At 62.7% G+C, this 43,899-nt stretch carries 44 protein-coding genes and 1 riboswitch (1 of these 45 running past the window's edge); of the genes, 19 read left to right on the top strand and 25 right to left on the bottom strand.

Features of this window, described 5'->3' with window-relative positions:
* The 8 genes from AC1DX4_RS22575 to AC1DX4_RS22540 form a co-directional block, all read left to right on the top strand.
* Positions 1-651 (top strand): zinc-binding dehydrogenase (locus AC1DX4_RS22575; protein ID WP_477222383.1); only part of this gene is annotated, 651 nt, incomplete at its 5' end.
* Positions 648-899 (top strand): hypothetical protein, encoded by a 252-nt coding sequence (locus AC1DX4_RS22570; RefSeq protein WP_477222382.1) that lies wholly within the window; start codon positions 648-650, stop codon positions 897-899. The genes AC1DX4_RS22575 and AC1DX4_RS22570, both read left to right, overlap by 4 nt.
* A gap of 28 nt (positions 900-927) precedes the next feature.
* Positions 928-1,497: an S-(hydroxymethyl)glutathione synthase gene (gene gfa, locus AC1DX4_RS22565; RefSeq protein WP_477222381.1), complete on the top strand. Its 570-nt coding sequence runs from the start codon at positions 928-930 to the stop codon at positions 1,495-1,497.
* A 67-nt stretch (positions 1,498-1,564) separates the two neighbouring features.
* Entirely contained in the window at positions 1,565-1,894 is a 330-nt protein-coding gene (locus AC1DX4_RS22560; protein WP_477222380.1) for a hypothetical protein, read from the top strand.
* A complete protein-coding gene (locus AC1DX4_RS22555) occupies positions 1,881-2,369 on the top strand; it encodes a YaiI/YqxD family protein (protein WP_477222379.1) in 489 nt (162 codons plus the stop codon). Before AC1DX4_RS22560 ends, AC1DX4_RS22555 begins: the two co-directional genes overlap by 14 nt.
* Before the next feature lie 31 nt (positions 2,370-2,400).
* Positions 2,401-3,072: a DUF1345 domain-containing protein gene (locus AC1DX4_RS22550; protein ID WP_477222378.1), complete on the top strand. Its 672-nt coding sequence runs from the start codon at positions 2,401-2,403 to the stop codon at positions 3,070-3,072.
* Positions 3,073-3,169: 97 nt separating this feature from the next.
* Positions 3,170-4,051, top strand: coding sequence for a cytochrome b/b6 domain-containing protein (locus tag AC1DX4_RS22545; RefSeq protein ID WP_477222377.1), 882 nt, complete (start codon positions 3,170-3,172; stop codon positions 4,049-4,051).
* 1 nt (position 4,052) lies between these two features.
* Positions 4,053-4,844 (top strand): molybdopterin-binding protein, encoded by a 792-nt coding sequence (locus AC1DX4_RS22540; RefSeq protein ID WP_477222376.1) that lies wholly within the window; start codon positions 4,053-4,055, stop codon positions 4,842-4,844.
* 83 nt (positions 4,845-4,927) lie between these two features.
* On the opposite strand, the gene AC1DX4_RS22535 is transcribed toward AC1DX4_RS22540, so the two are convergent.
* The gene (locus tag AC1DX4_RS22535) at positions 4,928-5,356 is read right to left on the bottom strand and encodes a hypothetical protein (RefSeq protein ID WP_477222375.1); all 429 of its coding nucleotides are present in this window, start codon (positions 5,354-5,356) and stop codon (positions 4,928-4,930) included.
* Positions 5,357-5,572: 216 nt separating this feature from the next.
* The gene (locus AC1DX4_RS22530) at positions 5,573-6,574 is read right to left on the bottom strand and encodes a hypothetical protein (RefSeq protein WP_477222374.1); all 1,002 of its coding nucleotides are present in this window, start codon (positions 6,572-6,574) and stop codon (positions 5,573-5,575) included.
* 237 nt (positions 6,575-6,811) lie between these two features.
* Positions 6,812-6,898: riboswitch (glycine riboswitch) on the top strand.
* 149 nt (positions 6,899-7,047) lie between these two features.
* On the opposite strand from AC1DX4_RS22530, the gene gcvT reads away from it, so the two are divergent.
* The 3 genes from gcvT to gcvP are packed head-to-tail and all read left to right on the top strand — an operon-like array spanning position 7,048 to position 11,350.
* Entirely contained in the window at positions 7,048-8,148 is a 1,101-nt protein-coding gene (gcvT, locus tag AC1DX4_RS22525) for a glycine cleavage system aminomethyltransferase GcvT (protein ID WP_477222373.1), read from the top strand.
* Between the two features lie 5 nt (positions 8,149-8,153).
* A complete protein-coding gene (gene gcvH, locus AC1DX4_RS22520; protein WP_477222372.1) occupies positions 8,154-8,522 on the top strand; it encodes a glycine cleavage system protein GcvH in 369 nt (122 codons plus the stop codon).
* A gap of 17 nt (positions 8,523-8,539) precedes the next feature.
* Positions 8,540-11,350: an aminomethyl-transferring glycine dehydrogenase gene (gene gcvP, locus AC1DX4_RS22515; protein WP_477222371.1), complete on the top strand. Its 2,811-nt coding sequence runs from the start codon at positions 8,540-8,542 to the stop codon at positions 11,348-11,350.
* Between the two features lie 6 nt (positions 11,351-11,356).
* On the opposite strand, the gene AC1DX4_RS22510 is transcribed toward gcvP, so the two are convergent.
* The 12 genes from AC1DX4_RS22510 to cpaB all read right to left on the bottom strand — a co-directional run bounded on the left by AC1DX4_RS22510 (position 11,357) and on the right by cpaB (position 23,461).
* Positions 11,357-12,532, bottom strand: a complete 1,176-nt coding sequence (locus AC1DX4_RS22510) for a GGDEF domain-containing protein (protein ID WP_477222370.1) — start codon at positions 12,530-12,532, stop codon at positions 11,357-11,359.
* A gap of 164 nt (positions 12,533-12,696) precedes the next feature.
* A complete protein-coding gene (locus tag AC1DX4_RS22505) occupies positions 12,697-13,173 on the bottom strand; it encodes a hypothetical protein (RefSeq protein WP_477222369.1) in 477 nt (158 codons plus the stop codon).
* Positions 13,174-13,287: 114 nt separating this feature from the next.
* Positions 13,288-14,388 (bottom strand): acyltransferase family protein, encoded by a 1,101-nt coding sequence (locus tag AC1DX4_RS22500; protein ID WP_477222368.1) that lies wholly within the window; start codon positions 14,386-14,388, stop codon positions 13,288-13,290.
* Between the two features lie 158 nt (positions 14,389-14,546).
* Positions 14,547-15,374, bottom strand: a complete 828-nt coding sequence (locus tag AC1DX4_RS22495) for a PA3715 family protein (protein ID WP_477222367.1) — start codon at positions 15,372-15,374, stop codon at positions 14,547-14,549.
* Between the two features lie 114 nt (positions 15,375-15,488).
* On the bottom strand, positions 15,489-16,085 hold the full coding sequence (locus AC1DX4_RS22490) for a hypothetical protein (protein ID WP_477222366.1): 597 nt from the start codon (positions 16,083-16,085) through the stop codon (positions 15,489-15,491).
* Positions 16,086-16,166: 81 nt separating this feature from the next.
* Positions 16,167-17,132 carry a type II secretion system F family protein gene (locus AC1DX4_RS22485; RefSeq protein WP_477222365.1) on the bottom strand — a complete coding sequence of 322 codons (966 nt, stop codon included), beginning with the start codon at positions 17,130-17,132 and terminating at the stop codon, positions 16,167-16,169.
* 1 nt (position 17,133) lies between these two features.
* Complete coding sequence (locus AC1DX4_RS22480; RefSeq protein WP_477222364.1) at positions 17,134-18,099, bottom strand: type II secretion system F family protein; 966 nt, start codon at positions 18,097-18,099, stop codon at positions 17,134-17,136.
* Positions 18,100-18,104: 5 nt separating this feature from the next.
* Positions 18,105-19,526 carry a CpaF family protein gene (locus AC1DX4_RS22475; RefSeq protein ID WP_477222363.1) on the bottom strand — a complete coding sequence of 474 codons (1,422 nt, stop codon included), beginning with the start codon at positions 19,524-19,526 and terminating at the stop codon, positions 18,105-18,107.
* Positions 19,523-20,737, bottom strand: coding sequence for a CpaE/TadZ family protein (locus tag AC1DX4_RS22470; RefSeq protein WP_477222362.1), 1,215 nt, complete (start codon positions 20,735-20,737; stop codon positions 19,523-19,525). The genes AC1DX4_RS22475 and AC1DX4_RS22470 overlap by 4 nt, the downstream gene beginning before the upstream one ends.
* A gap of 35 nt (positions 20,738-20,772) precedes the next feature.
* Positions 20,773-21,042: a hypothetical protein gene (locus tag AC1DX4_RS22465; protein ID WP_477222361.1), complete on the bottom strand. Its 270-nt coding sequence runs from the start codon at positions 21,040-21,042 to the stop codon at positions 20,773-20,775.
* A gap of 4 nt (positions 21,043-21,046) precedes the next feature.
* Positions 21,047-22,498, bottom strand: coding sequence for a type II and III secretion system protein family protein (locus AC1DX4_RS22460; RefSeq protein WP_477222360.1), 1,452 nt, complete (start codon positions 22,496-22,498; stop codon positions 21,047-21,049).
* A 30-nt stretch (positions 22,499-22,528) separates the two neighbouring features.
* Complete coding sequence (gene cpaB / locus AC1DX4_RS22455) at positions 22,529-23,461, bottom strand: Flp pilus assembly protein CpaB (protein ID WP_477222359.1); 933 nt, start codon at positions 23,459-23,461, stop codon at positions 22,529-22,531.
* Positions 23,462-23,698: 237 nt separating this feature from the next.
* Between cpaB and parE the strand changes: the two genes are divergently transcribed.
* Both parE and AC1DX4_RS22445 read left to right on the top strand, forming a co-directional pair.
* A complete protein-coding gene (gene parE, locus AC1DX4_RS22450; RefSeq protein ID WP_477222358.1) occupies positions 23,699-25,753 on the top strand; it encodes a DNA topoisomerase IV subunit B in 2,055 nt (684 codons plus the stop codon).
* Between the two features lie 45 nt (positions 25,754-25,798).
* Positions 25,799-27,865, top strand: a complete 2,067-nt coding sequence (locus AC1DX4_RS22445) for an FUSC family protein (RefSeq protein ID WP_477222357.1) — start codon at positions 25,799-25,801, stop codon at positions 27,863-27,865.
* Here the strand turns inward: AC1DX4_RS22445 and AC1DX4_RS22440 are convergent.
* Positions 27,862-28,986: a DUF2336 domain-containing protein gene (locus tag AC1DX4_RS22440; RefSeq protein WP_477222356.1), complete on the bottom strand. Its 1,125-nt coding sequence runs from the start codon at positions 28,984-28,986 to the stop codon at positions 27,862-27,864. The genes AC1DX4_RS22445 and AC1DX4_RS22440 overlap by 4 nt on opposite strands.
* Before the next feature lie 152 nt (positions 28,987-29,138).
* On the opposite strand from AC1DX4_RS22440, the gene AC1DX4_RS22435 reads away from it, so the two are divergent.
* Both AC1DX4_RS22435 and AC1DX4_RS22430 read left to right on the top strand, forming a co-directional pair.
* Positions 29,139-29,591 (top strand): MaoC family dehydratase, encoded by a 453-nt coding sequence (locus AC1DX4_RS22435; RefSeq protein ID WP_477222355.1) that lies wholly within the window; start codon positions 29,139-29,141, stop codon positions 29,589-29,591.
* Positions 29,591-30,472 (top strand): HpcH/HpaI aldolase/citrate lyase family protein, encoded by an 882-nt coding sequence (locus AC1DX4_RS22430; RefSeq protein WP_477222354.1) that lies wholly within the window; start codon positions 29,591-29,593, stop codon positions 30,470-30,472. Before AC1DX4_RS22435 ends, AC1DX4_RS22430 begins: the two co-directional genes overlap by 1 nt.
* Here the strand turns inward: AC1DX4_RS22430 and AC1DX4_RS22425 are convergent.
* Both AC1DX4_RS22425 and AC1DX4_RS22420 read right to left on the bottom strand, forming a co-directional pair.
* Positions 30,469-32,370: a CASTOR/POLLUX-related putative ion channel gene (locus AC1DX4_RS22425; protein ID WP_477222353.1), complete on the bottom strand. Its 1,902-nt coding sequence runs from the start codon at positions 32,368-32,370 to the stop codon at positions 30,469-30,471. The two genes, AC1DX4_RS22430 and AC1DX4_RS22425, sit on opposite strands and share 4 nt — an antisense overlap.
* A gap of 268 nt (positions 32,371-32,638) precedes the next feature.
* Complete coding sequence (locus tag AC1DX4_RS22420; protein ID WP_477222352.1) at positions 32,639-33,313, bottom strand: methyltransferase family protein; 675 nt, start codon at positions 33,311-33,313, stop codon at positions 32,639-32,641.
* A 143-nt stretch (positions 33,314-33,456) separates the two neighbouring features.
* On the opposite strand from AC1DX4_RS22420, the gene AC1DX4_RS22415 reads away from it, so the two are divergent.
* Positions 33,457-34,173 (top strand): TetR/AcrR family transcriptional regulator, encoded by a 717-nt coding sequence (locus AC1DX4_RS22415; RefSeq protein ID WP_477222351.1) that lies wholly within the window; start codon positions 33,457-33,459, stop codon positions 34,171-34,173.
* Positions 34,174-34,190: 17 nt separating this feature from the next.
* Here AC1DX4_RS22415 and AC1DX4_RS22410 read toward each other — a convergent pair whose 3' ends face one another.
* Together AC1DX4_RS22410 and AC1DX4_RS22405 are read right to left on the bottom strand one after the other, a co-directional pair.
* A complete protein-coding gene (locus AC1DX4_RS22410; protein ID WP_477222350.1) occupies positions 34,191-34,799 on the bottom strand; it encodes a flavin reductase family protein in 609 nt (202 codons plus the stop codon).
* 2 nt (positions 34,800-34,801) lie between these two features.
* The gene (locus tag AC1DX4_RS22405; RefSeq protein ID WP_477222349.1) at positions 34,802-35,386 is read right to left on the bottom strand and encodes a nitroreductase family protein; all 585 of its coding nucleotides are present in this window, start codon (positions 35,384-35,386) and stop codon (positions 34,802-34,804) included.
* A 155-nt stretch (positions 35,387-35,541) separates the two neighbouring features.
* Here AC1DX4_RS22405 and AC1DX4_RS22400 point away from each other — a divergent pair, with 155 nt between their 5' ends.
* Positions 35,542-36,504 carry a hypothetical protein gene (locus AC1DX4_RS22400; protein WP_477222348.1) on the top strand — a complete coding sequence of 321 codons (963 nt, stop codon included), beginning with the start codon at positions 35,542-35,544 and terminating at the stop codon, positions 36,502-36,504.
* Between the two features lie 3 nt (positions 36,505-36,507).
* On the opposite strand, the gene AC1DX4_RS22395 is transcribed toward AC1DX4_RS22400, so the two are convergent.
* Entirely contained in the window at positions 36,508-37,446 is a 939-nt protein-coding gene (locus AC1DX4_RS22395) for a lysophospholipid acyltransferase family protein (protein WP_477222347.1), read from the bottom strand.
* Positions 37,447-37,529: 83 nt separating this feature from the next.
* Positions 37,530-39,506 carry a threonine--tRNA ligase gene (gene thrS, locus AC1DX4_RS22390; protein ID WP_477222346.1) on the bottom strand — a complete coding sequence of 659 codons (1,977 nt, stop codon included), beginning with the start codon at positions 39,504-39,506 and terminating at the stop codon, positions 37,530-37,532.
* 205 nt (positions 39,507-39,711) lie between these two features.
* Here thrS and AC1DX4_RS22385 point away from each other — a divergent pair, with 205 nt between their 5' ends.
* A complete protein-coding gene (locus tag AC1DX4_RS22385; RefSeq protein WP_477222345.1) occupies positions 39,712-40,548 on the top strand; it encodes an SAM-dependent methyltransferase in 837 nt (278 codons plus the stop codon).
* 5 nt (positions 40,549-40,553) lie between these two features.
* Here the strand turns inward: AC1DX4_RS22385 and blaOXA are convergent, their stop codons facing one another.
* On the bottom strand, positions 40,554-41,381 hold the full coding sequence (gene blaOXA, locus AC1DX4_RS22380) for a class D beta-lactamase (protein ID WP_477222344.1): 828 nt from the start codon (positions 41,379-41,381) through the stop codon (positions 40,554-40,556).
* Positions 41,382-41,529: 148 nt separating this feature from the next.
* Positions 41,530-41,904, bottom strand: a complete 375-nt coding sequence (yidD, locus tag AC1DX4_RS22375; protein ID WP_477222392.1) for a membrane protein insertion efficiency factor YidD — start codon at positions 41,902-41,904, stop codon at positions 41,530-41,532.
* 337 nt (positions 41,905-42,241) lie between these two features.
* Between yidD and AC1DX4_RS22370 the strand changes: the two genes are divergently transcribed.
* A complete protein-coding gene (locus tag AC1DX4_RS22370; RefSeq protein WP_477222343.1) occupies positions 42,242-43,159 on the top strand; it encodes a LysR substrate-binding domain-containing protein in 918 nt (305 codons plus the stop codon).
* A gap of 24 nt (positions 43,160-43,183) precedes the next feature.
* On the opposite strand, the gene AC1DX4_RS22365 is transcribed toward AC1DX4_RS22370, so the two are convergent.
* Positions 43,184-43,549 carry a cell envelope integrity TolA family protein gene (locus AC1DX4_RS22365; RefSeq protein ID WP_477222342.1) on the bottom strand — a complete coding sequence of 122 codons (366 nt, stop codon included), beginning with the start codon at positions 43,547-43,549 and terminating at the stop codon, positions 43,184-43,186.
* 122 nt (positions 43,550-43,671) lie between these two features.
* A protein-coding gene (locus AC1DX4_RS22360; RefSeq protein WP_477222341.1) for an iron-sulfur cluster assembly scaffold protein crosses the window boundary here: on the bottom strand, positions 43,672-43,899 show its 3' portion. Its footprint extends 219 nt past the window's final position; the window shows 228 of its 447 coding nt (coding positions 220-447); its start codon lies beyond the right edge, outside the window; it ends in the stop codon at positions 43,672-43,674.

The raw sequence follows: 43,899 nt of genomic DNA, 5'->3' as shown, positions 1-43,899 counted from the left end.
CCCTTCGACAAGATCTGCTACATCGGCTGCGGCGTCACCACCGGCATCGGTGCGGTCATCAACACCGCCAAGGTCGAGCAAGGCGCCACGGCTGTCGTCTTCGGCCTCGGTGGCATCGGCTTGAATGTCATCCAGGGCCTGAAGCTGGCCGGCGCCGACATGATCATCGGCGTCGATCTCAACAACGACAAGAAGGAATGGGGCGAGCGGTTCGGCATGACGCATTTCGTCAATCCGAAGGAGATCGACGGCGACATCGTCCCGCACCTCGTCAACATGACCAAGCGCGGCGCCGACCAGATCGGCGGCGCCGACTACACATTCGACTGCACCGGCAGCACCAAGGTGATGCGCCAGGCATTGGAAGCCTCGCATCGTGGCTGGGGGAAGTCGGTCGTCATCGGCGTCGCCGGTGCCGGTCAGGAGATCTCGACGCGGCCATTCCAGCTGGTCACCGGACGCACCTGGATGGGCACCGCCTTCGGCGGCGCGCGTGGCCGCACCGACGTGCCGAAAATCGTCGACTGGTACATGGACGGCAAGATCCAGATCGATCCGATGATCACCCACACGCTGAAGCTCGAGGACATCAACAAGGGGTTCGCCCTCATGCATGAGGGCAAGTCGATCAGGAGTGTGGTGGTCTATTGAAGGAAGTTCGAATTCGTTTCGTCGACCCTGAGAAGTCGACGATCCATCGAATACGGAACTTCGGCGAGGATGTTTGGCGTAGCTTTCGCGAAGAAAAGCGCGTCACGATCAATCTGGAGGAGATCGATCGTGCGCAAGGTGAGATCGCTTACCTCGTGCATGGCGCCTTCCTAAGGAGGAGTCTGACCGAAGTGCATCGCCTGTTGAAGGTGCACTTCATGGAAAATGAGGTGGTCGTCGAGACCTAGTCGAGATGACAAAACAGGGAGGAAGATAATGCCTGAAAAACTGCATCCGAAAATCGACAATGGCCTGCCCAAGGAAAGCGCAAGCTTTGCCGGCGGCACGCTGGTCTGTGCCTGCACCAGCAAGCCCGTCAAGGTGAAGGTCAAGGGGCAGATCGCCCACAACCACGCCTGCGGCTGCACAAAATGCTGGAAGCCGGACGGCGCGGTGTTTTCGGTGGTTGCCGTTGCCGGCACCGGCGACGTCACCGTCACCGAGAACGGCGACAAGCTCAAGGTGGTCGATCCCTCAGCCCTGATCCAGCGCCATGCCTGCACCGGCTGTGGCGTCCACATGCACGGCCCGGTCGAACGCGACCATCCGTTCAAGGGCTTGTCCTTCATCCACCCCGAGCGCTTCCAGGAGGATGGCTGGTCGCCGCCGGGCTTCACCGCCTTCGTCTCGTCGATCATTGAATCCGGCGTCGATCCGAAGCGGATGGACGGCATCCGGGCGCAACTGAAGTCGATCGGGCTGGAGCCCTATGACTGCCTCAACCCCGGCCTGATGGATTACATCGCCACTTGGACGGCGAAGAAGTCAGGCGCCTTGCCGGCCTGAATTAAAACGAGAAGGGCTAGCTCGCGACGCCAGCCCTTCTCTACCGCGCATCGCCGCCGGGTAATTGATGGATCTCAGGGGCCTCAAGAACTGGAAGTTGAAGCTCCGCTACGGGCGGGTGACAACCGACTTTCATCACTACACGCTGCTTGCCGACGGAGAAGTGCTGTCTCCAAATGCGGGCTACGGAACCACCGACACAGGACCCGCCTTTTTTGGCATGAAGGTCTGGGCTTACAACTCCGATCAAGCGATCGATATGATCCGCACCATCGGCCAACAGGTCGGATTTGCCTGTACGAGGGAAGTATTGGTCTATGACACTGAGCCCGAAGAACCGCCCGGCGCCAAGCCGCGCGGCTATGATTTGAAATTCACCCGTTATGAACCCGACTAGCGGCGATCCATCGCTACCCCAAATTTATGTCGATGCCGATGCCTGCCCGGTCAAGGCCGAGGTCGAAAAGGTCGCCGAGCGCCTTGGCGTCGTCGTCACCTACGTCTCCAATGGCGGCTTGCGGCCATCGCGCGATCCGATGATCCGCAATGTCGTCGTCTCCAAGGGTGCTGACGCCGCCGACGACTGGATCGTCGAGAACGCCCGCGCCAACGATATCGTGATTACCGCCGACATTCCGCTTGCCGCCCGCGCGGTGGCGCTCGGCGCGCATGTGCTTGGGCCCACCGGGCGGCCGTTCACGCCCGAGACAATCGGCATGGCGGTGGCGATGCGCGACTTGAAGCAGCATTTGCGCGAAACCGGCGAAAGCAAGGGCTACAATGCCAGCTTCGCACCGCAGGACCGCTCGCGGTTCCTCGGCGAACTCGACCGCATCTTGCGGCGGGCGCTGAAATCCGCCACACCCAGCTAGAAACCGAGCGCCACCCAGGGTGGAGACCGCCATGGCCGCCGCGATCAAGAACCCCATGCAGCGTCACATGCTGTTCGCAATGTCGGCCTGCTTCGGCGCCGTGGCGCTTGTTGTGGCTTTGCTGCTGCGCGCCCCGCTCGCCTATTCGATCGGCGCGAATGCATTTTTTGCCGCTTACGTCATTCTTGTCGTCAGCCAGATGCCGACCTTCACCGGCAAATATCTGAGCAAGAATGCGCGCGCCACCGACATGCCGGTGCTGGTCATCTTCGCGGTGACGCTTGTTGTCGTCGGTGTTGCCCTTATCTCCCTGTTCCTGTTGATCAATCAGAAGGACAGGGGCAATCCCATCGAGCTCGGCTTCGCGCTGCTGTCGATCCCGCTCGGCTGGTTCACCATCCATGCCATGGCGGCACTTCACTATGCCCATGTCTACTGGATGGACGGCGACGAGGTCGACACCAAGACCAAGACGAGAATCCCGGTCGGCGGATTGCTGTTCCCAGGCGACAAGCGGCCTGAAGGTTGGGACTTCCTCTACTTCTCGACGGTCATCGGCATGACGGCGCAGACCGCCGACACCAACATCTCGACGACGCATATGCGTTGTGTCGTGCTTGTCCATTCGATCCTGTCGTTCTTCTTCAACACGGTCATCGTCGCCGCCGCCGTCAATCTCGCCGTCAGCCTGGGCGGTCCATAATAAATCCGTGATCGGATGAAACATCGGTTTGGATCGCGACGTATCAGGAGGACAATGAACGCGCAGGCCACGTCGCGGGGCCGGGAGACGAGACAAGATGGAATCGGTTGCCAGAAGCCAATCCGAAATTGAGCCGGGCGTTCCCGCTTCGAAAGACAAAACGCTGATCTACCGGCAGTCGCGCTGGACGCGGCTGACCCACTGGCTCTGGGCCATCTCGCTGTTTTTCATGCTGCTGTCCGGCCTGCAGATCTTCAATGCCCGGCCGCAGCTCTACATCGGCAAGCAATCCGGTTTCGGCTACAACAACACCATCTTCGAAATCGGCGCCGAAAACACCAACGCCGGCCCGCGCGGTTACACCGCAATCTTCGGGCACCGCTTCGACACCACAGGCGTGCTTGGCTGGTCAGGTCCGGCTGGCAACGAGACGGCGCGCGGCTTTCCGTCCTGGGCGACCATCCCGTCCTACTATGATCTCGGCACCGCCCGCGTCATCCATTTCTTCTTCGCCTGGATCCTGACGACGACCTTGCTCGTCTGGCTGGTCGCCAGCCTGATCAACGGCCATATCAGGCGCGATCTGGCGCCGCGCCTCGACGATCTCAAGCGGTTGCCGCGGGACATCGTCGACCACGCGAAGCTGAAATTCCACCACACCCGCGAATACAACACGCTGCAGAAGATGGCTTATGGCGGCGTGCTGTTCGTGCTGTTGCCGCTGATGATCATCACCGGCCTTGCCATGTCGCCCAGTATGAATTCGGTTCTGCCGTTCCTCAACGATCTGCTCGGCGGCAGGCAGACGGCGCGCACCATCCATTTCACCGTCATGCTGCTGCTGGTCGGCTTCTTCATCATCCACATCCTGATGATCCTTGCCGCCGGCCCGATCAACGAACTGCGCTCGATCATCACCGGCTGGTATCGCACCGATCCTCCCACGCATGACGACAAAACGCCTGAGAGGAGTGCCTGACATGGCGAAATTCGAAATCAGCCGCCGCAAGTTTCTGACCGCGGCCAGCCTCGGCGCCTCCGGCATCATGCTGTCGGGCTGTGACGCCTTCGACAGCCAGCTGAGCATCGGCAGCGGCTTGCGCAGTTTCCTCGAAAACGCCAATGGGCTGACATACCGGGCGCAACGCTTCCTGGCCGGACGCGACGCGTTGGCGCCGGAATTTACCGAGGCCGACATCCGCCAGCCGCAGCGGCCGAATGGCGTCACCGCGCCCGACGATGACACCTACAAGGGCCTGCTCGCCAACAATTTCGCCGACTGGCGGCTGGAAGTCTCTGGACTGGTCGAAAAGCCGCTGTCGCTGACCCGCGAGCAGCTTCAGAACATGCCGAGCCGCACGCAGATCACACGTCACGACTGCGTCGAAGGCTGGAGCTGCATCGCCAAATGGACTGGCACGCCGCTGTCGCTGATCCTGGACCAGGCGGTGGTCAAGCCGCAGGCGCGCTATGTTATGTTCCATTGCCTCGACACGATCGACCGCAGCCTGTCCGGCGACATCAAATATTACGGCACGATCGACCTGATCGACGCCCGCCACCCGCAGACGATCCTGGCCTATGGCTTGAACGGCAAGCCGTTGCCGGTCGAGAACGGCGCACCGCTGCGCGTCCGCGTCGAGCGCCAGCTCGGCTACAAGATGCCGAAATATCTCTACAAGATCGAACTGGTCGACGGCTTCGCCGATGTCGGCGGCGGTCGCGGCGGCTATTGGGAAGACAATGGCTACGACTGGTATGGCGGCATCTAGCCTCGCCACAAAATGATGATCGGCCCGTGGAGGCCACGGGCCGATCACGAACGCCTAGCTTTGATTGAGCCCCCCGGCCCCGCTCAATAGCCGGCGTAGATCCACTGGCAGTTGTTGTAGGAATCGCAGCTGTAGTACCAATAACCGTCGCTACGCGCCGTTTCGCCGTTCGACGTCGCCATGCTGGCGACCGCATCGGCCTTCTTGGCATCGGCGCCCATTTCCTTGGCCATTTTGGCCATCTTGCCGGTGTCCATCAGCGTCGGCTTGCCGTCCTTCATCTTGGCGCCTTGCTCGGCCACCGGTCCGGCCTCGGCCAGCATTCTGGCGGCGACGAGCATCGCCTCGCCGTCCTTGTCGGCCTTGGCGATGTTGGCCAGCGCCACGGCTGTTTCGACCTTGGTGCGCGCGTCAGCCTGTTGTTGCGGCGTCATCCCGCCGGCAAACGCCAGCGTTGTCGAGCCGAGGCCCGCGGCAAAGGCAAGCGCAAGCATCTTACGTAGCATGGTCATGTGTTGTTCTCCCCTGAGTGGACGTCCCCGCCCGACACTAGAGGAGTTTCATGGCCGACGAACCCTATCGAAACAGATAGGGTGCTTTCCGGCCTGCCAAATCCCGCGACAAGATCGGAACCTCGCTGCGGTCACGACTCGTTTGACAGGCGGTCGCCCCTTGTATGGCAACACAACAACGTCACGGAGAAAGCGACGCGGCGGACGCTGGTTCTTTCAGGCGACCTTGTCGAGCAGCGGCTTCAGCGCCGGATGGATCTCCGGCGAGGCATGCTTGATGAGGGTCAGCAGCGCACGTTCGTTCTCATAGAGAGGCCTGTCCACGCCGATATGTCCGACCAGCCATTTGGCTTCACCGGCATCGATCGTTTCGGCGCGGCGGGCCAAGGCCTCTGCCGCCCTGTTCTTGGCTTCCCACTCGGCCTCGATGTCATCCGGAGACCGGTAGGCCTCGATGATGCCGGCAAGGCCGCCGGAGACCATGCGGCTGAAGAAGCTGCCGATTTCTGGATCGGCGTGTTCGAGGAAGCTTTCCTGTCGCAGCGCGACATCGCGGGTCGGGGCTTCATAGCCGGCCGAGCACATGACGAAATTGGCGATCGCTTTGACGAACAGATCGTTCCAGGACGGATCGTTCTTGGCCTGGGCGGTCTGTTCGTTGATGCTGAACAGCACCTCGGCCTCGCCCCGTGTGATGGCGATGTTGCCGTCACCGCCATGGGCGTGGAGGATACGGCGCAGCAGTTCGACCTCCGCTTTGGCGATCAGCCCGGGCACCAGCGCGCCGCCCAGCATCAGCGGCCCCTTGCCGTCGATGACCGCATGGGCGACCTGCTCCAGCGCATAGACGCAAAGCTTGCTCGGCGAGGATCTTGCTTCTTCCAGCACATGGACCAGCAATTCGAGTTCGGTGCGGCTGTCGACCATGCCGTCGCGCGAGATGGTGCGGACCAGCCAGTCGGCATTGTCCTGCGAGGTGTAGCTGGACGGTTTTTCCTGATGAACGATGTAGTCGGTCACCGCCTCGACGAAGAACGGCGCCCAATCGGCGCATTTGTCCTTGGCCGTCTGGTCGAGCGCGAACAAAGCCTCGGCCTCGCCTCTGGTCACCACGCCATCGGCGAACACGTCGCGGCGCAGCATCACCACATCTTCCGGGGCAATGCGATTCTTCGAGGTCAGCCCTGCCACCGGCGCGCTCATGATCAATTCGCCCATTGTCGTCCCCGTCCGCCCCAAAGCGTTACATCGACCTCCTATATCAGGAGTGTCTTGAAAAACCGGCAAACGGCGTGGTTAGCGAAGACTTGCCGGCACGGCGCGCTTCAGCTGTGCTGAGATTCAGGTCAGGCCGGCATCACCTGAATATCAACGCACCTTTGATGTCGCAGGGAGGTGACAAGGTGTCGCCGACGGGCTATGGATGGCGCGTCGAGGACTTGAGGTTTTGAGTCCTACCTGTTTGCGGGAGAGAGCAGCGAGAGCTGCCGCCGAAGGGGAAATCGCCCGAAATCTCTCAGGCAAAAGAACCGTAGACGGGAAAGACACTCTGGAAAGTCGGGGCTTGCCCCCGCGCCGAAGGTGTAAGCGCCGCTGACAGAGTTCCGGTTGCGCGAGTCTCTCAGGCTTCAGACAGAGGGGCACGGACTGGTCGCCATCAGCGGCCGATTGCGTGCGACTCTGGAGATGACATGACGGGCGACGACAGCAGACACCTCCCCCTCGAAGATATCCACACAGCCGCCGGTGCGCGTTTCGGCGCCTTTGCCGGCTGGTCGATGCCGCTGACCTATCCGGCCGGTGTCATGAAGGAACATCTTCATACCCGCGAACATGCCGGCCTGTTCGACATCTCGCACATGAAGCTGTTCGAGGTCAGCGGGCCAGGCGCGATTGACTTGCTCAACCGCGCCTGCCCACTGGATGCCGGCACGCTCGAAATCTCGCAGTCGAAGCTGTCCTTCTTCCTCAATGAAGCCGGCGGCATCCTCGACGACCTGATCGTCACCCGCCTCGGCAACGAGCGCTTCATGGTGGTCGCCAATGCCGGCAACGCGGTGGCCGATGAAAAGCATCTGCGCGCGCTGGCCGCTGATTTCGATGTGAAGGTTGAGCCGCTCGACCGCGTCTTCCTGGCCATCCAGGGACCTGAGGCCTGGGCCGTGTTGTCCCGCGCGGGCATCGAGACCGGGTCGCTGCTGTTCATGCACGGTGTCGAGCCCCGGAAAAACTGGTTCATGAGCCGGTCGGGGTATACCGGCGAGGATGGTTTCGAGATCGGCCTGCCGGTGGCTGATGCACGCGACCTTGTGGCGAAGCTGCTGGAAGATGAGCGCGTGCTGTGGATCGGCCTTGCGGCGCGCGACAGCTTGCGCTTGGAAGCAGGGCTTTGCCTGCATGGCCAGGACATCACGCCGGAGACCGACCCAGCCGCGGCCGCGCTGATGTGGGCAATTCCCAAGGAGATCCGCGCTTCCGGCGCCTTCATCGGCGCCGATGCCTTGCGCACCGCCGTCGAACGCGGCCCGGCGCAAAAGCGCGTCGGGCTGAGGCCGGAAGGCCGTCAGCCGGTGCGCGCAGGCGCTCCTCTGTTCGACGCCGACGGCAACCCCGCCGGCCATGTCACATCCGGCGGCTTCGGCCCCTCGGCCGGACATCCGGTCGCCATGGGTTATGTCGCCGCAGCGCTGGCAAAGCCCGGCACACGGGTCTTCGCTGATGTGCGCGGCACGAAAATCCCCGTCGATATCAGTTCCCTGCCCTTCACCCCTCATCGCTACCGCAAAGGATGAATTCCATGGCAACGACCTATTTCACATCCGATCACGAATGGCTCCGCGTCGAAGGCGGTATCGCCACCGTCGGTATAACCGACTACGCGCAGGAGCAGCTAGGCGACCTCGTCTTCGTGGAACTGCCTGAGACCGGAAAGAAACTCTCCAAAGGCGATACCGCCGTCTTGGTCGAATCGGTCAAGGCGGCCTCCGATGTCTACGCGCCGGTCGATGGCGAGATCACCGAGGCCAACGGCACGCTGTCGTCCGACCCGTCGCTGGTCAACTCGGCGGCGACCGGCGCCGGCTGGCTGTGGAAGATGAAGCTTGCCGATGAAAGCCAGCTTGCCGGCCTCATGGATGAGGCCGCCTACAAAGCCCATATCGGCTGATAACAGGACGTATTGACATGACCGCAGCACCCTACCCTTTCTCGGCCCGCCATATCGGTCCGGGCGTTAACGATGTCAGAGCCATGCTTGCCGTAATTGGCGTTCCCTCAATCGAGACGCTGATCAGCCAGGCGGTGCCGCAGTCGATCCGCCTCGACCTGCCGCTGACATTGCCCGCGCCGGCCAGCGAGGCCGAAGCGCTGGCCGAATTGTCGGCGACCATGGCTGGCAACACGGTGCTGAAGAGCTTCATCGGCGCCGGCTATCACGGTGTCCATGTACCGCCGGTCATCCAGCGCAATCTGTTCGAGAATCCGGCCTGGTACACGGCCTATACCCCCTATCAGGCCGAGATCAGCCAGGGCCGGCTGGAAATGCTGTTCAATTTCCAGACCCTGGTCACCGAATTGACCGGCCTGCCGGTGGCCTCGGCCTCGTTGCTCGATGAGGCGACAGCGGTCGCCGAGGCGGTCGGCATTGCGCTGCGCCATCACCGCGACAAGCGGACCAAGGTGGCCCTTGCCGGCGCGCCGCATCCGCAGACGCTGGATGTCGTGCGCACCCGCGCCGAACCGCTCGGCATCGAGATCGACGGCGAGACGATCGACGACAACACGGCTGCCTTGCTTGTTTCCTGGCCCGACACGTTTGGCGTCTATGGCGACCACAAGGCGGCGATCGACAAGGCCCGCGCCACCGGCGCCATCGTCGTCTTCATCGCCGATCCGCTTGGCCTGACGCTGACCGATGCGCCGGCGAAACTCGGCGCCGACATCGCGGTCGGTCCGATGCAGCGCTTCGGCGTGCCGATGGGCTTTGGCGGCCCGCACGCCGCCTATTGCGCTGTGTCAGACAGATTGACGCGCCTGATGCCCGGCCGCCTCGTCGGCCAATCGACCGACAGCAAGGGGCGCCCCGGCTACCGGCTGGCGCTGCAGACGCGCGAACAGCATATCCGCCGCGACAAGGCGACCTCCAACATCTGCACGGCGCAGGCGCTGCTCGCCAACATGGCAACGGCCTATGCCATCTGGCACGGCCCCGCCGGGCTGCAGGCGATTGCCGGGCGTATCCACGCGCTGGCCAACCGCCTGGCAAGCGGCCTGAAGGCGGCAGGCGTTTCGGTGCTGGGCGCCAGCCGCTTCGACACGGTGACGGTGGAGGCGAAGGGCAAGGCCGCCCAGATTGCGGCCGCCGCCGAAAAGACTGGCCGGCTGCTGCGCGTCATCGACGCCGACCATGTCGGCATCAGCTTCGACGAGACCTCGACCGATGCCGATCTCGACGCGATCGCGGCCCTGTTCGGCGCCAAGGCCGGGGTCTCCGCCGACAGCACCGTTCCCGGCAAACCGCGTGGAAAAGAGTTTCTGACCCAGCCGGTCTTCAACGAAAACAAGTCGGAAACCGACATGATGCGCTTGCTGCGCCGGCTGGCCGACAAGGATCTGGCGCTCGACCGCTCGATGATCCCGCTCGGATCCTGCACCATGAAGCTCAACGCGGCGGCCGAAATGATGCCGGTGAGTTGGCCAAGCATTGCCAATCTGCATCCCTTCGCGCCGTCTAGCCATTCGGCCGGCTATCGCGCCATGATCGGCGAGCTCGAAGGCTGGCTGTCGGAAATCACCGGCTTCGACGCCGTCAGCCTGCAGCCCAATGCCGGCAGCCAGGGCGAATATGCCGGCCTGCTCGCCATCCGCGCCTATCACCGCTCGCGCGGCGAAGGCCATCGCACCGTCTGCCTGATCCCCTCTTCCGCGCATGGCACCAATCCGGCAAGTGCTGCGATGGCCGGCATGAGCGTTGTCGTCGTGCGCTGCCTGGAGGACGGCAATATCGACATGGACGATATGCGGGCCAAGGCCAACGAGCATTCCAAAAATCTCGCGGCGCTGATGTTCACCTATCCCTCGACGCACGGCGTCTATGAAGAAGGCGCGCGCCATCTCTGCGCCCTCATTCATGAGCATGGCGGCCAGGTCTATTTCGACGGCGCCAACCTCAACGCGCTGGTAGCACTTGCCCGTCCCGCCGATATCGGCGCCGATGTCTGCCACATGAACCTGCACAAGACCTTCTGCATCCCGCATGGCGGCGGCGGCCCGGGCGTCGGTCCGATCGGCGTCAAAGCGCATCTGAAACCCTATCTGCCGGGGCATGTCACCGAAGGCTCGGTGCATGCCGTGTCGGCCGCACCCTTCGGCAGCGCTTCCATCCTGCCGATCACCTGGATGTATATCCGTATGATGGGTGCTGCTGGCCTGAAGCAGGCGACGGAGACTGCCATCATCTCGGCCAACTACGTGGCGACGCGGCTCGCGCCGCACTTCCCGCTGCTCTACAAAGGCCGGCACGATCGCATCGCGCATGAATGCATCCTCGACACCCGCGTACTCAAGGAGAGCGCCGGCATTAGCGTCGACGACATCGCCAAACGCCTGATCGACTACGGTTTCCACGCGCCGACCATGTCGTTCCCGGTCGCCGGCACGCTGATGGTCGAGCCGACGGAGTCCGAGCCCAAGCGCGAGCTTGATCGCTTCTGCGAGGCGATGATTGCCATCGCCGGTGAAGCGGCGAAAGTCGCCAGGGGCGAGTGGCCGCTGACCGACAATCCGCTGGTCAACGCACCACACACCGCCGCCGAGGTGCTGGCCGGCCAGTGGAACCACCCCTACTCGCGGCTGGAAGCGGCCTATCCCGCCGGCGATGCTGACACGGCGGCCAAATACTGGCCGCCGGTGTCGCGCATCGACAATGTCGCCGGTGACCGCAATCTGGTCTGCTCCTGCCCGCCGCTGTCGGACTATCTCGGAGCGGCGGAGTAGCCCGCTCTATGCCGAGCGCAAGGCCGGCCTGACCGGTTCGGCCTTGCCCATCCTTTTGTGGCTGATGACGCAATTTCGGCCGGCGTGCTTGGCCGCGTAGAGTGCTGCGTCCGCCTCGGCCAGCACCTCGTCGAGGCTGCTGCCGTCGGCGCCGCCAAAGCCGATACCGCCGCTGACCGTGCTGCGCAACGGACCGAGTGGGGTGGCAACGATTTCGGTGCCGAAGGCAACGCCGATCTTGCTGGCGAGATCATGGGCCCGCTCTTCCGTCATCCGCGACATGACGATGGCGAACTCCTCGCCACCCAGGCGAAAGGCGTCGACGCCTGTCCTGGCATATTTCCTGATGACAGCGGCGAAGCGGCACAGAACCTGGTCCCCGACCGGGTGACCGTAGACGTCGTTCGTCCTCTTGAAGTGATCGAGGTCGAACATGACGACAGCCATGAACGGACCGAAGGGCCGCTCGCCATAGTGCGATGTCAACCCGCGACGGTTCATCAGCCCGGTCAATGGATCGGTCATCGTCTCGGCCTTCAGCTCGATCTGCGCCTGCAGATGGTGCAGCGACAGCGTCAAGGCGCCGAGACCGGTCATGCAGGCCACCGCAACGACGGAATTCAAACGTTCGGCCCAGTTGTCGGGCGCCGCACCGAGCGTCCATTGCCCCTTGGCCATCAGAACAACGCCGCAAAGCGCAAACGACACCGCGCAGGTGCCGCTCAGGAACGAAACCACCAGCAGGATCCGGCGATCGTGGCTGCCATTGACCCAGAACATGGCTCCGATCGTCGACAGCAGCACGGTGACCGTCGCGTAGGTGACGACGAAGCCGATACCGTCAAGGCCGACGAAGGTCACCGCCGCGCAGACAGCCATGGCGGCAAATGTCGGCACGATCGCACGCCTGTAGTCCGGCACGCCGAGATACTGCATGGCCGAAATGCAGAGGATCAGGAAGCCCAAGCTGAGCAGCGCCAGCGCGATCTGGCAAAGCAGCGGATCAGGCTCCTTGGTGTAGCGCCAGAACAGGATCACATGCGCGACAAGCACGAGAATGCCGCACGCCACCGTCAGCACGAAACGCGCCCGCGGCGCGGTCAACCAGATCGCAAACATGGTGACGGCCAGACAGGTACCCGACAGCGCGGCCGCGAGCAGGAGCGAACTGAAATCCAGCATATCGGACGGAGGCCTCTCGAGCGTCGGCGGTTACGCCGCATTCTAGGTCAGCGGCAGCCCTCGGACATCGTTTTCAGCCGATCTTTCGACCCAAGCTGAGGTTAGGGTTTACAAAGCGTCGACACCGCCTGTGCCGCAACCAAGACCGGTGCGGGGACGCGGCATCAACCCTTGTTCAGCAGAGCGAGATTGGCGTTGACGACCGTGGGGTCGGCCATGCCGGCCTTCGCCTCGAGCAGCAGCGCCCTGGCCTTCTTCTTGTTGCCGCGCAGCAGTTGCGAATAGCCCATATTGTTGACGATCTGCGGCTTGCGGCCGGCGACCTTCAAGAGCTGGCCGTAGGCGCGGTCGGCAAAGTCGAAGCGGCCGAGTTCGTCATAGGAAGCGGCGAGCCCCATCCAGGCCTCCGCATTGTCGGCCTTCAGCTCGACCGCCTTGCGGAAATGCTGTTCGGCGAGACCGTAATTGGCATCGCGAAACTGCGCCTTGCCTTGCGCCAGATCGGAGGTGTCGACGGTCTTTGCCGTCGGTTGAATGGCTGTGGTCTTGGTCGTGTCGACGCTGTTGTTGTTCGTCGTGCACCCGGTGATCATCAAGACGGCCGCCATCGTGGCCACCGCCGCAAATTGTGTCTGACGCATGCCCTGCCCCGTCGCCCGATTTGTCGGGTCGTTCTTCAGGAAAGACACTACAACACAGCGATTAAGCTTCGGTGCCGAAATGCAGCTAAGATTTGGTTTCTAGAATACCGGCCATTAACCATTGGTCCGCAACGCCTCAAACCCCGGCAGACGCGCTGGTTGACGCGGCTTTAGTCTCAACAGCGGCTGTTCCAGCATCCGGTAGCTCAATGTAGCCAGCAGAATGCAGTGCGCCAGGCCCGCCAGGCAGGTCGTGGTGTAGGTTTCCGGAATATGGACCAACCCCAGCAGGACCTTGCCTTCCTCAAATGACCAGGGGTGGAAAACATAGAGGCCGAAGGAAATCGTTCCAAGATACGCCAATGGCGGCCAGCGCAGCAGGCTGGCGACGTTTTTCGCATACAGCGCCAAATGCAGCAGCGAACCAGCAAAAATGCCCGCTAGGAGAAAGACGTAGACCGGCCCGCCGGGAATCTGGTCATGAGGAAGGACGACCAGTCCGATGCCGCTTGCCAGGAATGCAGCGGCGACCATCGGCAGAGGGAATTTTCTGGTCAGGCCCATGGCGATGAGAATCCCGACGATCGTCGATTCGGGCCTCAGAAGCGGTGTCATATAGATCATCTGAAAGGACAGCCCGCTCAGCACGAATGCCGCTCGCCCAAGCAGGCACAAGGGCAGAATGCAAAGCAGGCCCATGGCAAGGGCGCGCTGGCCGACCTTGAGGTACATGAGAAACAAAAAGGGCAAAAACAGATAGATCTGGAATTCATAGCATAGCGACCAGAGCTGGCCGGTGTATCTGAGCGACCATCCGACCTCCGGAAACCAGTAGATATAGTTGCCGACGAACGAGACCACACCGAGAAGCCATCCGTAGGCGGCAGGATTGTCGGCGCCGTAGATGAGCAGCATCGCAAGCGGGAAAAGCACCATCAACGGATAGATGCGCAACAGCCTTCGCACGAAGAATTGCGAGATGGAAATTGTTCCTGTTCGTACCTGTTCCTGCTCGAACAGCCGAAAGAGCAGGAAGCTGGACAGGGCAAAGAAGACTTCGACCCCAACCCACCCCTGCGTCTGGATCATGACAAGTGTGGTATAATCGGCAGGCGCCTTGAAATGGGAAAAAAACACCATTGCGAACGCCAGACATCTCAAACCATCAAGCTGGTCGGTTCGAAGTTCGCCAATGTTGCTTCTCGAAGGCGACATGTTTCAGGACCTGAGATGGATTCACGAACGAAGCACGCCAACCGGCAAAGTGAAGCGCCAACAGTTGGTAGCTAACACAAGTTCGATAACTAACCTTTACATTGGGCGGAGACTGCCGGGCGGTCACGACGTCTCAAATCTCAGCGCAAGCGGCGCTCTCACGGCGTGTCCAGCACCTTGAGCGCGGCCGGAACCGGATAGTGGCTGCCGTCAAAGCGCAGCCGGTAGGTTCGGCTCACCGACTTGCCGGGATGCGACTGGCACTCGCCATCCTTGTCGGGAGCTGGCTCGTCGGTATCCTTCCGCTCGACCGCGATGATGTCGTGGTAGCCGCGATGGACCGTCGGGCTCATCGCCAGGCTGACTTGGCTCGAATGAAAGGATCCCGCACAATTGGTGTCACCTTCGCCGCCAAAGCCGGCGACGATAAGGCCGTCGAGCACCACGTGCAGCGCATTGCCGGAGACGGCATAGAGCCGCAGGTCGGTTTCTCTGAAGGGATTGGGCTGCGAATGGTTGGCCATATCGATACGCAGGCCGAAGGCGGTGACGCCGGGCGCCAGCCCATCACGGCCGGTATCGAATTCGATGCCGCGGATGGCGATGGCATCGTCGTTCATCAATCCGGGCTGCAGCAGGCGCTGGCGCACCTGCAGGGTCTTTCTGTCGACGACCAGAAGCTCGACATCGCCAAAATGCTCGCCGTCGCTGGACTTGGCGCTGTCGATCAGCGGCACTGCGACCAGCAGCAGATCGTCATGGGCAGGCCAGACCTTGCAGACCATGCCCGGCGTAAGGTCCTGCGGGACCGCCAGCGCAATGCTGGTATGGGGTTCGAGCGTGAACGAGCGGCCGTCGGTGCTTTTCTGAACCTTGGGATAGGCCTGCCGCAACAGCGCGGCAGCATCGCCGCAATCGTCGGCCATGGCCCGGGCGGGCAACAGGCTGGCTGCGGCGAGAGCGGCGGCAAGAAACAGTATTCGCATGGGGCTCTCACGTCGCAGGATCGCGTTCGGGCAGGATGATGGTTGTCGGCCCCTGCTCTGCGTTTGTCGATGATCATTTGTCGATTTCGCAAATCCCTGTGGGCCGCTACCACTTTATCCAGCGATCGCTGCTCCTTTCGCCTCATTGGCCAGGTTGGACCAGTATCCGAAAACCTCATCCAAGCGTTTGAGCGCCTGCTTGCCGCTAGCGATGCCGTAGCAGAAGGTCACAACAATTCTTACAGGGTTTAGGCTTGCCCTCCCGAACCCAACCAGAACCACTTGGCCAAAATCGGCGAATTTCTTGTTCTTAAGTGGCTGATCCCACTTGAGATGCAGGTATTGGCTTTTGAGCGTTTCGCCAAAATACATCCCCGCATCCATCGCAAGGGAAAATGTCCTATTTGTAAGCTCCTCTGCGGGAACGCCAAAATCGAAAGCTGCACTTTCTTTGATCCGGTCGACCTCTTCGGCCGTGCGCGTTCTCGTTTCCACTTGATGGGAGAGCCATTGTCCCAAGGCCTCGAGGGAGGTTCGGCTATGATCTGGCTTCCAAGCCCCGAAATTAGGGTCTGAGTTCACCGCGCCTCGCAGTTCAACCAGCCTGGACGGCATGGATTTAAAAAACCATCGTCGATAGTTCTTCAAGTCATCGGCCGACATATCTCGGAAATTCAGGGTAAAGGGCGGCTGTATGATCGAATAGCTCATAGCGTCTTGCCGAATTGGGGTGACAGTGCACTTCAACGCCTCTCTTGGGCTAGGCGCTATTGCGCCACCACTATGAGCATCCTAATGGTGACCCGTCATTTTGACGATGATCGGGATGACCGCGATCATCAGCACCACCGGCAGGATGCACACCGTCACCGGTATCGACATCTTGGCCGGCAGAGCGTGCGCTTTTTCCTCGGCCAGCGACATGCGCTTGTGGCGCATTTCATCGGAGAAGACGCGCAGTGCGCCCGACAGGCTGGTGCCGAGTTCCTTCGACTGCTGCAAAAGCGTGGCGAAGGAGCGAACCTCGTCCAGGCTGAGGCGGTCGGCGAGCGCCTTCAGCGCATCGTCGAGGCTGCGCCCGGCCCGCAGTTCCAGCGACACCAGCTGCAGGTTCTGGCTGAGCGCAGGATAAGTCTTGGCGAGTTCCTTCGAAACGCGTTCGATGCCTGCCTCCATGCTCATGCCGGCATCCGAGCAGACGATCATCAGATCCATGAAGTCGGGAAAGCCGTTGCGGTATTCGCGCATCTTTTCCCGCACCTTCTGGGTCAGCACCAGACCGGGCAGAAAATAGCCGGCCACGCCCGACAGGATGACGAACGCCCAGCGGCTGGTCATCGTCGCTTCGGCGCTGGCCAGCCACTGGTTGAGGACAAAGGCGCCGATCGCGCCGACGACCAGCGCCGAGAAGCGGATGATGAAGAACGTGCCGACGGCACGCGGCTCCATATAGCCGGCCTGAATCAGCTTCATGCGCAGCCGGGCGACATTTTCCGGATCGCTCCTGGCGTAGAATTCCTGCGCCCGCTTCACCGCCTTCTCGCGCACGACGTTGGCGTTCTTCTTCTGCAGCGGCTCGGATTTCACGACCACCGGACCGTGATCGACCTTGAGCCGGCGCTTCACGTCGTTGCGGTCGCCCTTCGCTGTCACCATCGGCCAGGCGACAGCGATGGAGCCCAGGGCCAACAGCAGGATTGCCACCGGCATCAAGGAGGTCGGTGCAAGCGAGGCGAGGAATTCGATCAAGCCCTGCATGTCAGAACCTGAAATTCGACATTTTGAACATCATCAGATTGCCCAGAATCAGCCAGGTCACCGACCCGCCGATCAGGTACCAGGTTTTCGGCTCGTCCCAGACATCGCGGTAGAAGCCCGGCATCAGCGCCATGATGGCGGCAAACAGCAGCGCCGGGATCGCCGTCAGGATGTAGGCCGACATGCGGCCTTCGGTCGAGATGGCGCGCACCTTGCGGCGCAGCTTGCCGCGCTCGCGGATCGTCAGCGCGAGGCCGTCGAGGATTTCGCGCAGATTGCCGCCCGAACTGGACTGGATCGAGACGGCGGTGATGAACAGCGGCAGATCCTCATGGCCGACCCTGTCGAACAGCGAGTTCAACGCCGAGACCAGATCGGAACCATAGGTCACCTCATCGGCGATGACGCCGAATTCGGTGCCGATCGGATCGGGCATCTCGCGCGACACCATGGCGATTGCCACCGGCACCGGGTGACCGGCCTTGAGGCCGCGCGTGATCAGCTCCAGCGCCTCGGGCAGTTGCATGCCGAAGCGCTTGAGCCGGCGCTTGCGCTTGAAGCGCATCACCATCACCGGCACCAACGGCATCAGCACGGCGAACAGCAGCAGCCCCATCAGCAGCGGCAGGCCATACCAGATGGCGACCAGCGTCATGCCCATCGCCACGCCCGAGGTTATCATCAGGAATTTCGACAACGGCATGATCATGCCCGACTGCGTGCGCAGCGCGCGGAACCGGTCCGGCGAGAACAGCGAGGTGCCTGCGTCGAGCCCGCGCTCCTTGCGCAGCTGGGTCAGCACCTGTTCCTGGCTGATCTTGTTTTCCTGCAGCTTCATGCGCCGGTTGATGGCGGTACGCTTGTCGCTGCGGCCGGCATAGAGGAGATAGCAGGCCTCGGCGATCATGATGCCGGTGAGTGCTGCTCCGGCATAGACGACATAGATTGCGCTCAGCCCATCGAACACCAGGCTTACTCCTGCGGCCGGCCGGGTTCGAAATAGCGTCCGGGAAACTCGATGCCCATGGCGCGCAGATCCTCCAGGAAGCGCGGCCGGATGCCGGTCGCCTCGAAATAGCCGAGAATGCCGCCATCGGCATCCATGCCGGTGCGCACGAAGCGGAAGATCTCCTGCATCTGGATGACGTCGCCTTCCATGCCGGTCACCTCGGCGACGCTTGTCACCTTGCGCTTGCCGTCGGAAAGCCGGGTCAGCTGGACGATGATGTCGATAGCGCTGGCGATCTGGCTGCGGATCGACTGCACCGTCATCGGCATACCGGTCATGCCCAGCATCTGTTCGAGGCGTGAAATGGCGTCGCGCGGCGTGTTGGCGTGGATGGTCGCCATCGACCCTTCATGGCCGGTGTTCATCGCCTGCAGCATGTCGAACGCCTCCTCGCCGCGGCACTCGCCGAGGATGACGCGGTCGGGACGCATGCGCAGCGCGTTCTTGACGAGATCGCGCTGCTTCAGTTCGCCATGGCCCTCGATGTTGGCGGGGCGCGTTTCCATGCGCGCGACATGCGGCTGCTGCAGCTGCAGTTCGGCCGCGTCCTCGATGGTGATCAAGCGCTCGTCCTCGGGAATGAAGGCCGACAGCGCGTTGAGCATCGTCGTCTTGCCGGTGCCGGTGCCGCCCGAGATGATCGTCGTCTTGCGAGCGTGGACTGCCGCCGCCAGCACTTCGGCCATGTTCTGGGTGATGGCGCCGAATTCGACCAGTTTGTGCAGGCCAAGCTTGTTCTTGGAGAATTTGCGGATCGACACCAGGGGTCCGTCGACGGCGACCGGCCGGATGGCCGCATTGAAGCGCGAGCCGTCCAGCATGCGCGCATCGACCATCGGCTGCGATTCGTCGACCCGGCGACCGACCGCGGCGACGATCTTGTTGACGATTCTGAGCAGATGCGCCTCATCCTTGAACGGGATATGGACCTTCTGCAGCTTGCCCTTCTTTTCGATGAAGCAGTTCTGGTGGCCGTTGATCAGGATGTCGTTGATGTCGGGATCCTTGAGCAACGGCTCGAGCGGACCGAGACCGACCATCTCGTCGACGATGTCGTCGACCAGCGCCTCGAGTTCGACGGTGTTGATCGCCATCCGCTCCTGGCGGGTTTTTTCCGAAACGAAATCATGGACTTGCCGGCGCATCTCCTCCTTCGGCAAACGCTCCAGCGCGACGAGATTGATTTCCTCGAGCAGCATCCGGTGAATGCGCACGCGCGCATCGAGCACCTTGTTGGCGCTCTTTGCCGGGGCGATGTCCGGCTTTGCCGCCAACGCCTTGCGGTTGGTCGGGATGACGACCGCATGATGCGCCACCGGGGTCGAGTCCGCGGGACGGAGCGGGCGCGCGTCGCGGTTCTGCAGGGTGGAAAAACGACTGGTCATCCGGCCTTCCTCTTCAGTAGACCCTTGCCGAAGCTGAACAGCGACTTCGACTTGACCCCGGTCGCGACCGCCTCTTCCGGAAGGATGATCTTCTTCAAATCGTTGATGACATTGGCGTTCGGGTCGATCTCGTGCAGCGGTACGCCGCGATCGACCGCCTCGCGCACCAGCCGGTAATTGTTGGCGATGCCGCCGACGAAATGTTCGCCGAGAATCTCCTGGACGTCCGCCTGCTTGATGCCGTTGTCGAACATCTTCTGCTCGAAACGGTTGACGATGACATTCGGCTTCACTTCCTTGCCGGCGGTCTCATAGACCGCCTGGATCAGCCTTTGCGTGTGGCGCAGGCACGGCACCGTCATCTCGGCAACGATATAGAGCTTGTTGGAGCCAAGCAGCACGGTCTCCGTCCAGGGAAACCAGGTGCGCGGCATGTCGATGACGACATTGTCGAAATAGGCCGAAACGAGGTCCAGCATGCGCACCACGACATCGGTCTTGAACGAACGCATCTCCGAGGGATGCGTCGGCGCTGCCAGCACGCAAAGGCCGCTGGCATGCTTGGACAGCATCACGTCGAGCAATTGCCGGTCGAGGCGTTCGGGCTGGTTCTCGATCTCGGTGATGTCGAAACGTGGCTCGAGGTCGAGATATTCGGCGCAGGCGCCCTGCTGGAAATTGAGGTCGACCACGCAGGTCGAGGCGCCGCGCGTCACCGAGTGGTGCAACTGGAAGGCGGTCTGCAGTGCCAGTGTCGTGGTGCCGACGCCGCCGGCCGCCGGCATGAAGGTGTAGATCTGCGACTCGGTGTTTTCCTCACGCCCCGGCCCTTGCAGGGCGCGCACGACCGAGCGCACCAGATCGGCCGTGGTGATCGGCTTGACCAGGAAGTCCGCGACCTTGAGCTGCACCAGGATGCGCACGGCTGCGGCGTTGAATTCCTGGGTGACGACGACAACCGGCGTCTTGCCCTCCAGCCGGCGCATGATGCGCTGCAGCGACTCGACCTCCTCCAGCCTCGCTGCGTCCATGTCGACGATGATGGCGCCGAAATCGGTCTCCTGGATCTCGCCACGCAACTCCGTGACACTCTTCTCCACCGCCGAGAGCTGGATGATCTCGGAGGCGGCGAATGCGGTCCGCGTGTCCTGCACGAAGGTCCTGTCCGTCGATACGAGCAGGATCTTCTTGGTCTTGATGCCGTTAGCCATTTTTGTCAGCCTGTGGGCTTGATCGCCCTTTGGGGTCAGTTGCCCGTGGTCGCCTGAGATGTCTTCGAAGCGGCGGCCTGATCGGGCGTGACCGGTCCGGCGTCGCCGCGCTTGGCAGGCACGAGAAGCCTGGTGTTCTGGACGCCGTATTTCCACGGATCGACCATCTGCATGACGGTGTTGGCGGCCTGCGCGTTGCCGGGGCCGGTCGTCACCCCTTCGCTGCGTGTGTAATCGTCGCTGGTACAGCCGCCGGCCAGACCGGCAAGAAGCAAGGCGATGCTCGATTTCAGGACCAGTCGCATGGCTTCAGTCCTTCGGCAGGTCGAGGAAGTGCCCGACCGTGGTGGCGGGAGCGGTCCGTGCGGCGCTGCCATCGGCCATCGCCAGCGCGCGACCGGTGTCCGACGTCTTCACTTCCTCGGTGTTGTTGAGGAAATAGTCGACATTGCTGGCCGGCTGCGAACCATCGGTCGGCTCGGCCATTTTCTTCGACGGATCGACCGGCTTGACCAGATAGGGCGTGACGAGGATGACCAGATCGGTCTCGCGCCGCTGGTAGGATTTCGACGAGAACAGTGATCCAAGGACCGGCATCTTGCCGAGGCCGGGAATGCGCGAGGTAGTGATGTCGTTTTGCGACTGCAGCAGCCCTGCGATCATGAAGCTTTGGCCGTTCTTCAGGTCGACCGACGTCTTGGCGCGGCGGACAGTGAAGCCCGGCACCGAAATGTTGCCGATGTTGTAGGACGCCGACGCATCGATCGAGGAGACTTCCGGCGCGATGTCGAGGCTGACCAGCCCGTCCTTGAGCACAGTCGGCGTGAAGTCCAGGCTGACGCCGTATTTCTTGTAGGTGACGGAGATCTTGCCATTGTCCTCCGAAACCGGGATCGGAAATTCGCCGCCGGCGAGGAAGCTCGCGGTCTGTCCGGAGCGCGCGATCAGGTTGGGCTCGGCCAGCATACGGGCTAGGCCGCGCTCCTCCAGCGCTTTGACGGCGATATCGACGGACACGCCGTTCGACAGCAGGCTGCCGATGATCTCGCCTGTACCTGCCGTCGGCACCGACGCGCCATCGGGGTTCAGCACGACACTGCGCCCGCCGAGGCCATAGGCGAAATTGGCGCTGTATTTTGCACCGAGATCCTGCCCTGCCTGCCGGTTGATCTCGACAAAGCGGACATTGAGCTGGACCTGCTGCGACGACGAGATGTTGACCGAGTTGATCACCTCCTCGTTGCCGGAAAAGCGGGTGGCGATCTTGTTTGCCTTTTCGGCGGCGACCGCGTCATCGGCCTCGCCCGACAGCACGACACGGCCGTTGGCGGAGCCGACCTTGATCTTGGCATCCGGCACGCTGGCGCGGATGGTGCTGGCCAGTTGGTCGGTGTCGAGCGTCACCTCGATATCCACCGTGCCGACAAGCTGCTTTTTCTCGTCGAACAGCGCAATGCCGGTGGTGCCGAGATTGTTGCCGAGCACATAGAAGGATTTGTCGGTCAGTGGATTGACGTTGGCGATCTCCGGATCGCCGATGACGATCTGGTAGAAGGCGGCACTCGTTATGATCGTCTTGGGCTTGCCCTTGGCGACCTTGATCGACGCATTCTTGGTCGACGAGACATAGACGATGTCATTGTCCGCCTTGGCCGCCCCGGGCAGAGCAAGCATGCCGCTCGCAGCCACCGCAACCGCCATTGCCAGCGTGCGCACGAAGCGCGACCGGCCCGTCATTCGATATAGGGTACGCATCAACATTGCCCTGTCCCGTCCGGTCCCCACCGGCCTTTACTTCTGGTTCTGGTCCCGCGCAGGAACCTGATATTCCTCGGCCTTCGTTCCGCGCGTCACGATGATCGTCTTGAATTTCGGCTTCTCCGGCTCCTTGGTCATCGCATCGAACAGCGAACCGGCCGCGGCCTGAGCCTTGGCCGCCACCGATCCGCCGAAGGAAGAGATGGTGGTGACGCCGTCCTTGCCGTCGCCGCCTTCGCTGGCGGAGCGCAGCGACAGCGACAGCGTGCCGACGGTGCGGGCAAGCGCCACTTTCTGCGCGCCCTCGGTCGTCACCTCGATGGTCACGGAATTGGTCACCTGCGGCGTCGTCTGGCGCACGTCGGCGCCCTGGCCGACACTCAGTACCTTGGCGTCGGCGACGACAATCTCGGAGGTGATGGTCGAACCGGCCGCCCCTTGTGCGTTCTTGGCGACTTCCTGGATTTCGCCGGCATCGCGCGTCAGCACGACATCGACGCGGTCGCCCGGTGTCACGAAGCCGCCGACACCGGCGATCTCGTCGGTGCGGATGGTGACCGCCCGCATTCCGGGCGTCATCATGTTGGAGAGCGTTGCGCGGCCGTTCGGACCCGACAGCTTGGTCAGCAGCACCGGTTCGTTGACCTCGATCGGCGACAGCACCACGCGGCTGCCTTCGCCAAGCAACCCATCGATGGTGGGAAATGCCCCTTGTGGCAGCGAATCCTGCGGCCACGGGATTTCGCTGAGCTTGGCGCGGTCGAGTTCCATGCCGTAGCGCAACGGCGCGTTCGCCACCACGATGGTCTTGAACTCGATCCTGGGCGGTGCCGGAGCGGCGATCGACGCCGTCTTCTCCTCGGCATCCGGCTTGGCCTGGCTCTTGACCCAGAAATCCGCGGCAAAGATCGAGATCGCGCCGAAAACGGCGGCGATGCCGATCATCGTTATGGCCTTGCCCCTCACGCCGAAACCCCTGATGCCCGCAGTTTCTTATTATGTTGGGCTCACGCTAGGCCGCATTGTTAAAGAATCAGGAATCTTGTGCGGCTGCATTCGACCTATTTCCGCCCGCTTGGTTATCGAATGGTTTTAGGATAAGACGGGTCAAATCCCCGAACGTAACAGGAACCTCCGTCGCTTGGCGCCGCAAAGCGTGGCAGTATCGACGGGTGATTCGCAGCATCGGACCCGATGGCAGGCATGGACGACAACAACGATCTCTTCGGCAACATGGACAAGCAGCCACAGCCGGTTCGCACACCCGCGCGCCCGGCTGACCCGCTGGTGCAGGCCGCCAAACGTCCGGCCGCGACCAAGGATGGCAGCGAGGGCTATAGCGCCGCCGACATCGAGGTGCTCGAAGGCCTGGAGCCGGTGCGCCGCCGGCCGGGCATGTATATCGGCGGCACCGACGACAAGGCGATGCACCATCTGTTCGCCGAGGTCATCGACAATTCAATGGACGAGGCGGTCGCCGGCCATGCCACCTTCATCGATGTCGAGCTGTCGGCCGATGGCTATCTGGCCGTCACCGACAATGGCCGCGGCATTCCGGTCGACCCGCATCCGAAATTCAAGAAGCCGGCGCTCGAAGTCATCATGACGACGCTGCATTCGGGCGGCAAGTTCGACTCCAAGGTCTACGAGACCTCGGGCGGCTTGCATGGCGTCGGCGTGTCGGTGGTCAACGCGCTGTCGGACCATCTCGAGGTCGAGGTCGCACGCGGCCGTCAGCTCTATCGCCAGCGCTTTTCGCGCGGCGTCCCGGTGACCGGCCTTGAGCACCTAGGCGAGGTCCATAACCGGCGCGGAACGAAAATCCGCTTCCATCCCGACGAGCAGATTTTCGGCAAGGGCGCGGCCTTCGAACCGGCGCGGCTCTACCGCATGACGCGCTCGAAAGCCTATCTGTTCGGCGGCGTCGAGATCCGCTGGACCTGCGATCCCTCGCTGATCAAGGAAAAGGACCAGACGCCGGCAAAGGCGGAGTTCCATTTTCCCGGCGGCCTCAAGGATTATCTCAAGGCATCGCTCGGCGACGACTTCCAGGTGACGCGCGAAATCTTCGCGGGAAAAAGCGAAAAACAAGGCGGCCATGGCTCCCTCGAATGGGCGGTGACCTGGTTCGGCGGCGACGGCTTCATCAATTCCTACTGCAACACCATCCCGACCGGCGAAGGCGGCACCCACGAGGCCGGCTTCCGCAACGTGCTGACGCGTGGCTTGCGCGCCTATGCCGATCTCGTCGGCAACAAGCGCGCCTCGATCGTCACCTCGGAAGACGTCATGATCTCGGCGGCCGGCATGCTGTCGGTGTTCATCCGCGAACCGGAATTCGTCGGCCAGACCAAGGACAGGCTGGCGACGATCGAGGCCATTCGCATTGTCGAGACCGCGATCCGCGATCCGTTCGACCATTGGCTGGCCGACAATCCGCAGGAAGCCTCGAAGCTGCTTGAATGGGTGATTGCGCGCGCCGACGAGCGGGTGCGCCGGCGCCAGGAAAAGGAAGTGTCGCGCAAGAGCGCGGTGCGCAAATTGCGCCTGCCGGGCAAGCTCGCCGATTGCACGCAGAATGCGGCGGCCGGCGCCGAACTCTTCATCGTCGAAGGCGACTCGGCCGGCGGCTCGGCCAAGCAGGCGCGCGACCGCGCCAGCCAGGCCGTGTTGCCGCTGCGTGGAAAAATCCTCAACGTCGCCAGTGCCGGCAATGACAAGCTGGCCGCCAACCAGCAGATATCGGACCTGATCCAGGCGCTCGGCTGCGGCACGCGCTCGAAGTACCGCGACGAAGATCTGCGCTACGACCGTGTGATCATCATGACCGACGCCGACGTCGACGGTGCTCATATCGCTTCGCTGCTGATCACCTTCTTCTACCAGGAAATGCCGGGGCTGGTGCGTGGCGGCCATCTCTATCTGGCGGTGCCGCCGCTTTACTCGATCCGGCAAGGTGGCAAGGTCGCCTACGCCCGCGACGACGCACATAAGGACGAGCTTCTGCGCACCGAATTCACCGGGCGCGGCAAGGTCGAACTTGGCCGCTTCAAGGGCCTGGGCGAAATGATGGCAGCCCAGCTCAAAGAGACCACCATGGATCCGAGGAAGCGCACGCTGCTCAGGGTTGACGTGAACGAAATCGATTCAACCACCAAGGACAGGGTCGATGAGTTGATGGGTACCAAGCCGGAAGCCCGCTTCCGCTTCATCCAGGAACGCGCCGAATTCGCTGCGACGGAAGTGCTGGATATCTAGCCACCCGCCGGTCCATAACAGGCTCAACTTGCGGAGATAAGCAATGTGACCTGGGTGCGGCTGAAAACCTATTTCGAGACGAGTTTGGCCGGGCTGACACAGCCGACGCGCTCGGACTGGATTTTCGCCCTGCGCACCGTTTCAGCCGGCCTGATCGCGCTGCTGGCCGCCTATGCGCTGAAGCTCGATCACCCGCAATGGGCGATGATGACGGTGTTCATCGTTGCCCAGCCCGTCGCCGGCATGGTGCTGGCGAAGGGCTTCTACCGCTTGCTCGGCACGTTGGCCGGCGGCGTCGCAGCGATCGGCATCACCACGGTGTTCGGCACCAACCCATGGGTGCTGGTGACCGTGCTTGCCGTCTGGATCGGCATTTGCACCTTCGTCTCGTCACTGCTGCGCAATCCCGAAGCCTATGGTGCTGCCCTTGCCGGCTACACAGCGATGATCATCGGCCTGCCGGCCTTCGGACAACCACACCTCGTCGTCGACCTCGCCGTCGCGCGCTGTGCGGAGATCGTGCTCGGCATTGTCTGCGCCGGCCTGACCAGCCGGCTGATCCTGCCAAAACTGGCCAGCGACGCCATCATCTCGCGGCTGAAACGCTGCATTCTCGATCTCGCCACCTACGCCGCAGGCGCCTTCTCGGGAGGTGATACAGCGACACTTTCCGCACTGCATCGCAAACTCGTCGCGGACACCCAGACACTGGGCGAAATGCGCGCTTATGCCAGGCTGGAAGCGCCAAGCTTCGCGCCACGTGCCCACCCGGTGCGGCGCACCATCGGACAATTGCTCTCCGCCTTGTCGGCGGCACGCGCGCTGCATTCGCACGCCGCTCCGAAAAATGCCGCACTTGTCCCGGTGCGTTCGGAATTGCAGGCCCTTGTCAGCGAATTGGCGGCAAAGCCCGGCGCACTCGACGATACGGCGCCTTGGGTAGAACAACTCGACGCGATCTCGGCCAAGGCCCGGCAAATTCCCGATGCCTCGGTCGACCAGGGCGACGACAGGGTCGGCACCATCACCCGTCTCACCATCGCCGCCGATTTCGCCGAGGCCTTCAAGCAGGTGTTGCGTGGTCTCGACGCCTTGCGCGCTCCGGTCACGCGCCCGGTCCGCGGCAGCAGGCAGCCTGCTCTGGTGGTTCATCGCGACTACCCCGGCGCATCGCGAAATGCCGTGCGCGCCGCCCTTGCCACCTTGCTGGTCGCGGCCTTCTGGCTGACGACGAAATGGTCCGAGGCGGCGGGCACGGTCATTCTCGTTGCCGTCGTATCCAGCCTTTTCGCCGCCCGCCCCGATCCGGTGCAGGTTTCCTGGGGCTTCTTCAAGGGAACGCTGCTGGCTTTGCCCTTTGCCTTTCTGGTCGGCCAGATCGCGATGCCTGCCCTGCCCGGCTTCGGCTGGTTCGTCTTGTTTGTCGTGCCGATCCTGGTGCCAACGGCGCTGGGCATGGCCAATCCGCGTTATGTCGGCGTGGCCACGGCCTTTGCCATCAACTTCCTCGCTTTCCTCAGTCCGCATCAGGCGATGACCTACGATCCTGGCCCGTTCTTCGCCGGCTCGGCGTCGGTGCTGGTTGGTATTCTGCTGGCGATCGGCGTCTTCATTGTCGTGTTACCCGCCGATCCGTGGCTCGCGGCAAACCGGATCGTGCGGGCCATGCGCGAGGATCTGGCACGGCTTTGCCTGCATGAGCGCGTGCCGAGGCGTTCGGCTTTCGAGAGCCTCGCCTATGACCGCATCAACCAGCTGATGCCGCTGGTGCAGAACTCCGGCAGGAAGGGCGATGCGGTCCTGGGCGGCGGCGTCGCCGCCGTCACGGTCGGCCTGGAGATCCTGCGGCTGCGCAGCGCAAGTCAAGGCCATGTCGTCCCGTCCGAAACCGCGCTTTCGATTGCCACCTTTCTGAGGGGTCTGGCGCGCGAGCTGCTCTTTCGAGCCCCTGGCGATCCGCAGACAGCGACCGTCGCCGTTGCCCGCCAATATGCGGCGACCATCGCTCAGCGAAACGCCTCCGGCGACGTGCTGCAGATCGCGGCGTCATTGCGCATAATCGCCGCCGCGATCGAGGATTTTCCGGATTTTTTCGCAAAGGACCGAGGCTAGGCAGCCGCGATCGCCAGCGCGTGCCCACGTGCGTTCTCGCGCAGCGCGTCGAGATGGATCGACTTGATCAGGGCGGCAAGATCGCCTTCGGCGGATTGCCCGCCCACCTCTTTCAGCATCAGCCAGCTGACTTCCTGTACGCCGGCGACGCGCTTGCCATTGGCGACTTCGCGCCAGATCTTCAGCGCGCGCAGGATGATCGCATGCGTGGCAGCCGCCAGGCCGGCGCTGCGAAACAGCGCCTGCAAGGCCACATCGTGGCCGCCGGCGAGCAGCGTCCTTACCCGCGGCTCCGACTGCTGGCTGAGCGCGACCAGCGTGGAGCCAAAGAAATCGACCTTGCCATGCGCAATGGTGCGGATGAGGAAGCTCGCGGTGAGATCGCCGCGCAGCCTGAGATGCTCGATCAGCGCCGCATGTTCTTCCTGGCGCGTACCTTCGATCAGCGTCACCGAAGCCTTGACGCAAGCGTCGCGCATGACGCGCTCGGCACGCGCGGCGCCCATCAATGCCATGACCAGCGGCGATGCCTTCAATGTCTCGCCGAGCTTGATGAGCAACATATGCCGGCAGTCGGCAGGCAGACGTGCATCCGATATCAGCGCCTCGCGCACCAGCGGTAGATGCCCGTGGCGTTCGGCCATGCGGCGGAAACTGAGTGAAGCAATGTCGGCGCCGCTGTTGGCCAGCAGCACGGCGCAGGCTTCCGCCTCGCCGATCTCGGCGATCGCCGCCGACAGCGCCATCGAGACAACAGGCCGATCGGCGATCAGCTTCTGCGTCGCCTTCTGGCTCGACGCCACGCGGTTGATCAGGTCGGCGTCGGTGAGCAGCGGCGAGCGCGCCAGCACGACACCGGCGACTTCCGGCTGGTCGGAGGCCAGCGCGCTGATGATCTGCAGCGGCGCGTGGTGGCTCATCGAGAGCGCTTCGGCCATCGCCAGCCGGACTTTCGACGAGGCATCGTCGAGCAGCAGCGTCAGAGCAGCCTCGGCGGCGCAGCGATCCTCGAACGGCAATTCGGAATTGACATAGGCCCGAGCCAGCGCATTGGCCGCGGCGGCGCGCTCGGACACTCTTGCCGTGTAGATCCACTTCAGGAAATGCGAAACAACAACCATGCCCGTCTGCTTACGCCCCTTGCCGGAGGGTTTCCGGCCCCGCTGAGGACGGTAGGCAGAAATGGTTTACGAACGGTTCACCATGTTCATTAACTGGCTTGCGAGCGCTGGATGCAGCGCCTATCAACCGTCAAACAGCGCAGGAGACGGAAATGGCCGGCCTATACCTCGAAGAGTTCGTCGTCGGCCATGTCTTCCAGCACACGCTGCGCAAGACCGTCACCGAGAGCGACAACATGCTGTTTTCGGTGATGACGCTGAACCCGCAGCCGCTGCATATCGACTTCGATTTCGCCGCCAAGAGCGAATGGGGCAAGCCGCTGGTCAACTCGCTGTTCACGCTCGGCCTGATGATCGGCATTTCGGTCAACGACATCACGGTCGGCACGACGGTCGCCAATCTCGGCATGAAGGAAACCACCTTTCCGCATCCGGTCTTCCACGGCGACACCATCCGCGTCGAGACCACAGTCATCTCGGTGCGCGAGTCCAAATCGAAGCCCGATCGCGGCATCGTCGAATTCGAGCACCGCGCCTACAACCAGAATGGCGACCTCGTCGCCAAATGCACCAGGCAAGCGATGATGCTGAAAAAGGCCGCCTGATGCGCTCGCTGCTGTTCGTTCCCGGCGATTCCGAGCGCAAGCTGGAGAAGGGATTTGGCGCTGGCGCCGATGTGGTGATCGTTGATCTCGAGGATTCCGTGGCGGCGCAGAACAAAGCGGCCGCGCGGGCGATTGCGGCACGCTTTGTTATTGAGCGCAGGACGGAAACCAGCTCAGCGATCTATGTCAGGGTCAACGATCTGTCGACCGGGCTGACGGACGACGATCTTGCCGCGCTCGTTCCAGCAAAGCCGGACGGCATCATGCTGCCCAAGTCCAACAGCGGCCAGGATGTCCAGCAGCTCTCGGCAAAGCTCAGGGTTCGCGAGGCCGAGAACGGCTTGGCCGACGGTGCTATCAAGATCCTGCCGATCATCACCGAAACCCCGGCGGGTGTGCTCGCGGCCGCGACCTATGCCGGCGCAAGCAAGCGGCTCGCCGGCCTCACCTGGGGCGCCGAAGACCTGTCGGCGGCGATCGGCGCGAGCGCAGCTCGTGACGAGCACGGCCACTACACCGACCTGTTCCGCCATGCTCGCCTGACGACCATCCTCGCGGCGGGTGCCGCGGAGGTCGCGGCGATCGACACTGTGTTCCCGAATTTTCGCGACATGGCAGCCTTCGCCGCGGAATGTGCCGAGGCCGAGCGCGATGGCTTCGCCGGCAAGATGGCGATCCACCCGGACCAGGTGCCCGTCATCAACGCCGCCTTCACACCATCGGCCGAGGCAGTGAAACACTCCCAGGCAATCGTCGACGCATTCGCGGCGGCGGGCAATCCTGGCGTCGTCGGCATCGACGGCAAGATGTTCGACCGCCCGCATCTGCGGCTGGCCGAACGGTTGCTGGCAAGGGCGAAAGCGGCAGGCGTTTCCGCTTAATCCCGCGCCAGCACGATGATCCGGTCCTCCGGCAGATAGGCCAGTGCTTCCGACTTCAAGGGATTGACGGTGACGCCGCCCAGCGCCCGCTGGTCGGTGTCTCCGGCGCGGATGCGCCGGTACCCTATGGCGATCTCGCCGCGCAACCGTGCCGATTCCGCGATCGTCCAGAAGGTCAAGGGCTGATCGATGGCGACATAGTCGGCGACCGGGCGCATGTAGATTTCGGAGCCCTTCTCGTCGAGCAAATCGTCGAAGATCGCGGCGAGATACTGGTTCTCCGACGCCTGTGCCAGCATAAGACTGACCAGCCGGTTGCTGACGACGAAATCATCGGCCTTGGTCACCGCCGCAAGCTCGCGGTTGCGCACGTCGATCATCTCGCTGACGATGGAGATGTGCAGGCCGGCATCATCGGCGATCTTGCGCAGATGCAGCAGCGTCACCAGCGTGCGCGTATCGGCCGGCTGCGCTGCCATGGTTTCGCTGTAGCCGAGGACGAGCACATGGTCGTAGGAAGGCACGTCCAGGCTTACCAGTGCTGCGCTGCTCGACGTGTCGGTGATGCGGCAGGTAACCGACAGATTGTTGCCGGCAACCGGCAGTCCGGCAACTTCCTGCTCGAGGCCTGGCGTATCGGCGGCGATGGTCAGGATCGAACCAGGCGCGACATAGCGCGACAGTTCATAGGTGATGATCGGGCCGCGCCGGTTCCAACCGAGGATCAGCGTGCGCTCCGGCTTCGCCTCGACGGACCGTGGCCCACGGATCGCCGCCGCATCGATCTTGATCCCGGTGCTTCCCAGCTTAATGGCCGCATCGTCCTCGGCGATGATGATGGCGCGCATGTCCTTGGCGATCACCAGGTCCGACGGCGGGTTGAGATTGACGCGTCCTTTTTGGTCGCAAAGCCCGATCAGCGCGCAATGCTCATACGCCATCACCGCCTCGCCGAAGGTCTTGCCGGTGAGATCAGGCTGCTCGGTCGTGTAGATTTCGCAGCCGTCGAAATCGAGCAGCTCCGAATAGACACCGCTGAGACCCGACTGCCGGCTTGAATGCACGACGATGCGCGAGATCAGCTGGTCGGCCAGCACGAGCTGCACCTCGGCCCCGCCGACGACGCGGGCGACCTCGGCATTCTTGCCGTCGCGGATCTCGGCGGCGATGTTGTAGGGGTCGGTGCGCCGGTTCGGATCGTTGACCAGCGCCAGCACCGTCTTGATGACCTGCGAATCCGGATCGTCACCGTCCGGCGACAGAACGATGACCGACCGCGAGGTCTGCGGGTTGACGATGGCGAGATCATAGAGATCGGTCGGGTCGCCGCTGCGGCAGATGATGCGCGTGTTGCCCAGTTTGCCGACCTTGGCCGCGATCTCGTCCTCCATCGCGACCTTGTCCATATTGGCCATGACGACGATGCGCGGACGGCGGCGGCTGGCATTGGCGATGACGAGTTCGGAGATGACGTCGAAGATCGACGGCGACCAGTTGAGGATGATGGTGTGATCGGCCTCCAGCACCCGCGAACGGCCCTTGCGCAATTCATCGAGCTTGCCGTCGACGCCGGCGCTGAGCACGCCGATGAGAGCCGACACGACGAAGATGCCGGCAAGCGTGACGACCAGCATGACGAGGCGGAAGGCCCAGCCGGTGTCGCCGCCCATCGTGCCGGAATCGAGCGTGCGCATCAGCGATTCCCAGAACGCTTCGAAAAAGTTCAGCGGCTCGCCGCCCTCCGGCGCGATGCGGGTCACCGCAAGGAAAGCCGCGGCGGCGATGATGATCAGCAGGGAAACGACCGCGAGCCAGCCGATCAGCGCGATCGGGCCGGCGGCCATGCTCTTGTCAAACCCGTAGCGCAGCCGGGTTCCCAGCGAGTCTCGTTTCTTCATGTCGCCGGTGCCCCCGCACTATCCCCAAGGTCGATGCGCCAACGCAACGCCGAAGCCGCTCTCTTAACGCAATTCCAGGAAAAGTGTGAACGGTTTTCCGTCCGGAATTGCGTCAAAACAAAGAGTTAGAGCGGTTCGCCGTTTCCGTGAAACGGTGAGCCGTTCTAGCCTGTGTTTGGATGAAGGGGAATCGCTATTCGCGTGTTCACGGCTAAGGGATCCGCAGCGATGGCGAACCGCGCGAGGCGGCAGCCATTTCGCATGGCCGCTACCAGACCATCGGGATCAGGCGGTAGCGAACCTCAGTTGCATAGTCGTCATATCCGCGCAGGCCGGTGCGAAGCGTTTTCTCTTCGATGAAGGTGCGGATGGCCAGGAGAACGACGAACACGAGCACCAATACCAGTCCCCACCAGGAGCCGAGCAGAAGCGCCGTGCCGGCGAAGAAGAGGATGGCGCCGGCATACATCGGATGGCGCACGTAGCTGTAGGGGCCAGTGGTGATCACGCGCTGCCCGCGCTCGTCCTGGATCTTCACCACCGGTGCCGCGAAACTGTTCTCCAGCATGGTCAGGTAGCAGATCCAGATTCCGACCAGCAGGACCAGCGCGCCGACCACCTGTGCCCAGACGGGAACCACCGACCAGCCGAAACGGACGTCCAGCCCCATGAAGACCTGCCAGCCGAAGATGGCGATGAGAAGTATCGACAGCAGGACCTTGTCGGCAGGGGTCTGCTTCTTCTGGATGGGAGAACCCAGTCGCTCATTCATCAGGCCGGGATCGCGCCGCGCCAGTGCCATCCCCAAGGTGAGACTAAGCCCCACCATCCCCACCAGATAGATCCAGGCCCCCGGCCAGTGCAGCGTGCCGGCCGACAGAAAGAGCAAGGCGCCCTTGACGCCGAACCAGATGACTGTCTGAAGAACCATTTTCGCGATCATGATCGACCTTCCACGGTATGCCCCCGCGGCATTGGCTGAAACAGACCAACGGTCTATCATACCGACCAGTGGTCTGGAATTCAAGCGAACGATCCGATATCCCGTGCTGGACGGGAACGGCCATCGCGTGCAGAAGGTTCGTCATGCCCCGTGTCATCAAGCATCCAGAGATCAGACGAGAAGATATCCTGGACCATGCCCAGGCCCTGTTCCTGACGCAGGGCTACGACAGAGCGAGCCTCAACGACGTGATTGCGTCCGCCGGCATCTCGAAGGGCGCCTTCTATCACTACTTCGCCTCCAAGGAGGCACTGCTCGAAGCATTGGCAGACCGCTTCGCGAGACAGGCATTGGCTGGTGTCCAGGGCATACTCGACGATCGCGGCCTCGACCCGCTTGGCCGCCTGAATGGCCTGCTCAGCCAGTCTCGGCAGGCCAAGATCGAGACCGCGGCGGAGGCCTGGGCTCTTTTCGAGACGATGTTCCGGCCCGAAAACCTGGTGCTTTTCCATCGAATCAACCTGGCGGCCAGCGCGTCGTTTTCACCCCTGCTGGTCAGGATCATCCGCCAAGGTGTCGAAGACGGCACCTTCAGGACCTTCGACCCGGAAGGTGTCGCCGACATCGTCATGCAGTTCGGCTTGGCCACGCATGACGTCGTCGCCAAGGCGATTACCGGCGGCAGCGACGCCGATATGGAGGTCGCGATCGAAGTGCTGGAAAAACGCGTCAGGCTCTACGAGATCGCTCTCGACCGCATACTCGGCCTTCCCGATGGAAGCATCCGGATCGGCGAGCCCGGCTATATCAGGACCGTCATGACGGCCCGGCGGCAAACGAGTGCAGACAAGACGCGGTGATTTGCCAGGTCTGAAGCCTACTCCTTGCCCCAGCGGGGCCGGCGCATCGAAAAGACCTCACTGACACTGGCATAGTCCATATAGCCGAGACGAGCGACATTGCCGGCCTTGGTGATGTCGAACAGGCCGTCTTTCAGAAAGGCATCGTCGATGTGCACGCCGACCACTTCGCCGGCGACGACGACGGCGCTTGTCGGCGTACCGTCCAGCGCCTTTGGGCGAAACACCTCCGTCACCCGGCATTCCAGCGCGGCAGGCGCTGCCGCCACGCGCGGCGGCCTAACGAGACGCGAAGGCGCCATGGCGAGATCGGCATAGACGAATTCGTTGACGCCGCGCGGCGCATTGACAGAGGTGTAATTCATCTTCTCCGCAAGATCGCGGCCGACCAGATTGGCAACGAACTCGCCGGTCTCCTGGGCGAAGGATGCGCTGTCCTTCTCGCCCTCCGAGGAGAACCAGACGATGAACGGCCGCGTCGAAACGGCGTTGAAGAAAGAGTATGGCGCGAGATTGATCTCGCCAGCCTTGTTCAGCGTCGATATCCAGCCGATCGGGCGCGGCGCCACGATCGCCTTCGATGGATCATGCGGCAGCCCGTGCCCCTTGGACGGCTCGTAAAACATTTTTAGCCCGCCCAGGGTCCTGCGTAATCGGCATAGAGCTTTGTCGGATCAGGCCGTGGCCGCTCCGGCGCCGGGCCGGCATAAGAGCCGATGTGGATGAACCCGACGACTCGCTCCTGCGGCGCCAGTCCGAGGATCGCCCGGCCCTCCGGCACGTCGGAATACCAGTTGCTGATCATGTTTGTGCCATAGCCCAGCGCATTGGCTGATATCATCAGGTTCATCGCCGCCATGCCGCCGGACAGGAACATCTCCCATTGCGGTATCTTGGGATTCTCTTTCGGCACCGACACCACGCCGATCACCAGCGGCGCACGCGAAAAGCGCGCCAGTTCCTGGTTGCGGCGGCCCTCGGGCAGCGGCCCTTCCCGCTGTTCGGCAAGCTGCGCCAGCTTCCTGCCGATCTCGATGCGGACATCGCCGCGATAGAGGATGAAGCGCCAGGGCTCCAACCGGCCGTGGTCGGGCACGCGCGTGGCGGCGGCGATCATGGTTGCAATATCGGCGTCGCTCGGCGCCGGCTCCTTGAGTTCCGGAATCGGCGCTGAATTTCGGGTCAGCAGGAAGTCGATGATCGGCGACGCCATGGGCGCAAGTCTCCTAAAACACTCTGTTTTGAGCTGAAGCGCACCATCGGGAATTCGGGCGGCTCGGGCAAAGGCGCGCAAGCGCCGGGCTGAAGAGTCTTCGATTGGACTCTTAAGCCTTGAAATTGCCACCGCCATGGGCTTCAACGCAAGGCATGTTTGAGGGGCGACTGCGTCTTTTCCTGGTCTGGCTCTGCGCCGCACTGTTCCTGCTGCCGGTCTCCTTGGCTGCTGCGCAGGAAAAGGACGGCGTTAGCGACCTGAAACTTCCGGGAATTTCGAGCTATGCGACGCCGAAGAGCGAAACCCCGCTGGCGCTTGGCGGCGGTGGCTCCATCACTTTGTCGGCCCAGCTGACCGACAAAGGCACAGACATCAGCCGCGGCCTCGTCTGGCGTGTGTTCAAGCCGGAAGCCGTCAACGGCAAATTGCCGATGGTCGCCTCCGCGCATGGCGGCAGCGCCGTTTTCCAGCTCGAACCCGGCAGCTATCTGGTCCACGCGTCCTACGGCCGCGCCGGTGCCACCAAGCGCATCACTGTCGGCAAGGAAGCCAAGCGGGAAAGCCTCGTGCTCGATGCCGGCGGTTTGAAGCTTGACGCGGTTCTGTCCGGCGGCGTGCGCATTCCGCCGAAAAAACTGCGCTTCTCGATCTATGAGGGCACCGCAGAGGCCAATGGCGACCGCGCTCTGATCATTCCCGATGTCGAGCCCAACAGCGTCGTGCGGCTCAATGCCGGCATCTACCATGTCGTCTCGACCTACGGCGCGGTCAATGCGGTCATCCGCTCCGACATCCGCGTCGAGGCCGGCAAGCTGACCGAAGCCACCGTCGAGCACCACGCCGCCGAGATCACGATGAAACTGGTGCGCGAGACCGGCGGCGAGGCCATCGCCGACACGTCCTGGTCGCTGCTCAATGAATCCGGCGATCCGATCAAGGAGACTGTCGGCGCCTTTGCCTCGATGGTGCTTGCCGAAGGCGACTACACCATCATCGCCAAGAACCGCGACCGCATCTACCAGAAGGATTTCACCGTCGTGGCCGGACAGAACCAGGAAATCGAGGTTCTGGCCACTGAAGCCGCGGCGATGGACCCTGAAGAAGGCGCCGACTAGCCTTCAGGCTGCCAGCTTTGTCCGTGCCGGCAGGAAGGGTATCCGGCGGCGCGGCACCTGCGGCGCCAGATCAAACACACCGCGGTAAAGCCGGTCGAGCAATATCTTGCGGTCGCGCAGCGGCTCCAGTTCGCCCCAGCTCAGCACATCGCCGACGCGCACGTCGATCGCCTTGCCGGACAGCCGCGCGAATTCGTGGATGAGCATCGAAAGCCGCAGTGTCAGCGACGCCTTGCCGACGAACTTGGCCACGCGGCCATCGCGCTCGGCCATGTTCATCGGCCCGCTGACCAGATGGAACAGCCTGCCGTTCTGTCCGGAAAAATGCATCGGAATGACGGACGCCTTGGCATCCTGGACCAGGCGTGCCGGAAACATCTTCCATGGCAGGTCGCGCGCCCGGCCAAAGCCTTTCGGCGCGGTGGCGACGCCACCAGCGGGAAACACCACGATGGTGACGCCTTCTTTCACCAGCCGCACCGCCTCATGGCGCACGGCCATGTTGTTCTTCAGCGCGTCCTTGGTCTCGGAAAAATCGATTGGCAGCGAATAGGGCTCCATCTCGCGAATCTTCAGCAGATCCTTGTGGATCATCACCCGGAACGGCCGCCCGAGCTGCTCTGCCAATGAGAGCACGGCAATGCCGTCGCCGATGCCGAACGGATGGTTGGCCACGATCACCAGCGGTGTGTCCGGCAATGGCGCGGGCGGCCATTGGTCGGCGGTCCGTATCCGCACGTCGATCAGGTCGAGCATGCGGCTGAACACGCGCTCGCCCGATGGCACCACCTGGCGGCGCCAGAAATCATAGAGCGCGGCATAACGGTCGCGCCCCGACAGGCCTTCGATGGAATGGATGACCCAGCGCGTCAGCGCCGGCTGGTGCGGATTGGCGTAGGAAAGTTCGGGAAATGGTTTTTCGCGCAATTTCAGCTTGAGCATAGCGATTCGTTACAAGATCGGCGTGACAAGGATGTGAAAATGGCGGTGGATCGCTCCACCGCCATCACCAAAGTGCTGTTCAATCAGGCAGCGCGTTTGCGCCTGCGGTCCGGCGTCACCGCTTCCTCGGTCAGCCGTTCGATCGCCTCGGCAAGACCAAGCGATTCCTGGTCGCGCGAGCCGAGCCGGCGCATGTTGACCGTCTGTTCCTCCGCCTCGCGTTTGCCGCAGACGAGGATGACCGGCACCTTGGCCAGCGAGTGCTCACGGACCTTGTAGTTGATCTTCTCGTTGCGCAGATCGGCTTCCGCCAGAAGCCCGGCAGCCTTCAGCTTTGCCACCACTTCGGTCGCATAGCCGTCCGCCTCGGAAGTGATCGTCGCCACCACCACCTGCAGCGGCGCGAACCACAGTGGGAAATGGCCGGAATAGTTCTCGATCAGGATGCCGAGGAAACGCTCCATCGAACCGCAGATGGCGCGGTGGACCATGACGGGCTGCTTCTTCTCCGAATCCGAGCCGATGTAGAAGGCGCCAAAGCGTTCCGGCAGGTTGAAGTCGACCTGCGTCGTGCCGCACTGCCATTCGCGGCCGATGGCGTCCTTCAGCACGTACTCGAACTTCGGCCCATAGAAGGCGCCCTCGCCGGGATTGATCGAGGTCTTGATCCGGTTGCCCGACCGCGTTCTGATCGTCTCCAGAACATTGCCCATGATCGCCTCGGCATGATCCCACGCCTCATCGGTGCCGACCCGCTTGTCCGGCCGTGTCGACAGCTTGACGCTGACCTCCTCAAAACCGAAATCGGCATAGGTCGACAGGATCAAATCGTTGATGCGCAGGCATTCCGCTGCGAGCTGCTCCTCGGTGCAGAAGATGTGCGCATCGTCCTGCGTGAAGCCGCGCACGCGCATCAGCCCGTGCAGCGCGCCTGATGGTTCATAGCGATGCACATTGCCGAATTCTGCAAGTTTTACGGGCAGATCGCGATAAGACTTCAACCCATGCTTGAAAATCTGCACGTGGCCCGGGCAGTTCATCGGCTTGAGCGCAAAGACACGGTCGTCGTCGGTGTCGTCGCCGGCGACCGTCACCTTGAACATGGCGTCGCGATACCAGCCCCAGTGGCCTGACGTTTCCCACAGGCTCTTGTCCAGAACCTGCGGCGCGTTGACCTCCTGGTAGCCCTGCTCGTCGAGGCGGCGGCGCATGTAGTTGACCAGGTTCTGGAACATCTTCCAGCCCTTGGCATGCCAGAACACGACGCCCGGCCCCTCTTCCTGGAAATGGAACAGGTCCATCTCGCGGCCGACCTTGCGGTGGTCGCGCTTCTCGGCCTCCTCCAGCATCGTCTGATAGGCATCGAGCTGCGCCTGGTCGGCCCAGGCCGTACCGTAGATGCGCGTCAGCATCGGGTTGTTGGAATCGCCACGCCAATAGGCGCCGGCCACCTTCATCAGCTTGAAGGCATTGCCGATCTGGCCGGTTGAGGCCATGTGCGGGCCACGGCAGAGGTCGAACCAGTCGCCCTGCGCATAGATCTTGAGATCCTGATCCTCGGGAATGGCGTCGATCAGCTCGAGCTTGTAGCGCTCGCCCTTGTCGGCAAAGACCTTTTTCGCCCTGTCGCGCGACCAGACTTCCTTGGTGAACGGCTTGTTGCGCGCAATGATCTCGCGCATCTTCTTCTCGATCACCGGAAAATCATCCGGGGTGAACGGCTCGTTGCGAGCGAAGTCGTAATAGAATCCGTTCTCGATCACCGGTCCGATGGTCACCTGCGTTCCCGGCCATATCTCCTGCACGGCTTCCGCCAGCACGTGCGCGGTGTCGTGACGGATAAGCTCAAGAGCGCGCGCATCGTCGCGGGTGATGATCTCGACCTTGCCGGATTTGCCGAGCGGGTCAGACAGGTCGCGCACGGTGCCGTCGATGGCGTAGGCGACGGCCTTCTTGGCCAGCGACTTCGAGATCGATTCGGCAAGGCCAGAACCGGTCATCGCCGCGTCGTAGTCGCGGACGGAGCCATCGGGAAATGTCAGGGAAACGGAATTCAGCATTTGTATCTCCTATCCAGTCCCGCAAACGAGCGCGGGTGGTCGTGGGAAAAGCCGGAGGCGTCCGGTAGCGGGCGAGGTTTTAGAGGCAGCGTTGCGTCAGGTAAAGAGCGCTGATTGGCCTGGCCGTCAGGAAATGTCACCACACATGTCGCAGACCAGTCGCAGAGACTTGCGAAAATGCACGACATAAACTGGAATCACCAGCATGGAACACGCAACACCCAGCCGAACCGCCCTTGGCGTCGCACGCATGAGAGCCCTGCATCAGTTTTCACCGCAGGCGGGGCTGTTTCGCGATCCCTACGCGATCGCGATTCTGGGTGAAGCGGCACCCACGGCACAAGAGCTCGAGCAGGAAGACGAGCGCCGCCGGCGCATGCGCCTGTTCGTCACCGCGCGCGCCCGCTTTGCCGAGGACTGGCTGGCGGCGGCGGTCCGGCGCGGCATCCGGCAGCTCGTCGTGCTTGGCGCCGGCCTCGATACGTTTTCGCTGCGCAATCCGTATCCGGATCTCAGCGTGTTCGAAGTCGACCACCCGGCGACGCAAGCCTGGAAACGCAAATGCATTGCCGATAGCGGGCTTGCCGAGCCACCCGCCACCACATTCGTGCCAGTCGATTTCGAGCGGCAAAGCCTGTCCGCGGAACTGACCGCGGCCGGTTTGCATCAGGCCGAGCCCAGCTTCTTCATGTGGTTGGGGGTCGTGCCCTACCTGACGAAAGAAGCGATCTTTAAAACGCTGTCCTGGATTGCCGGCATCCCTGGCTCGGAGGTCGTGTTCGACTATAGCGAACCGGCTGAGAACCGCGATGCGGCGGGGCAGGCCGCGCTGGCCTTCCATGCCGCGCGCGTCGCTTCTGTCGGGGAGCCATGGATCAGCTTCTTTGTTCCGACAGAGCTGGCGGAATCCCTGACCGATCTCGGGTTCGACGAGATCGAAGATATCGAGAGCGGCGATATTGCCGCCCGCTTTTCCGGAGCACCGAAGGCAATCACGAGCAATTCCGGCGGCCACATCATCCGTGCCCGCCGAAGCGTCTGACCGAATTATTTCATCAGCAGCGGCAGGTCCTTCAGAAATCCGGAGCGTGTGCTCCAGCCCTTGGGCACGTCGGTGCGCTTCGTGTCGACGATGAGACGCGCAAAGACGATCTGCTGACCGTCCTTCTTCGCCCAGCCGACGAACCAGCCGAGCGAACGCTTGTCCCTGATCTTGTCGGCATCGTTGGCCAACCTGGTGCTGCCGGTCTTGCCTTGCACCGTCCAGCCTCCGGCTTTGAATGTCGGGATGATGGCTGACGTCATGTCGTAGGCCTTGGCCGAGACCGGCAGCTTGCGCGCAAGCAGTTTGCGCAGGAAATCGACCTGCTCGACCGGCGTGATCTTGAGCGAGGAATTCACCCAGGAATGGGTCAGCCCGTCGTCCTTGCCGGGATTGCCGGAAACGTCGTTGTTGCCGTAGTCGAGTTTCGAGACGTAGCCGGCAAACTTTTCACCACCGAGCCGTCGCGTAATCTCGCGGGAGAACCAGATAATCGAATCCCGCTCCCAGATCACCGGATCGACGGTCTTCTGATCCCGCTTCACCGCATTGAATTCGGGTTTGTAGTCCCAGCTCGGCGTGTGCTCGTCGCTCAGGATGCCGGCATCATAGCCGATCAGCGAGAGCGGCACCTTGAACGTCGAGGCCGGGCTGAACCGCTGGTCGCAGGTGCCGTCCTGATAGAGCGTCTTGCCGCTCGCCGCATCGGCGATCAACGTGCACTGCACATCCCCAAGCGGCGCCGACTGCGCGCGCATCGGGAACCCCAGCAGCCAGGCGAGCAGGAACAGGATTCCAGCCAGGATAAAGGGAAGACGGTCGATGTTACGCATGATGCTCGCTCCAGAAGGGGTGTTCGCGAGCGGGCTTAGCGAGGTCTCTTGTCTCGATTTTGTCTCAAATGCGCAGTCTTTGTGCAGGCTTGTGTTAACCCTACCGGATCGTAAACAAGCGCTGCCGCGTGAGGCGTGACCGGCACAATCATGCCTTCGTTTCGGCGTGCTTGCGGCCGATCCGCCAGTACCGCCACGGCATGAACCATACGTAGCGATCGGCAAGCGCTTCCGGCACCAGGTCGATGCCATGCGTGCCGAAGGGCCCGCAGCGCAGCACCCGGAAAAATCCCATCCAGCCGCCGGCCCACAAGCCATGGCGGGCGATCGCCTCATGCGCGTATTCCGAACAGGTCGGCAGATGCCGGCAGGAATTGCCGACAAAGCCGGACAAAGTCAGCTGGTACAGGCGCACGAACGACGTGCCGAGGAGACGGCCGGGCGTCTTGCGCCACGGGCCGGGCCAGTTGCGGCCACGCCCCGGCGGTCTGGCAGTGTGGGCATGCCCATGCGGGTCGTGCACCGCGGTCTCCGTGTCGCGTTCTTCCTCGCGATAGATGTGAGCTTCGTCGGCAGAACGCAATCCCTCGCCCCCTATCCGCCGTGTTGCCATGGGCGGGAGCGGCGAAACGGCGGCCTGTCTACAGGGGGCGCCCAGCGGCCGGGGCTGGCCGGCTCCTCACAGCACTTTGCATGGTGCTTTTCGTCACGCCATTGGAACGTTGCGATCCGCATGACATCGCCGAAAATGTTCAGGAACTGGATCATGGTCGCGTCTCCTTTGACGCGATTAGACCGCCGCTGGCCTTGGCCTTCAAACGAGTATAATTTCGACTTCGGATAACCCTGGATTATGCTAAATGAAACGCGGACGCCTGCCGTTGACGGCATTGAGGAGTTTTGAGGCAGCCGGCAGGCATCTGAGCTTCAGCCGGGCCGCCGAGGAGCTTTTCGTCTCGCAGGCGGCGATCAGCCGGCAGATCCGCGAGCTCGAAACCTTCCTGCGCCAGCCCTTGTTCGAACGTCACCACCGCCGCGTCGAACTGACGGATGCGGGCCGCCGGCTGCTCGCCCAATTGGTCAGGAGTTTCGATGACATCGACAGGCTGCTTTCGGAACTGGTCGCTGTCCCCGCGCAGTCCGTGGTCCGGGTCAGCGTCGAGCCGTCGCTTGCCTCCGTCTGGCTGGTGCCCCGGCTCAACCGGTTTCGCCAATTGCGGCCCGACATCGACGTCTCGCTCGAAGTCGACCCTAGGCTGATCGAATTCCGCAGCGATCAGCCTGAGCTAGCCCTGCGCTTCAGCGCCCATGCCATCTCCTGGCCTCGCAGTCAGGCGGAGCGGCTTGCCTCGACCGTCGATTCACCGGTTCTGTCGCCAGCACTGCTCGCCTCGGGCCCTCCCCTTGAGAAGCCGATCGACCTTGCCCGCTACACACTTTTGCACGAGGAAAATCGCCAGGGATGGGCACGCTGGTTCGAAGCGGCCGGCGTGCCGGCGGATGCCGTGCCTGCCCGCGGCCCGATGCTCGCCGACGCCTCGCTGTCGAAACAGGCCGCCTTGCTCGGACATGGCGTGGCACTCGGCGATCTCCTGCAAATCGGTGGGGAAGTCGAATCCGGCGCGCTGATAAAGCCGTTCGACATCGACGTTGCGTCCGGCGCCTACTGGCTGGTGGCGAGGAATTTGCGCGATCTTTCGGAACCGGCCGCGGCTTTAGCTGACTGGCTAAGAAGCGAATTTGCCGAAAGCAGACGGATACTGGAAGCAACGGCTTGAACCGGTTCCCGAGCCTGGCTCCAGCTACTTTGCCTTCTTGTATTTTTCGAGAAATCTGTCGATGTCGTTCACATCCACCTTCGAAGGCCCAGCCGGCGGGGCTTCTGCCGGGTTGAATGTGAGGACGACATCGCGCCACAGATCATAGTGGGCCGCGTAGGGTATCAGCCCGGGAAACGGCGCGCAGCGCGTGATCGCTCGAACGGCGGTCTCGGCAACCTTGTCCGGAGGCGGCGTCACAGGACCGAGGATCTTTGGCGGGCCGGCGAGCGATCCGTCCTTGTTCAGGCTGATCTGAACGCGTGCAATGCTGTGGGTGTTTGCAGGCATGTTCCAGCAGACCTGGACGGCCTTCATGAGATAGTCGCCGATATCGCGCATGAGTGCCACGTCAGCCCGGCTCGTGCTGCCGCTCGACAAGAGCGCGCCGGCAAGACTCCAGACGAACACCAAACCGCGGAAAGAACGGTGTCGCGAGCGGCCACGCATCGGGAGAACGTGAAATGGCAACGTCAGGCTGCTTCTTCGGCGCGCTTCTTCTCGATCTGGCCGATGGCGTCAACCACGGCGTCGAAGGTCAGCATGGTCGAGGCATGGCGCGCCTTGTAGTCGCGCACCGGCTCGAGATACCTGAGATCGGCAAAGCGGCCTTCCGGCGGTGCGCCATTTTCCTTCAGCATCTTCAGCATGGTGTCGCGCACGGCGCGCAATTCCTCGGCGCTCGCGCCGACGACATGCTG

The organism is Mesorhizobium sp. P3_A8, from assembly GCF_056402995.1.
Note: the sequence above shows the minus strand (reverse complement) of the source record. Positions and strands in the feature narration are given on the sequence as shown.

Coding starts and splice junctions, on each gene's coding strand:
- AC1DX4_RS22530 (WP_477222374.1), bottom strand. CDS start 6,574: ATGGGCGAATTGATCATGAGCGCGCCGGTGGCAGGGCTGACCTCGAAG.
- AC1DX4_RS22510 (WP_477222370.1), bottom strand. CDS start 12,532: ATGCTGGATTTCAGTTCGCTCCTGCTCGCGGCCGCGCTGTCGGGTACC.
- AC1DX4_RS22460 (WP_477222360.1), bottom strand. CDS start 22,498: ATGTTGATGCGTACCCTATATCGAATGACGGGCCGGTCGCGCTTCGTG.
- AC1DX4_RS22415 (WP_477222351.1), top strand. CDS start 33,457: ATGCCCCGTGTCATCAAGCATCCAGAGATCAGACGAGAAGATATCCTG.
- AC1DX4_RS22505 (WP_477222369.1), bottom strand. CDS start 13,173: ATGCGTCAGACACAATTTGCGGCGGTGGCCACGATGGCGGCCGTCTTG.
- AC1DX4_RS22495 (WP_477222367.1), bottom strand. CDS start 15,374: ATGCGAATACTGTTTCTTGCCGCCGCTCTCGCCGCAGCCAGCCTGTTG.
- AC1DX4_RS22470 (WP_477222362.1), bottom strand. CDS start 20,737: ATGGCTAACGGCATCAAGACCAAGAAGATCCTGCTCGTATCGACGGAC.
- AC1DX4_RS22370 (WP_477222343.1), top strand. CDS start 42,242: ATGAAACGCGGACGCCTGCCGTTGACGGCATTGAGGAGTTTTGAGGCA.
- gfa (WP_477222381.1), top strand. CDS start 928: ATGCCTGAAAAACTGCATCCGAAAATCGACAATGGCCTGCCCAAGGAA.
- AC1DX4_RS22500 (WP_477222368.1), bottom strand. CDS start 14,388: ATGTCGCCTTCGAGAAGCAACATTGGCGAACTTCGAACCGACCAGCTT.
- AC1DX4_RS22555 (WP_477222379.1), top strand. CDS start 1,881: ATGAACCCGACTAGCGGCGATCCATCGCTACCCCAAATTTATGTCGAT.
- AC1DX4_RS22490 (WP_477222366.1), bottom strand. CDS start 16,085: ATGAGCTATTCGATCATACAGCCGCCCTTTACCCTGAATTTCCGAGAT.
- AC1DX4_RS22410 (WP_477222350.1), bottom strand. CDS start 34,799: ATGTTTTACGAGCCGTCCAAGGGGCACGGGCTGCCGCATGATCCATCG.
- AC1DX4_RS22430 (WP_477222354.1), top strand. CDS start 29,591: ATGCGCTCGCTGCTGTTCGTTCCCGGCGATTCCGAGCGCAAGCTGGAG.
- AC1DX4_RS22440 (WP_477222356.1), bottom strand. CDS start 28,986: ATGGTTGTTGTTTCGCATTTCCTGAAGTGGATCTACACGGCAAGAGTG.
- AC1DX4_RS22535 (WP_477222375.1), bottom strand. CDS start 5,356: ATGACCATGCTACGTAAGATGCTTGCGCTTGCCTTTGCCGCGGGCCTC.
- AC1DX4_RS22545 (WP_477222377.1), top strand. CDS start 3,170: ATGGAATCGGTTGCCAGAAGCCAATCCGAAATTGAGCCGGGCGTTCCC.
- AC1DX4_RS22540 (WP_477222376.1), top strand. CDS start 4,053: ATGGCGAAATTCGAAATCAGCCGCCGCAAGTTTCTGACCGCGGCCAGC.
- AC1DX4_RS22400 (WP_477222348.1), top strand. CDS start 35,542: ATGTTTGAGGGGCGACTGCGTCTTTTCCTGGTCTGGCTCTGCGCCGCA.
- gcvP (WP_477222371.1), top strand. CDS start 8,540: ATGACCGCAGCACCCTACCCTTTCTCGGCCCGCCATATCGGTCCGGGC.
- AC1DX4_RS22475 (WP_477222363.1), bottom strand. CDS start 19,526: ATGACCAGTCGTTTTTCCACCCTGCAGAACCGCGACGCGCGCCCGCTC.
- blaOXA (WP_477222344.1), bottom strand. CDS start 41,381: ATGCGTAACATCGACCGTCTTCCCTTTATCCTGGCTGGAATCCTGTTC.
- AC1DX4_RS22405 (WP_477222349.1), bottom strand. CDS start 35,386: ATGGCGTCGCCGATCATCGACTTCCTGCTGACCCGAAATTCAGCGCCG.
- AC1DX4_RS22465 (WP_477222361.1), bottom strand. CDS start 21,042: ATGCGACTGGTCCTGAAATCGAGCATCGCCTTGCTTCTTGCCGGTCTG.
- AC1DX4_RS22485 (WP_477222365.1), bottom strand. CDS start 17,132: ATGCAGGGCTTGATCGAATTCCTCGCCTCGCTTGCACCGACCTCCTTG.
- gcvH (WP_477222372.1), top strand. CDS start 8,154: ATGGCAACGACCTATTTCACATCCGATCACGAATGGCTCCGCGTCGAA.
- AC1DX4_RS22395 (WP_477222347.1), bottom strand. CDS start 37,446: ATGCTCAAGCTGAAATTGCGCGAAAAACCATTTCCCGAACTTTCCTAC.
- gcvT (WP_477222373.1), top strand. CDS start 7,048: ATGACGGGCGACGACAGCAGACACCTCCCCCTCGAAGATATCCACACA.
- AC1DX4_RS22385 (WP_477222345.1), top strand. CDS start 39,712: ATGGAACACGCAACACCCAGCCGAACCGCCCTTGGCGTCGCACGCATG.
- AC1DX4_RS22435 (WP_477222355.1), top strand. CDS start 29,139: ATGGCCGGCCTATACCTCGAAGAGTTCGTCGTCGGCCATGTCTTCCAG.
- parE (WP_477222358.1), top strand. CDS start 23,699: ATGGACGACAACAACGATCTCTTCGGCAACATGGACAAGCAGCCACAG.
- thrS (WP_477222346.1), bottom strand. CDS start 39,506: ATGCTGAATTCCGTTTCCCTGACATTTCCCGATGGCTCCGTCCGCGAC.
- AC1DX4_RS22560 (WP_477222380.1), top strand. CDS start 1,565: ATGGATCTCAGGGGCCTCAAGAACTGGAAGTTGAAGCTCCGCTACGGG.
- AC1DX4_RS22550 (WP_477222378.1), top strand. CDS start 2,401: ATGGCCGCCGCGATCAAGAACCCCATGCAGCGTCACATGCTGTTCGCA.
- AC1DX4_RS22420 (WP_477222352.1), bottom strand. CDS start 33,313: ATGATCGCGAAAATGGTTCTTCAGACAGTCATCTGGTTCGGCGTCAAG.
- AC1DX4_RS22425 (WP_477222353.1), bottom strand. CDS start 32,370: ATGAAGAAACGAGACTCGCTGGGAACCCGGCTGCGCTACGGGTTTGAC.